General features: G+C 66.0%; 54 protein-coding genes (1 of these 54 cut by a window edge). 41 read left to right on the top strand and 13 right to left on the bottom strand.

Annotated features, from left to right (window positions below):
* Both VCS63_RS00270 and VCS63_RS00265 read right to left on the bottom strand, forming a co-directional pair.
* Positions 1-1,179, bottom strand: partial view of an amidase gene (locus VCS63_RS00270; RefSeq protein ID WP_323877973.1) — the 5' portion only. It extends 240 nt beyond the left edge of the window; only the first 1,179 of its 1,419 coding nucleotides appear in the window; its start codon is at positions 1,177-1,179; the stop codon falls past the left edge of the window.
* Positions 1,180-1,243: 64 nt separating this feature from the next.
* On the bottom strand, positions 1,244-2,476 hold the full coding sequence (locus VCS63_RS00265; RefSeq protein ID WP_063641320.1) for an amino acid ABC transporter substrate-binding protein: 1,233 nt from the start codon (positions 2,474-2,476) through the stop codon (positions 1,244-1,246).
* A gap of 161 nt (positions 2,477-2,637) precedes the next feature.
* Here VCS63_RS00265 and VCS63_RS00260 point away from each other — a divergent pair, with 161 nt between their 5' ends.
* The 5 genes from VCS63_RS00260 to VCS63_RS00240 all read left to right on the top strand — a co-directional run bounded on the left by VCS63_RS00260 (position 2,638) and on the right by VCS63_RS00240 (position 6,959).
* The gene (locus VCS63_RS00260; RefSeq protein ID WP_112967179.1) at positions 2,638-3,522 is read left to right on the top strand and encodes a LysR family transcriptional regulator; all 885 of its coding nucleotides are present in this window, start codon (positions 2,638-2,640) and stop codon (positions 3,520-3,522) included.
* Between the two features lie 89 nt (positions 3,523-3,611).
* Positions 3,612-4,604: a branched-chain amino acid ABC transporter permease gene (locus tag VCS63_RS00255; RefSeq protein WP_042796252.1), complete on the top strand. Its 993-nt coding sequence runs from the start codon at positions 3,612-3,614 to the stop codon at positions 4,602-4,604.
* 9 nt (positions 4,605-4,613) lie between these two features.
* Entirely contained in the window at positions 4,614-5,495 is an 882-nt protein-coding gene (locus VCS63_RS00250) for a branched-chain amino acid ABC transporter permease (RefSeq protein WP_042796253.1), read from the top strand.
* Positions 5,496-5,509: 14 nt separating this feature from the next.
* Positions 5,510-6,217: an ABC transporter ATP-binding protein gene (locus tag VCS63_RS00245; protein ID WP_042796254.1), complete on the top strand. Its 708-nt coding sequence runs from the start codon at positions 5,510-5,512 to the stop codon at positions 6,215-6,217.
* Position 6,218: 1 nt separating this feature from the next.
* Positions 6,219-6,959 (top strand): ABC transporter ATP-binding protein, encoded by a 741-nt coding sequence (locus tag VCS63_RS00240; RefSeq protein WP_042796255.1) that lies wholly within the window; start codon positions 6,219-6,221, stop codon positions 6,957-6,959.
* A gap of 127 nt (positions 6,960-7,086) precedes the next feature.
* Here VCS63_RS00240 and VCS63_RS00235 read toward each other — a convergent pair whose 3' ends face one another.
* From VCS63_RS00235 to VCS63_RS00215, 5 genes are all read right to left on the bottom strand, one after another.
* Complete coding sequence (locus VCS63_RS00235; RefSeq protein ID WP_323877970.1) at positions 7,087-8,049, bottom strand: Nudix family hydrolase; 963 nt, start codon at positions 8,047-8,049, stop codon at positions 7,087-7,089.
* Positions 8,042-8,908: an ATP-binding protein gene (locus VCS63_RS00230; RefSeq protein WP_323877968.1), complete on the bottom strand. Its 867-nt coding sequence runs from the start codon at positions 8,906-8,908 to the stop codon at positions 8,042-8,044. The genes VCS63_RS00235 and VCS63_RS00230 overlap by 8 nt, the downstream gene beginning before the upstream one ends.
* A gap of 24 nt (positions 8,909-8,932) precedes the next feature.
* Positions 8,933-10,159 carry a bifunctional glutamate N-acetyltransferase/amino-acid acetyltransferase ArgJ gene (gene argJ / locus VCS63_RS00225; RefSeq protein ID WP_063641317.1) on the bottom strand — a complete coding sequence of 409 codons (1,227 nt, stop codon included), beginning with the start codon at positions 10,157-10,159 and terminating at the stop codon, positions 8,933-8,935.
* 99 nt (positions 10,160-10,258) lie between these two features.
* The gene (locus VCS63_RS00220; RefSeq protein WP_042796260.1) at positions 10,259-11,278 is read right to left on the bottom strand and encodes a hypothetical protein; all 1,020 of its coding nucleotides are present in this window, start codon (positions 11,276-11,278) and stop codon (positions 10,259-10,261) included.
* Positions 11,279-11,328: 50 nt separating this feature from the next.
* Positions 11,329-11,823: a MarR family winged helix-turn-helix transcriptional regulator gene (locus VCS63_RS00215; RefSeq protein WP_042796261.1), complete on the bottom strand. Its 495-nt coding sequence runs from the start codon at positions 11,821-11,823 to the stop codon at positions 11,329-11,331.
* Between the two features lie 372 nt (positions 11,824-12,195).
* Here VCS63_RS00215 and VCS63_RS00210 point away from each other — a divergent pair, with 372 nt between their 5' ends.
* From VCS63_RS00210 to VCS63_RS00130, 17 genes are all read left to right on the top strand, one after another.
* Positions 12,196-13,359 (top strand): ABC transporter substrate-binding protein, encoded by a 1,164-nt coding sequence (locus tag VCS63_RS00210; protein ID WP_042796262.1) that lies wholly within the window; start codon positions 12,196-12,198, stop codon positions 13,357-13,359.
* 203 nt (positions 13,360-13,562) lie between these two features.
* The gene (locus VCS63_RS00205; protein WP_013391329.1) at positions 13,563-14,483 is read left to right on the top strand and encodes a branched-chain amino acid ABC transporter permease; all 921 of its coding nucleotides are present in this window, start codon (positions 13,563-13,565) and stop codon (positions 14,481-14,483) included.
* A gap of 2 nt (positions 14,484-14,485) precedes the next feature.
* Positions 14,486-15,451, top strand: a complete 966-nt coding sequence (locus VCS63_RS00200) for a branched-chain amino acid ABC transporter permease (RefSeq protein WP_042796263.1) — start codon at positions 14,486-14,488, stop codon at positions 15,449-15,451.
* On the top strand, positions 15,448-16,215 hold the full coding sequence (locus VCS63_RS00195; RefSeq protein WP_323877966.1) for an ABC transporter ATP-binding protein: 768 nt from the start codon (positions 15,448-15,450) through the stop codon (positions 16,213-16,215). The genes VCS63_RS00200 and VCS63_RS00195 overlap by 4 nt, the downstream gene beginning before the upstream one ends.
* Complete coding sequence (locus VCS63_RS00190) at positions 16,215-16,919, top strand: ABC transporter ATP-binding protein (protein ID WP_042796265.1); 705 nt, start codon at positions 16,215-16,217, stop codon at positions 16,917-16,919. Before VCS63_RS00195 ends, VCS63_RS00190 begins: the two co-directional genes overlap by 1 nt.
* Positions 16,920-17,227: 308 nt before the next feature.
* Positions 17,228-19,216, top strand: a complete 1,989-nt coding sequence (gene siaA / locus VCS63_RS00185; RefSeq protein ID WP_197723190.1) for a biofilm regulation protein phosphatase SiaA — start codon at positions 17,228-17,230, stop codon at positions 19,214-19,216.
* Between the two features lie 23 nt (positions 19,217-19,239).
* A complete protein-coding gene (gene siaB, locus VCS63_RS00180) occupies positions 19,240-19,779 on the top strand; it encodes a biofilm regulation protein kinase SiaB (RefSeq protein ID WP_042796266.1) in 540 nt (179 codons plus the stop codon).
* A gap of 36 nt (positions 19,780-19,815) precedes the next feature.
* Positions 19,816-20,193, top strand: coding sequence for a biofilm regulation phosphoprotein SiaC (gene siaC, locus VCS63_RS00175; RefSeq protein WP_042796267.1), 378 nt, complete (start codon positions 19,816-19,818; stop codon positions 20,191-20,193).
* Complete coding sequence (gene siaD / locus VCS63_RS00170; protein ID WP_042796268.1) at positions 20,190-20,987, top strand: biofilm regulation diguanylate cyclase SiaD; 798 nt, start codon at positions 20,190-20,192, stop codon at positions 20,985-20,987. Before siaC ends, siaD begins: the two co-directional genes overlap by 4 nt.
* Before the next feature lie 39 nt (positions 20,988-21,026).
* The gene (locus VCS63_RS00165) at positions 21,027-23,603 is read left to right on the top strand and encodes an EAL and GGDEF domain-containing protein (RefSeq protein ID WP_223306412.1); all 2,577 of its coding nucleotides are present in this window, start codon (positions 21,027-21,029) and stop codon (positions 23,601-23,603) included.
* A 1,109-nt stretch (positions 23,604-24,712) separates the two neighbouring features.
* A complete protein-coding gene (locus VCS63_RS00160) occupies positions 24,713-27,064 on the top strand; it encodes a bifunctional salicylyl-CoA 5-hydroxylase/oxidoreductase (RefSeq protein ID WP_323877961.1) in 2,352 nt (783 codons plus the stop codon).
* Positions 27,061-27,852 carry an SDR family NAD(P)-dependent oxidoreductase gene (locus tag VCS63_RS00155; protein ID WP_042796270.1) on the top strand — a complete coding sequence of 264 codons (792 nt, stop codon included), beginning with the start codon at positions 27,061-27,063 and terminating at the stop codon, positions 27,850-27,852. Before VCS63_RS00160 ends, VCS63_RS00155 begins: the two co-directional genes overlap by 4 nt.
* Positions 27,853-27,894: 42 nt before the next feature.
* Entirely contained in the window at positions 27,895-28,752 is an 858-nt protein-coding gene (locus VCS63_RS00150; RefSeq protein WP_042796271.1) for an enoyl-CoA hydratase family protein, read from the top strand.
* Positions 28,753-28,754: 2 nt separating this feature from the next.
* A complete protein-coding gene (locus VCS63_RS00145; protein ID WP_042796272.1) occupies positions 28,755-29,924 on the top strand; it encodes an acyl-CoA dehydrogenase family protein in 1,170 nt (389 codons plus the stop codon).
* Between the two features lie 62 nt (positions 29,925-29,986).
* Positions 29,987-31,627 carry an AMP-binding protein gene (locus tag VCS63_RS00140; protein ID WP_063961942.1) on the top strand — a complete coding sequence of 547 codons (1,641 nt, stop codon included), beginning with the start codon at positions 29,987-29,989 and terminating at the stop codon, positions 31,625-31,627.
* Positions 31,628-31,647: 20 nt separating this feature from the next.
* Complete coding sequence (locus VCS63_RS00135; protein WP_013391343.1) at positions 31,648-32,073, top strand: acyl-CoA thioesterase; 426 nt, start codon at positions 31,648-31,650, stop codon at positions 32,071-32,073.
* Between the two features lie 42 nt (positions 32,074-32,115).
* On the top strand, positions 32,116-32,523 hold the full coding sequence (locus tag VCS63_RS00130; RefSeq protein ID WP_042796274.1) for a RidA family protein: 408 nt from the start codon (positions 32,116-32,118) through the stop codon (positions 32,521-32,523).
* A 236-nt stretch (positions 32,524-32,759) separates the two neighbouring features.
* On the opposite strand, the gene VCS63_RS00125 is transcribed toward VCS63_RS00130, so the two are convergent.
* A complete protein-coding gene (locus tag VCS63_RS00125) occupies positions 32,760-33,746 on the bottom strand; it encodes an AraC family transcriptional regulator (RefSeq protein WP_042796275.1) in 987 nt (328 codons plus the stop codon).
* A 280-nt stretch (positions 33,747-34,026) separates the two neighbouring features.
* On the opposite strand from VCS63_RS00125, the gene VCS63_RS00120 reads away from it, so the two are divergent.
* From VCS63_RS00120 to VCS63_RS00095, 6 genes are read left to right on the top strand one after another with little or no spacing between them, the layout of a single operon-like run.
* Positions 34,027-35,205, top strand: coding sequence for an ABC transporter substrate-binding protein (locus VCS63_RS00120; RefSeq protein WP_042796276.1), 1,179 nt, complete (start codon positions 34,027-34,029; stop codon positions 35,203-35,205).
* A gap of 28 nt (positions 35,206-35,233) precedes the next feature.
* On the top strand, positions 35,234-36,478 hold the full coding sequence (locus VCS63_RS00115; protein WP_042796277.1) for a dienelactone hydrolase family protein: 1,245 nt from the start codon (positions 35,234-35,236) through the stop codon (positions 36,476-36,478).
* Positions 36,479-36,487: 9 nt separating this feature from the next.
* A complete protein-coding gene (locus VCS63_RS00110; protein ID WP_042796278.1) occupies positions 36,488-37,837 on the top strand; it encodes an aromatic ring-hydroxylating dioxygenase subunit alpha in 1,350 nt (449 codons plus the stop codon).
* Complete coding sequence (locus VCS63_RS00105; protein WP_323877958.1) at positions 37,828-38,361, top strand: aromatic-ring-hydroxylating dioxygenase subunit beta; 534 nt, start codon at positions 37,828-37,830, stop codon at positions 38,359-38,361. The genes VCS63_RS00110 and VCS63_RS00105 overlap by 10 nt, the downstream gene beginning before the upstream one ends.
* A complete protein-coding gene (locus VCS63_RS00100) occupies positions 38,358-38,969 on the top strand; it encodes a cysteine hydrolase family protein (protein WP_042796280.1) in 612 nt (203 codons plus the stop codon). Before VCS63_RS00105 ends, VCS63_RS00100 begins: the two co-directional genes overlap by 4 nt.
* A gap of 13 nt (positions 38,970-38,982) precedes the next feature.
* Positions 38,983-39,789 (top strand): SDR family oxidoreductase, encoded by an 807-nt coding sequence (locus VCS63_RS00095; RefSeq protein WP_063961946.1) that lies wholly within the window; start codon positions 38,983-38,985, stop codon positions 39,787-39,789.
* Positions 39,790-39,807: 18 nt separating this feature from the next.
* Here the strand turns inward: VCS63_RS00095 and VCS63_RS00090 are convergent, their stop codons facing one another.
* Complete coding sequence (locus VCS63_RS00090) at positions 39,808-41,565, bottom strand: FapA family protein (RefSeq protein ID WP_323877955.1); 1,758 nt, start codon at positions 41,563-41,565, stop codon at positions 39,808-39,810.
* 268 nt (positions 41,566-41,833) lie between these two features.
* On the opposite strand from VCS63_RS00090, the gene VCS63_RS00085 reads away from it, so the two are divergent.
* On the top strand, positions 41,834-42,586 hold the full coding sequence (locus tag VCS63_RS00085; RefSeq protein WP_175201927.1) for a lytic transglycosylase domain-containing protein: 753 nt from the start codon (positions 41,834-41,836) through the stop codon (positions 42,584-42,586).
* A 34-nt stretch (positions 42,587-42,620) separates the two neighbouring features.
* Here VCS63_RS00085 and hemL read toward each other — a convergent pair whose 3' ends face one another.
* The 3 genes from hemL to VCS63_RS00070 are packed head-to-tail and all read right to left on the bottom strand — an operon-like array spanning position 42,621 to position 45,375.
* Positions 42,621-43,898, bottom strand: coding sequence for a glutamate-1-semialdehyde 2,1-aminomutase (hemL, locus tag VCS63_RS00080; protein ID WP_042796282.1), 1,278 nt, complete (start codon positions 43,896-43,898; stop codon positions 42,621-42,623).
* Between the two features lie 5 nt (positions 43,899-43,903).
* The gene (thiE, locus tag VCS63_RS00075) at positions 43,904-44,569 is read right to left on the bottom strand and encodes a thiamine phosphate synthase (RefSeq protein WP_323877952.1); all 666 of its coding nucleotides are present in this window, start codon (positions 44,567-44,569) and stop codon (positions 43,904-43,906) included.
* Positions 44,566-45,375, bottom strand: coding sequence for a bifunctional hydroxymethylpyrimidine kinase/phosphomethylpyrimidine kinase (locus VCS63_RS00070; RefSeq protein ID WP_416379176.1), 810 nt, complete (start codon positions 45,373-45,375; stop codon positions 44,566-44,568). Before VCS63_RS00070 ends, thiE begins: the two co-directional genes overlap by 4 nt.
* Before the next feature lie 156 nt (positions 45,376-45,531).
* On the opposite strand from VCS63_RS00070, the gene VCS63_RS00065 reads away from it, so the two are divergent.
* The 6 genes from VCS63_RS00065 to VCS63_RS00040 all read left to right on the top strand — a co-directional run bounded on the left by VCS63_RS00065 (position 45,532) and on the right by VCS63_RS00040 (position 49,792).
* The gene (locus VCS63_RS00065; RefSeq protein WP_003814980.1) at positions 45,532-45,696 is read left to right on the top strand and encodes a rubredoxin; all 165 of its coding nucleotides are present in this window, start codon (positions 45,532-45,534) and stop codon (positions 45,694-45,696) included.
* A 152-nt stretch (positions 45,697-45,848) separates the two neighbouring features.
* Positions 45,849-46,436 carry a YqgE/AlgH family protein gene (locus VCS63_RS00060; RefSeq protein ID WP_063961949.1) on the top strand — a complete coding sequence of 196 codons (588 nt, stop codon included), beginning with the start codon at positions 45,849-45,851 and terminating at the stop codon, positions 46,434-46,436.
* A complete protein-coding gene (gene ruvX, locus VCS63_RS00055) occupies positions 46,429-46,830 on the top strand; it encodes a Holliday junction resolvase RuvX (protein ID WP_042797533.1) in 402 nt (133 codons plus the stop codon). The genes VCS63_RS00060 and ruvX overlap by 8 nt, the downstream gene beginning before the upstream one ends.
* 21 nt (positions 46,831-46,851) lie before the next feature.
* A complete protein-coding gene (locus VCS63_RS00050) occupies positions 46,852-47,769 on the top strand; it encodes an aspartate carbamoyltransferase (protein ID WP_323877849.1) in 918 nt (305 codons plus the stop codon).
* A complete protein-coding gene (locus VCS63_RS00045; RefSeq protein WP_323877847.1) occupies positions 47,766-49,055 on the top strand; it encodes a dihydroorotase in 1,290 nt (429 codons plus the stop codon). Before VCS63_RS00050 ends, VCS63_RS00045 begins: the two co-directional genes overlap by 4 nt.
* Positions 49,052-49,792, top strand: a complete 741-nt coding sequence (locus VCS63_RS00040) for a lysophospholipid acyltransferase family protein (RefSeq protein WP_042796288.1) — start codon at positions 49,052-49,054, stop codon at positions 49,790-49,792. The genes VCS63_RS00045 and VCS63_RS00040 overlap by 4 nt, the downstream gene beginning before the upstream one ends.
* A gap of 28 nt (positions 49,793-49,820) precedes the next feature.
* Here the strand turns inward: VCS63_RS00040 and VCS63_RS00035 are convergent, their stop codons facing one another.
* On the bottom strand, positions 49,821-50,714 hold the full coding sequence (locus VCS63_RS00035) for a LysR family transcriptional regulator (protein WP_042796289.1): 894 nt from the start codon (positions 50,712-50,714) through the stop codon (positions 49,821-49,823).
* Between the two features lie 169 nt (positions 50,715-50,883).
* Between VCS63_RS00035 and VCS63_RS00030 the strand changes: the two genes are divergently transcribed.
* The 6 genes from VCS63_RS00030 to VCS63_RS00005 all read left to right on the top strand — a co-directional run bounded on the left by VCS63_RS00030 (position 50,884) and on the right by VCS63_RS00005 (position 55,863).
* Complete coding sequence (locus tag VCS63_RS00030; protein ID WP_042796290.1) at positions 50,884-51,558, top strand: RraA family protein; 675 nt, start codon at positions 50,884-50,886, stop codon at positions 51,556-51,558.
* The gene (locus VCS63_RS00025; RefSeq protein WP_112966670.1) at positions 51,555-52,772 is read left to right on the top strand and encodes an aminotransferase class I/II-fold pyridoxal phosphate-dependent enzyme; all 1,218 of its coding nucleotides are present in this window, start codon (positions 51,555-51,557) and stop codon (positions 52,770-52,772) included. Before VCS63_RS00030 ends, VCS63_RS00025 begins: the two co-directional genes overlap by 4 nt.
* Positions 52,773-52,864: 92 nt before the next feature.
* Positions 52,865-53,692: an ABC transporter substrate-binding protein gene (locus VCS63_RS00020; protein WP_063961954.1), complete on the top strand. Its 828-nt coding sequence runs from the start codon at positions 52,865-52,867 to the stop codon at positions 53,690-53,692.
* 28 nt (positions 53,693-53,720) lie between these two features.
* Complete coding sequence (locus VCS63_RS00015; protein ID WP_063641302.1) at positions 53,721-54,422, top strand: amino acid ABC transporter permease; 702 nt, start codon at positions 53,721-53,723, stop codon at positions 54,420-54,422.
* 2 nt (positions 54,423-54,424) lie between these two features.
* A complete protein-coding gene (locus tag VCS63_RS00010) occupies positions 54,425-55,141 on the top strand; it encodes an amino acid ABC transporter permease (protein ID WP_042796294.1) in 717 nt (238 codons plus the stop codon).
* The gene (locus VCS63_RS00005) at positions 55,138-55,863 is read left to right on the top strand and encodes an amino acid ABC transporter ATP-binding protein (protein WP_042796295.1); all 726 of its coding nucleotides are present in this window, start codon (positions 55,138-55,140) and stop codon (positions 55,861-55,863) included. The genes VCS63_RS00010 and VCS63_RS00005 overlap by 4 nt, the downstream gene beginning before the upstream one ends.
* The last annotated feature ends 340 nt before the right edge of the window (positions 55,864-56,203 follow it).

The following is a 56,203-nucleotide window of genomic DNA, read 5'->3' as shown; positions in this document are numbered from 1 at the left end:
GCAGGCAGCAAAGGGCAGGCACGGCGCAAGGACGGCGTCATAGTCGCGCATCCAGTCGCGCCAGGCTTCGCAGGCGCGGGCATGGGCCTGCAGCGCCAGTACGTAGTCGGCGGCGCTGATCTGCTTGCCGCCCAGCACGCGGGCGCGCACATAGCGGCCCAGGGGCAGGCTGTCGTCTTCGATGTAGTCGCGATGTTGGGCGTAGGCTTCGGCTGCGATGATCAGGCCGTTGCGCAGCATCATGTCGTGGAAGTCGAAGGGGAAGGGCGCCTCGACAAACTCCGCGCCCAGGTCCGCCAGCGCGCGCCGCGTGTCGTCCAGGGCGCCCTGCACGGCCGCGTCGACGGCAATGGGGTACTGCGCTTGCGGCATGAGCGCGATGCGCACGCCCGCGAGCGGTTTCGCGCCCGCGCGCGGTTCGCGGTAGCGGTAAGCGGGGATGCCGCGCGTCACGGGGTCGCGCGGATCGGGGCCGGAGAGCGCTTCGGTCAGCAACAGGGAGTCGCGAGTGTCGCGCGTCAGCGGGCCGATGGAATCCAGGGTATGGGACAACGCCACCGATCCATACAGGCTGATGAGTCCACGGCTTGTCTTCAGACCCGTGATGCCGTTTAGCGCGGCGGGGATCCGCACCGAGCCGCCGGTGTCCGAACCCAGCGCGGCGGGCGCGAGGCCGGCGGCCACCGCCACGCCGGAGCCGCTGGAAGAGCCGCCGGGAATGCGGGCGCGCACCAGATCCCAGGGGTTGCGCGGGGTGCCCATGACGGGGTTGGTGCCCCAGCCGCCGAACGCGAACTCCACCATGTGGGTCTTGCCCAGCACCACCATGCCGGCGTCGAGCAGGCGGGTCACGGCGGTGGCGGTGACTTCGCTGCGGCGCTGGCGCCAGGCTTGCGATCCGGCCGTGGTGAGCTGGCCCTGGATATCGCACAGGTCCTTGACCGCCACGGGCAGGCCGTCCAGCGGGCCGAGCAGGCCGTAGCCCGCGCGGCGGCGCGCGTCGGCGGCTTCGGCCAGGCGCAACGCGCCCTCGCGGTCGACGCTGACGTAGGCGCCCAGCGCCGGGTTGGCACGGTCGATGCGTTCCAGGTAGTGCCGTGCCAGTTCCACCGAGCTGTAGCGGCCGTCGGCCAGGCCCTGCGCAAGTTCGCTGAGCGTGGCAAATGCAATGTCAGACATGTTTTCCTCGGGTGATGTCATGCGCGGCGCGCGGCTGCCGCGCGCCGTGTTCCTGCTTGCGCGATCAGCGCTTGTTCCAGTCGGGGGCGGGGTATACCGGCTTTTGCGTGGCCACGTCAGCGGGCCAGACCGGGACCATGCCCTTGCCCGGCAGCAGCTGCACCACGGGGAAGGGCATCAGCAGCTGCTTGCCCGTTTCGTCGATGGCATAGGGCCCTGCCATGACGGTGAGCTTGCCCGAGAGGTCCAGCGAGGCCTTCTTGAGCGCGGCTGCGTCGGTGCTGCCGGCCTGCTTGACGATTTCCTCGGTCAGCGCGCCCGCGCCGTAGGCCAGCGCGGTCTGGAAGTCAGGCGGGAACTCGGCCTTGGGGAAGCGCTGGTCGTAGGCGGTGGCGAACTGTTCGCGCGTCATGCCGGCGTTGACCTTCCAGTTGATCGCGGGGTGGTAGTTGGTGTGGCTGTAGATGTAGTTGGAGTCCGCGCCAATGGCCTGGAATTGCGGGGTCGACGCATAGACCATGAAGACGTAGGGGAAGTTGATGTCCAGCTGCTTCATCTGGCGCGTCATGCTGATCAGGTCGCCCTCATAGGAGGTCGGCACCAGCGCCTCGGCGCCCGCCGCGCGGGCCTTCTGCAGGATCGTGCTGAAGTCCTTCTGGCCCTTGGGGTACTTCTCGAACAGCACGACTTCCATGCCGTTCTTGACGGCCTGCTCCTTGCCGCCTTCGGCCAGGCCCGCCGGGAAGGGTTCATCCGAGTACAGCAGGGCGACCTTCTTCACGCCCTGCTTGGCGGCCAGTTCCATGTTGGCGCGCAGCATCGCCGACACCGGCATCTGCGTGCCCGACACCATGTTCTTGAAACCCTGCTTGTACAGATCGTCGCTGGCGGCGGACCAGACCATCATGTATTTGCCCAGGCGCTCGGTGACGGTGGCGGCCGCCGCGGTCAGCGTCGAGCCGAAGGGGGCGAACACCAGATCCACTTTTTCATCGACAATCAGGCGTTCGTAAACGCGGGTCACCATTTGCTTGTCGCTGCGGTCGTCCAGCTTGACCAGCTCGACGGGGTATTTCTTGCCTTTGACTTCGATGCCGCCGCGGCGGTTGACGTCGTCGACCCAGAGTTCGACGCCGCGCACGCCCGACTGCGAAGCGAGCGCGAAACTGCCGGTGGACGATACCGTCATGCCGACGCGGATCTTGTCCGAGGTCTGGGCGGCGCCCAGGGCAGGGGTGAGGGCGGCGATGGCCAGGGCCAGCGCCGGTATGCGGGACAGCCAGGGTTTAGCGTGCATGGGAGGTCTCCTATCGTTTTTGGTATGCGGCCCCGCGTTCCGTGGCGGACCATCGGACACAGGCCTGGTGCTGGGCAATGTTTGCTCAACACGCGAGATAGCGTATAACAAATAGGCATGGAGCGCACGCCTTGAATAAATTGAATTACCGACAGACCGAAATGTTGTGGGCCATCGTCATGGCGGGGTCCATCAGTGGGGCTGCGCGGCTGCTGAACATCTCGCAGCCGGCCGTCAGCCGGATGCTGGCGCATACCGAGAAAGCAATGGGCGTGACGCTCTTTGAGCGGGTCCGCGGCAAGCTCCGGCCGACCTCGCAAGTGCAGAGCCTGTTTGAGGAAATCGAGAAAACGCAACGCATGATGCAGCGCGTCAATGACTTGGCCGACGCCCTGGCGGAGCACGGCACCGGGGTGCTGCGCCTAGCGTCCATTCCCAGTCTGGCGCAGTTCCTGGTGCCGCGCGCCGTGGCGCGCTTTCAGCAACGCCATCCGGAGTTGCTGCTGCGGCTGAACACGACGGCGCTGCCCACCTTGATTACCGATGTGCTGCAGGGGGAGGCCGAGCTGGGGCTGGTGGTCATGCAGGCTGATCACCCATTCCTGACCTCCCAGCCGCTGCACGTCGGGCGCATGGTTGCCGCCATCCCCAAGGCGCATCCGCTGGCGGGTCGTGCTCACGTGAGCCTAGCGGACCTGTCGCCGCATCCGCACATCGTCGTGGGTACGCGCATGCCCTTCGGCATGCTGGTGCTGGGCGCTTTCGAGCAGGCGGGCCTGCCCTGCCGCATGTGCGCCGACGTGCCTTGGAGTCAATTGGCCTGCGCCCTGGTGAACGCCGGGGTGGGGATTGCGATCGTGGACGAATTTACCGTCATGCAGAACACCATGCCCGACGTCGTCATCGTGCCGTTGGTCGAGCGTATCCCGCTGAATATCTCGGCCGTCTATGCCAGCAATCGCGAGCCTTCATCCATCGCGCTGGCGTTCATCAAAGAGCTGCGCGGCGTGCTTGCCGAGGCCTTTCCGGCCGAAAATAAGGGTTAGTCCTTAACTTGCAGTTATGGTTTGAACTGGTCATAATCGCCTCCAAATAAAGCGGCCGTCCAACCCGGAAACGGCCCGGAGGAAGACATATGAGCAGCAGTCCCGTCCTGGCGGCGGGCGCCGCCTCGCATCGCGCGCAGGATCAGCGCGCATTGCGGTTGCGCACCCGCATCGCCGTAATCGTCTTTGCCGCCCTGGCCGCGGGCCTGGCGCTGATCCCCATGACGACGTCGAACATCTCGTTCGCGTTCTACCTGATGCTGTGGATCACCATGGCCAGCGCCATGAATATCTGCGTCGGCTTTACCGGCTACCTGCCGTTTGGCTACGTGGTGTTCTACGGCGTGGGTTCCTACGCGACGGGCATCTGCTACAAGATCCTGGGCTGGCCCATCCTGCCGTCGCTGCTGGCGGCGGGGGGCGTGGGCGTGGCGATTGCGCTGCTGCTGGCGCCCACGCTGCGCCTGCGCGGGGTGTACTTCGGGATCGTGAGCCTGGCGCTGGCCACCATCGTCAAGCTGATCATCTCCAACCTGCCGCAGTCCTTCACCGGCGGCAGCATGGGCATCATCCTGTCCAACGCCAACAATCCGACGCACAGCTACTACGCCATGCTGGCCGTGATGGGCGCGACGCTGGCCACCGTCACCTGGCTGTCGGTCTCGGGCCTGGGCCGCGCGCTCAAGGCCATCCGCGACGATGACGGCGCCGCCGCCTGCGTGGGTATCCACGTGCCCAACACCCGTCTCAAGGCCTGGCTGCTGGCCGCGCTGTTCCCGGCGCTGGCGGGCGGTATCGAGGCCTGGTACACGAACGTGGTGGATCCGGAATATGCCTTCCACGTGCTGATCACCGCCAAGAGCATCATCTACGCGATGGCAGGTGGCTTCGGCACCATCCTCGGACCGGTTGTCGGCACGCTGGCGCTGCTGGGCATCGACCACATGATCTGGCAGAAATTCCCGGTGGTGAACCTGCTGCTGTTAGGCCTGATCATTGTGCTGCTGATGCTGTTCCTGCCGCGCGGCATCGTGGGCAGCCTGATCAAACGCAAGCCGCAACTGCGCCGCTACATCGCCTGAGGAACCACCATGACCGGACTGATTATCCAAGGGCTGATCAACGGCCTGATCCTGGGCGCCATCTACGGGCTGATCGGCGTGGGGCTGAACGTGATCTTCGGCGTGCTGCGCGTGGTCAACTTTGCGCACGGCGAATTCCTGGTGCTGGGCGCCTACTTTGCCTTCTATCTGATGGAGTATGCAGGCATCAACCCCCTGGTGGCGCTGCCGCTGGCATTCGCTGCATTTTTCCTGGCGGGCTATCTGCTCTATTTCGTACTGATCCCGCGCCTGTCCAAGGCGGACGATCCCGAGATCAGTTCGCTGCTGCTGATGTTCGGCGTGTCCATCATGCTGGGCGCCATCATGCTGCTGGTGTTCGATGCCGACGCCCGTTCGCTGCCCTATGAAATCGAACCCGTCTTCCTGAAGTTCGGACCTGTGCTGATCCCCACCGTGCGCCTGCTGGCGCTGGTCATTGCGCTGGCCATCATCGGCGCGCTGACGGTATTCCTGTACCGCAGCCAGCTCGGCAAGGCGCTGCGCGCCATCATCATGAACCGCGACGCGGTGCGCATCGTGGGCATCAATGCCGAACGCCTGTCCGCCGTGGCCTTCGGGCTGGGCATAGGCCTGGCCGCCGCCAGCGGCGTGCTGGTGGCGATGGTGTTCCCCTCGTTCTCGCCATTCATGGGCAACGATTACACCCTGATCGGCTTTATCGTGATCGTGCTGGGCGGCCTCGGCCATCCGGTCGGGGCGCTGGTGGGAGCGCTGCTGTTCGGCGTCACGGAGCAAGTGTCGGTGGTGTTCTTCAACCCTTCCATTGCCACCATCTGCGGCTTCACGCTCATGGTCGCGACCATCTTCATCCGGCCCAGCGGACTCTTCGGCCGCCAGGCGTTGCGCTAAAAGGAGCCTGACACATGTTGAAAGTCAGCAATCTCAAGAAGCGCTTCGGCGGGTTGGTGGCCCTGCAAGGCGTTGACCTGGACGTGCCTCGCGGTTCCATCCTGGGTGTCATCGGCATGAACGGGTCGGGCAAGACCACCATGCTCAACTGCATTAACGGCATCTACACGCCGGACGAAGGCCGCATCGAGCTCGATGGCCGGAACATCGCCGGCAAGCAGATCCACGAGGTCGCCCGCCTGGGCGTGGGGCGCACCTTCCAGGTGCCGCGCATCTTCCGCCAGCTGACCTTGCTGGACAACCTGGAGGTGGCGCAGCAGCAGACTGGCCGCAGCGCGGATGAGCGCTATGCACAATCCGAGTACTGGTTGCACAAGGTGGAGCTGCACAGGCTGCGCCACAACTACGCCGAAGAGCTGTCTGGCGGGCAGCAGAAACTGGTGGAGCTGGCGCGCATCATGGTGGCGCGGCCCAAGGTGGTGCTGCTGGACGAACCCTTCGCGGGCGTGAATCCGGCGCTGGCGCAGTTGCTGATCTCGGTGATCCGGGAACTGCCGAGCGAGCACGATTGCTCGGTGGTGCTGGTTTCGCACGACCTGACCTCGATCTACCAGTTGTCCCATCACATCATCGTCATGAACGAAGGCGCCATCCTGAGCCAGGGTAACGCCGAGCAAGTGCGCGCCGACCCCCGCGTGGTCGAAGCCTATCTGGGAGCCTGAAATGAGCACGTCGATACTCGCGCTGGAAGACGTGACCGTGGCGTACCACGGCGACATCACCATTCTGAACCACGTCAATATCCAGGCGCGCGCGGGCAAGGTGACCGGGGTTATCGGACCCAACGGCGCTGGCAAGTCCACGGTGTTGAAGACGATGTTCGGTTTCCTGCCGCCGCGCACCGGCCGCATCACGCTTCGCGGCGCGGATATCAGCGCGCAGCCTTCGCATGAGCGCGCGAGCCACGGGGTGGCTTTCGTGCCGCAGCACCGCAGTCTGTTCGGCGAGCTGTCGGTGCACGACAACCTGTTGCTGGGCTGCTGGCCGTTCCGCGGCGACAAGACTCGCGTGCGTCAACGTATCGATTCGGTCTACGACCGCTTCCCCATCCTGGCGCAGAAGCGCGACGACCCCGTCTCTAGCATGAGCGGGGGGCAGCAACGTTTTGTGGAATTCGGGCGGGCCTTGCTGATCGAACCTTCCGTCATCCTGCTGGATGAGCCCACGGCCATGCTGGCGCCGAAAATTTCCAAGGAGATCTACGGCCTGATCCGCGGATTCGCGGACGAGGGCATGACGGTGGTGCTGGTGGACCAGAACGTGCGCCGGTGCGCCGAGGTTTCGGATTACATGTACATCCTGGAGCTGGGCCGCAACAAGGCCGAAGGTGGGCGCGAGGCCTTTGACGACGGCGGAGGCTTGCGCGAGATGGTTGCGTCCTGGATGGATTACAAGATCGATTGAGGCGTCGTTTCGGATTGAATGATCTTGCAGGGCCAGCCCCATGCCGGCCGCGCGGGCGGCCTCATGGGGCTTAGGCAGACTCTTGGGACGTCATGATCGGCGCAGCCGGTGTCTCAAGAACCCGTGCTCAGAGCACCCCGCGTATCCCGGCAATGCCATGCGCTCCATGGCGCAAGGCCTGTGACACGGTCTGGGTGGACTGCCCGCCCAGCGCGAACACGGGAATGCCGGCATCGTGGATGCCTTGCACGAAACCTTCCCAACCCAGCGTCGGAGCGCCAGGATGGCTGGGCGTGTCCAGCACCGGACCCAGCACCGCGAAATCGGCGTCCAGATCCCGTGCGTGGATGATTTGGGCGTTGTCGTGCGCGGACACGCCGACCAGCGCCCCTGCGGGGAGTTCGGGGCGGGCCGTGAGCTTGGCGGCATCGGCCGCGCGCAGATGCACGCCGTCGGCCTCGCGCCACCAGGCGGCGGGGTGGACGCTGTTGACCAGTACCCGGGCGCCCGCGGCGCGGCAGCGCTTGAGCACCTGCTGCAGCACTTCATGCAGCGAAGGAGAAGCGACCCCGTCCGGCCACTGCGGTTCGCGCAGCTGCACGAGTTTCACGCCGCGCGCCAAGGCGGCTTCCAGCCGGCCGAGGAAGGCGGTCACGCCCGCCCGCGAACCTACGGAACTGATGCCGTAGGTGGTGGGCAGTTGCAGCCAGCGCAACGGGGGCAGGGCGGCAGGCAGCAGGTCGCCGACGGAGGCCGCGTTGGCCGGGTCTACCCATTCCAGGCGCTGGTTTTCCAGGCTGCGCGGTTCGCCTTCCCAGCCGGTGACGTGGCAGAACGCCAGGCGCACCGTGGTGTGAGGATAGGCGTGCACATAAGTAACCCAGGGGCGGGATTGCGTGACGCGGATGCCGATTTCTTCCTGCAGTTCGCGCGCCAGCGCTTGCAGCACGGTTTCGCCGGGCTCCAGCTTGCCGCCGGGCAGCTCCCACCAGCCTGCCCAGGGCTTGCCTTCGGGGCGCTGGCCCAGCAGCAGCATGCCGTCGGGGCGCAGGATCAGGCCGGCGGCGACGTCGATGATTTTTTCAGACATGACGGGCCGCCCAGTCGCGCGCGAACTGATAGGCCACGCGGCCCGAACGCGAGCCGCGCTCGATGGTCCATTGCAACGCCTCGGTGCGCGAGGGTTCGATCTGCGATTCGGGGCAGCCCAGTTCGCGCAGCCAGTGGTAGACGATGTCCAGGTAGTCGTCCTGCTTGAAGGGGTAGAACGACAGCCACAAGCCGAAGCGCTCGGACAGCGAGATTTTTTCCTCGACCGTTTCGCCGGGATGGATTTCGCCGTCGGGCTGATGCTTGGCCGCCAGGTTCTCGCTCATGTATTCCGGCATCAGGTGGCGCCGGTTGGACGTGGCGTAGATCAGCACGTTGTCGCCGGCGGCCGATACCGAGCCGTCCAGCACGGACTTCAGCGCCTTGTAGCCGGCCTCGCCTTCCTCGAACGACAGGTCGTCGCAGAACACGATGTAGCGTTCCGGGCGGGCAGCCACCAGTTCGACGATGTCGGCCAGATCGCCGAGGTCCGACTTGTCCACTTCGATCAGGCGCAGCCCGCGGTCGCCATAGGCGGCCAGCATTGCCTTGACCAGCGAGCTCTTGCCGGTGCCGCGGGCGCCGGTCATGAGCACGTTGTTGGCCGGCTTCTTTTCAAGGAACTGCAGCGTATTGCGGTCGATGATGCCTTTCTGGCGCTCGATGTGCTGCAGGTCCGCCATGTCGATGCGCGCCACGTGGCGCACGGCGTCCAGCCAGCCGCGGGCGCCGCGCTTGCGCCAGCGGTAGGCGTGGGCGGTCCAGTCGATTTCGGGCGTTGCGGGCGGAAGCCAGGCTTCCAACTGCGCCAGCACGCGCTCGGCGCGCTGGATAAGGGTGGAGAACTCGGTTGCGGTCACGTCTGAAGTCCCGGAAGTTGCGGATCAGGAGCGGTAGTCGGCGTTGATCGACACGTATTCGTGCGAGAAGTCGCAGGTGTAGACCGTGTCGCTGACCTGGCCGCGGCCCAGGGCGATACGCACCTGGATCTCGGCCTGCTTCATCACGCGTTGGCCGTCGGCCTCCTGGTAGGCGGGGTTGCGGCCACCGTCCTTGGCCACCAGCACATCGTCCAGCCACAGGCGGATGTTGGAGACGTCCAGGTCTTCGATGCCGGCGTAGCCCACCGCGGCCAGGATCCGGCCCAGGTTGGGATCCGAGGCGAAGAACGCGGTCTTGACCAGCGGCGAATGGGCCACTGCGTAAGCCACCTTCAGCGCTTCTTCGGTGTTGCCGGCTTCTTCTACGCGGATGGTCATGAATTTGGTGGCGCCTTCGGCATCGCGGACGATCTTGGTGGCCAGGTCCAGCGCGGCGGCCGTCAGGGCTTCGCGCACGGCGGCGTAGGCGGGATCGGACTCGGCGTTCACTTCGACGCCCGACTTGCCGGTGGCGGCGATGATGAAGGAGTCGTTGGTGGAGGTGTCGCCATCGACCGTGATGCGATTGAACGAGGCGTCGGCGATTTCACCGGCCAGCCTGGACAGCAGGGGCTGGGCGATGCCGGCGTCGGTGGCCAGGAAGCTCAGCATGGTGGCCATATTGGGCCGGATCATGCCGGCGCCCTTGCTGATACCGGTGAACGTGACGGTCTTGCCGTCGATCTGGACTTTGCGCGAGTGGATCTTGGGCAGCGTGTCCGTGGTCATGATGCCGTGGGCGGCGCTGAACCAGTGGTCGGGACCCAGGTTGGCGATGGCGGCGGGCAGGCCGGCCACCAGGCGATCCAGCGGCAGCGGCTCCAGGATGACGCCGGTGGAAAACGGCAGGACCTCGGCGGCGGACACGCCCAGCAGCTTGCCCAGCGCGGCGCAGGTGTCCTTGGCCTTCTGCAGGCCTTCTTCGCCGGTGCCAGCGTTGGCGTTGCCGGTATTGATGACCAGGGCGCTGATCGGGCCGCCGGCGGCCAGATGGGCCTGGCAGACCTGCACGGGGGCGGCGCAGAAGCGGTTGCGCGTGAAGACGCCCGCCACGCTGGTGCCCGGCGCGAAGCGGAATACGGTCAGGTCGCGTCGGTTGGCTTTGCGGATGCCGGCCTCGGTAACGCCGATTTCAACGCCGGCAACAGGAAAAATTTCGGACTCGGAGGGGATCTGCAGATTAACGGCCATGACTTCGTCTCATGTATGAGCAGGACGGAATCGCCGCCAGGCGAGGCGGCGCGCGGGGGAAAGCTTCGTATTATCCCACCGGATTGGGACAGCGTCCGGTCAGGGACCGATCCGCATGGCGGCCACGTCCAGCACGCCGGCCTCGCGGTTTCCCAGCACGCTGCGCACGGCGCCGTCAGGGGCCTGCAGCACCGACTTGCCCGCGGGCACGTCCTCGCCACCCGCGCGGCGCGCCGAGCGTCCGCGCGATGGGGAAAACAGCAGATCGCCCGGTTGGGCGCCCGGCAGGCGGGAATTGGCGGCCATCACCCGGGTGCCGGGCTGGTAGGTCATGTCGCCCAGCACGGTTTCGCGTGCCAGCAGACCCTCGAAATCCAGCATGCGGCGTTGACTGTCCAGCTGCATGTCCACCTTCAGCAGCGGCATGCGGGCCACGTCCAGCGCCTCGCTGCCTTCCGTGCGCAGCAGCCAGCGCGGCGCATCGGGGGCACCTGCGGGAATGGCTTTCAGCCAGGCGCCGGGCGGCACGGCTTGCTGGTTCAGGGTATTGCCGATGGCCAGGTGGCAACTGGCGAAGCGGGGGTGCCCGTCGCGCAGGACGAACTCCAGGCGATGCCCGTGCGCGCACAGCCAGCCGTCCAGCGCCTGGTCGCGGGCGATCTCGACGGACAGGGTCTCGGCCTGTTTGGCGCTGGCGGGGTAGCGGAACACGCGCGTGGCGGCAATGCCCTGGATGGAGGCGAGGTGGCCGTCCGGGAACACGGCGAGGTCGAACGAGGCCAGCTCGCCCGGCGTGCCCAGGCTGAGGACGGTGCCGGCCGGCATCTCCACGCCTGCCAGCTGGGTGGCCTGGGGCAGCACGGTCTTGCGCTCGGCGTCGGCCTGGGCGCTTTGGCGGGCCGAGAACCACAGGCTGAACTGCTGATAAGGGAAGATGGCGCCCACGATGGCAAGGAAGGCCATCAGGATGGCGCCGCCGCGCCGGTGGCCGCCCAGCCATTCCCTGGCGCTGCGGGTAGTGGCCAGTACGGCCAGCCAGGTCAGCAATGTGGCAAGGCAGGCCAGCGACGCGGCCATCAGCACGTAGAAATTACCGCCAGGAAGAGAAACCGGAATCATGGCGGCAATTATGCGCCAATCCGCAAGCGGACATAGGCGCGGACGGGTGTTCAGTTCCGGGCGGATTCCGAGCGAGTGGCCACCACTTGCAGCTTCAGTTCGCCCAGGGCCTGGAACAGCGCATTGCGGGTGCTTTCCGGCAGGTCGCCAAACATGGATTTGACCCAGGATTCGTGGGCGCGGGCCATACGGGCGAAGCTCTTCTTGCCCAGGGGCGTGAGCTTGATGAGCGAGCTGCGGCGGTCGGATTCGACTTTGGTTCGCACCACCAGGCCTTCCTTTTCGAGCTGGTCGGTGATGCCGGTGATATTGCCGTTGGTGACCATCATGTGGCGCGACAGCTCGCCCATCTTCATGCCTTTGGGCGCGCGCTGCAATTGCGCCATCAGGTCAAAGCGCGGCAGCGTCGTGTCGAATTCATTGCGCAGGCGGCTGCGGATCTCGCTTTCGACGAGATTGGCGCAGGTCAGCATGCGCAGCCACAGGCGCAACGCATGGTGATCGTCGGGCGCGGCGCGGGATTCCAGGTCGGGAGTGTCGGTCATGGCTATGGAAATTACCGGGAATGAGGGGCGGGCGCCAGAGGCTTCCGAGCGAGGATCGCGGGGATCGCCGTCGGTCGCGTAGTGGCGGCGTGATCGGCGCGCTTCTTGAGTATCGGCGGGATGTCGGGTACTGTCGCGCGAACGTTGTGCCGGGCAACCGGCGTGGCGCGATCATAGGTGCGGCGGAGGGTAACCATGGCGGTAGCTTATTAGTAAAAACCCTTTGGTAAAAACCCTAGACTTGTTTTGCCGAATACTTTAAACCTAAACTATGAAGCACGCCAGCCTTCGCTGTGCTCTCACGAAGTTTTTCGAATCGCGATTTCAAAAAAGAACACCCTCTGCGCGGGCTCGCGCACGGAGCACACCACCATGCGTTTGATCACTTCCCTTCTGGCCGCCGCCGCCCTGGTGCCGGCACTGGCCGGCGCCGACACCATCAAGGTCGGCATCGCCAACGACATCTCCGGCCCCTTCTCCGCTCTGGGCGCTGAAGCCCGCGACGGCTTCAATCTCGCCATCAAGCAACTGGGCAGCAAGCTGGGCGGGCAGCCCGCCGAATTCGTGCAGACCGACATGGGCGGCAACCCCGACCAGGCCCGCCAACTGGTGACGCGCTACATCCAGCGCGACAAGGTTGATTTCTTCACCGGCCCCATCGGTTCGAACGTGGCGCTGGCCGTCGGCCCCGCGCTGTTCGCGGCCAAGGTGCCGTACCTGTCGAACAATCCCGGTCCCAGCCAGTTCGCGGGCGCGCAGTGCAATGCATACTGGTTCGGCACTTCCTACCAGAACGATGCCTTCCATGAAGCGGCCGGCAAGGTCGCGGCGGACCGCGGTTTCAAGAAAATGTTCATCATGGCCCCGGATTATCCGGCCGGCAAGGATGCATTGAACGGCTTCAAGCGCGGCTACAAGACCGCCCCGGGCGACGAGGTCTATACCAAGCTCGGCCAAATCGACTACGCGGCGGAACTCGCGCAGATCCGCGCAGCCAAGCCGGACGCCGTCTATATCTTCCTGCCGGGCGGCATGGGGATCAATTTCGTCAAGCAGTTCGTGTCGACCGGCCTGTCGCAAAGCGTCAAGCTGATCGGCCCGGGTTTCTCGGCCGACGAGGACGTGATCCAGGCGGTGGGCGAGCCCATGCTGGGCATGTACAACACGGCGCAATGGGCGCACGACCTGGATGTGCCGCAGAACAAGGCCTTTGTCGAAGCCTTCCGCAAGGAATACAACGGCCGCTATCCCTCGGTGTACGCCGCCCAGGCCTACGACGTGATCATGGCCATGGACGCCGCCGTCAAACAGGCGGGCGGCAAGGCTACGGACCGCGAAGCCATCGTGCGCGCGCTGGAAAAGGCCGACTACCCGTCGGTGCGCGGCAGCTTTACCTACGGCAAGAACCACTACCCCATCCAGTCCTATTACCTGCGCGTCGTCGACAAGGACGGCAGCGGCCGCATCACCAACAAGCTGGTGGGCAAGGTATTCGACAAATACCAGGACGTCTACGTCGGCGAGTGCAAGCTGTAGAGGGAAGCCCACCCCGAAGCGCTGCGCGCTTCCCCCTCAAGGGGGCATGCCTGCGGACCGGCGGAGCCGGATCCGCGGCATCCGGATCGGGTGCACCTCTGCACGCGCGGCGCTGGGTGCGCCAGCGTGATGGGCAATCAGATGGCTTTAATGATCAGGCCGCGAGCTAGGCCATCGGCAATTCGCGGCAGGGGGAAGTTTTCATGACGTTTACGCTGATCGTCGAGCAATTGCTGAACGGTCTGCAGTTTGGGTTGATGTTGTTTCTGATCGCGGCCGGGCTGACCCTGGTGTTCGGCATCATGGACATCATGAATCTGGCTCACGGCTCGCTCTACATGGCCGGCGCCTATGTCGCTGCCGAAACCATGCAGCGCACAGGTTCCTTCACCGCCGCCGTCCTGGTGGCGGCAGTCGCCACCGGCATCGTCGGCGTGGTGCTGGAACTCACGCTGATCCGCCGCCTCGCGCTGCGCGATCACCTGGCCCAGGTGCTGGGCACCTACGCGGTCATTCTGATCGCCAATGATTTGGTCAAGATGATCTGGGGGCCGGCCCCTGTCATGCTGAACATGCCGGCCGCGCTGTCCGGCCCGGTGCGGCTGCTGCCCGACCTGCTCTATCCCGCCTACCGGCTCATGATCATCGTCTTCGGCGTGGCCGCCGCGGCGGGCCTGTACTGGTTCGTGACGCGCACCCGGGCAGGCGTGCTGGTGCGGGCGGGCGCATCCAACCGCCAGATGGCCACGCTGATGGGCGTGCGCGTGCCGCTCCTGTTCCTGGGCGTGTTCGTGCTGGGCGCCATGCTGGCCGCGGTGGCGGGCGCCTTGCTCGGCCCGATCACCTCGGTGCAGGTGGGGATGGGCGAGGAAATCCTGATTCTCGTGCTGGTGTGCATCGTGATCGGCGGCATCGGGTCCATTCGCGGCGCTTTCGTCGGCGCGTTGCTGGTGGGCATGGTGGACACGGCGGGGCGGGCCTTCCTGCCCATGCTGTTGCGCCAGGTCTTTTCTCCGGCTGTAGCTTCCAGCGTCGGACCGACGCTGGCCGCCATTGCCATTTACGTATTGATGGCGGCAGTGCTGGTGTTCCGGCCCTCCGGCTTGTTTCCGGCGAGAGGGTAAGCATGAAATCCACGATCTGGACCGTGGTCCTGCTGCTTGCGCTGGCGGTCTTCCCCTTGGTGGCGCCGGCGCTGGGCCTGGACTTCTATATTTCCTTCGTGCGGCGCGTGCTGATCTACGCGTTGGCCGCGACCAGCCTGAACCTGATCCTGGGCTACGGCGGCATGGTGGCGCTGGGCCACGCGGCCTTCTTCGGCGCGGGCGCCTACGCGGTCGGCATCCTCGCCATGTCGGGCGTCACGTCGGCGCTGGTGTCGTGGCCCGTGGCCATGTTGCTGGCGGCGCTGCTGGCCTGCATCACGGGGGCGATTTCGCTGCGCACCCGGGGCGTGTACTTCATCATGATCACGTTGGCTTTTGCGCAGATGCTGTTCTACATCTTTATCTCGCTGCGCCAGTATGGCGGCGAGGACGGGTTGAACCTGCCGGGCTATTCCAGCCTGCCGGGCATCGACCTGGCCAATGACGTCAGCTTCTATTACCTGGTGCTGGTGCTGTTCGCGCTGATCATGTGGGTGTTCGGACGGGTAGTGGCCTCGCGCTTCGGCACCGCCCTGCAGGGCATACGCGAAAACGAGTCGCGCATGGAATCCATGGGCTATCCGGTCTATCGCATCAAGCTGATGGCCTTCACGCTGAGCGGCGCGGTGGCGGGGCTGGCTGGCGCTCTGCTGGCCAATCACAACCTCTTCATTTCCCCCAGCCTCATGCATTGGACCCAGTCGGCCAACCTGTTGATCATGGTGCTGGTCGGCGGCATCGGCCTGCGCTATGGCGGCGTGGCAGGCGCCGTGGTCATGCTGACCCTGGAGGAAGTGCTGCGCCTGTGGACGGAATATTGGCACCTGCCCTTGGGCGTGCTGCTGCTTTGCGTGGTGTTCGGCGCGCCGCGTGGCCTGGTGGGGCTGTTCGGCCCCCTGTTCAGCGGCCGCGCCGCTGCTCCCCAATCCGGCAAGGTGGGATCATGAACGCTACCGTAACGCCGGCCCTGCAGGCGTCGGGGCTGGTGCGCCGCTTCGGCGCGCTGGTCGCCACCGACAATGTGTCGCTATCCCTGAACCCGGGCGAGATCCACGCGCTCATCGGGCCCAACGGCGCGGGCAAGTCCACGCTGATCCATCTCTTGTCGGGGACGCTGGCGGCGGATTCGGGCACGTTGAAGATGGGCGGGCGCGACGTCACCGGCATGAACGCCCACCAGCGCGTCTCCGCTGGGCTTTCGCGCTCGTACCAGATCACCAATATTTTCAAACAGTCCACGGTGCTGGATAACCTGGTGCTTGCGGTGCAAGCGCATGCTGGCAGCAGCTTCCGCTTCTGGAAGCCGCGGGCCGCCGAATCCGCCCTGTACGAACAGGCTCGCGAACTGGCGCGCGAATGCGCCATCGACGCCAGCCTGCTGGAGCGCCCGGCCGGCACCTTGCCGCACGGTGAGCAGCGTAAGGTGGAGTTTGCGCTGGCCCTGGCCGCGCGCCCCGCCGTGCTGTTGCTGGACGAACCCATGGCGGGCATGGGGCCCGATGAAACCGTGCGCTTGACCGAATTGATTGAATCCATGCGGGGCCGCGCTGCCATGCTGCTGGTCGAGCACGACATGCAGGCAGTGTTCCGGCTGGCCGATCGCCTCTCGGTGCTGGTGTATGGGCGCGTCATTGCGACCGGCACCCCCGACGAGATCCGCGGCAACCCGGAAGTGCGGCAAGCCTATCTGGGCGACGAGGAGACCGCGTGATGCTGACCATCGAATCCGCCAAGAGCGGTTACGGCGCCAGTCAGGTGCTGTTCGGCGTGGACCTGCAGATCGGAGCGGGCCAGGTGGTAACCCTGTTGGGCCGCAATGGCATGGGCAAGACCACGCTGTTGCGCACATTGTTCGGCCAGTTGCCTTTGCGCGGCGGCAAGATCCAGTTCGCCGGGCAAGATATCAGCGGCTGGAGCCCGGACCGCATCGCCCGGGTGGGCATGGCCATCGTGCCGGAGGGGCGTCAGTGTTTTCCCAACCTGACGGTACGCGAGCACCTGACCGCCTTCGTCGCCGCCCGCAATCCGGACATCGGCGAACCTTGGACGCCCGAACGCGTATTCGAACTCTTTCCACGCTTGCACGAACGTGCCCGCAACATGGGCAACCAGCTCTCGGGCGGAGAACAGCAGATGCTGGCCATCGGCCGCGCCCTGGTCACCAATCCGCGGCTGCTGATCCTGGACGAAGCCACCGAAGGCCTGGCGCCCAAGATCCGCGAAGAGATCTGGAGTTGCCTGGCGCGTTTGCGCCAGGCCGGCCAGACTATTCTGGTGATCGACAAATATGTCGAGCGGCTGTTGAGCCTGGCGGACCGCCACGTCATCCTCGAGCGCGGCAAGGTCGTGTGGACGGGGGACTCCCAGGCCTTGGACGCGGACCGCAGCCTGTGGGAGCGCTACCTGGGCGTGTAGTAAGAAAGCTGCAATGGAACCGGGTAAAAGCCGGCTGTCGTGACATAAAAAGCAATAAACCGACATTTACATTGCAGCGCTGAAACTAAGAACGGGGGAACGCCTTACAGGCGTTTGCACCTGTTTCAATTGGAACCACTGTTCTCTAAACTTGTCGCGCCGGACGTGCCGCGTGGGTACGCCCGCATCAGGCTCATGGCCGAACAAGCGGGGCAATCGCGCGGCAAAGGCTGGTTCCCGGCCGAAGCCCATTCACGCGCCCCTTTTTACGCACGTTACGTCTTATCAGGCTGTCAGGAAGACTTTGCATGGCGAAATGGGGTTTGCGCAGAAAATCGTTGATGGCGCTGTTGCTGGCGTGCCTGGTGGCGTTGGCGCCAGCGGCCCTGATCGGCTGGCAGGTGCTGGACGGGGTCAGGGAGCACTTCGGGCGTGCTTTTTCCGACAACTTCACGCAATTGAACCGCCAGCGCATCCTGGCGCCGGTCTCTCGCGAACTGGCCCTGTCGCTGCGCCTGGCGGACAGCGAGGTCACCCGCCGCTGGTTGCGCCATGAGAGCGATCCGGCCGCCCGCGAGCTCTTCTTCCGCGAAGCCGATGGCTACCGCCGCGATCTGCTGGGCCGTGCCTATTTCATCGCCAGCGCGGCTTCTGGCAACTATTACTTCAACGACGACCAGCCCCTGTCGGAGACGCCGCGTTATACGCTGAGCAAAAGCGCGGCGGATGATGCCTGGTTCTACCTGACGTTGCGCTCGCCGGCAAAATACAACATCAACGTCAATCCGGACCTGAAGCTCAAGACGACCAAGGTGTGGATCAACGTCCAGGTGCGCGATGGAGACCGGGTCATCGGCCTGACCGGTTCCGGCCTGGACGTCGGCGGATTCCTGCACGAATTCGTCAATAGCGGCCAGCCGGGAGTCACCCCCATCATCGTCGACGAGGAAGGCGCGATCCAGGCGCACATGGATGCCTCGCTCATTGCCTACAACTCGGGTGCCGGGGGTGCGGGCGCCGGCCGCGGCATGGTGTTCGACCTGTTGGACGGCGGCGAGGGGCGCTCCGAGCTGGCCGCCGCCATGAAGGCGGCCCGGGCCGCGCCGCAATCGGTGCAATCCGCATGGGTCAAAATGGATGGCATCCGCCAGCTGGTTTCCGTGGCCTACATGCCGGAGCTGCATTGGCACGTGCTGACGGTGGTGGACCTGGGCGCCGCCCGGGTGCTGGATACGGATTGGCTTTGGCCCGCCGCCATCGGCCTGGTGGTGCTGTTTGCGGCCATGCTGCTGTGCTTCGGATACGCAATCGAACGGCTGATGTTGCGTCCCCTGCGCCGCCTGCAGCAGTCGGCTCGCGCGATAGCGGACGGCAGCTACGACGTGCGCCTGCCGCCGGGCGGCCAGGACGAGATCGGCGACCTCAGCCGCGCATTCGGCGTGATGGCGGACAAAGTGCGCCAGCACACGGCCGAACTCGAAACCAAGGTACGCGAGCGTACTTCCGAACTCGAGGACGCCAACCGCGCCATGGCCGCCGCCCATAAAAAGATCGACGATTCGATCGACTACGCCAGCCTGATCCAGCGCGCTATCCTGCCGGACCGCCAACTCACCCAATCCTTGGGCGCGCACCATTTCGTGTTGTGGAAGCCCCGCGACGTGGTGGGCGGCGACTTCTACGTGTTCCGTTCCGACGGCGCCAATTGCCTGCTGGGCATCATGGATTGCGCCGGCCACGGCGTGCCCGGCGCCCTGATGACCATGCTGGCCCGCGCGGCCATAGACCTGGCGATCACCGAGGTCGGGCCAGCAGATCCGGCCGCCATCCTGACGCGCACCGACAGCGCCATCCGCGCCATGCTTGCGGACGCGCAATTGCCGCGCGCGCTGGCCACCAATACCGATGCGGCCCTGGTTTATATTGACCGCCAAGCCGGCAGGCTGCTCTATGCCGGCGCCAAGATCAGCCTCTACGCGAGCAACGGTGAAGCGTTGCGCGAGGTGCCCGGCGGCAAGCGGGCGCTGGGGGACAAGCGTACCGAGATCTACGAAAACATCGAACTGAAGATGGAACCCGGCTGGACCTTTTACCTGGTTACGGACGGGTTCCTGGACCAGGCCGGGGGCGAGCACGGCTTTGGCTTTGGCAATACCCGGTTCGCGGAAATGCTCAAGACGCACGCGCGCCGGCCGTTAACCGAACAGGCGGCCGCTTTTACCCAGGCGCTGGCCGAGTACCAAGGCGGACGCCCGCAGCGTGATGACATCACCCTGCTGTCGTTCCGTTTCGAATAAACGTTATCAGGGCGGTGACCCCCATGAATGCCTCCGATCTATACGCATTGGGCGAACGGTTCAATCAGAATCGCACCCTGTTGTGCTTTAACGGACCGATTTCCCGCAGCCTGATCGAGGAAATCGGCAATGCGCTCAAGAACTACCTGAACGCGGAGCACGTGCGGCCGGCCGAGGCCATGGACGTTTTTTCGGTCTACATCGAAATGATCCAGAACATTCGCCAGTACGCCGCACTGCATGGCGACGGGGATGCCTCGGCAACCGTGGTGATAGGGCGGCGCGATGAAAGCCGCTACGTGGTGTCCGCGGGCAATCTCGTCAAGGCGGAGGACGGACGGTCGCTGGTCGCGCGCATCCAGGAACTGGCGGCGCTGGACAAGGCGGCGTTGAAAGCCGAATACAAGGCGCAGCTGCACAAGCCGCGCGCCCAGGGCGTCGCCTCGGGCGCGGGACTGGGCCTGATCGACATCGCCCGCCGGGCCGGCGCGCCGCTGGAAGCCAGCCTGACGCCTGCCGCGACGCCAGGGCAGGCCTTCTTCAGTCTGAGCGTCGTGATCTGAGCCGCGCCTGTCCAAGAAATATATTTGGAGCAATTGATGAAAGATTTGAATATTCCCGGGACCCAGTCCACGCCTGCCATTACGGCCGACACCGCGGCCGGCGTGTTGACGATGCGCGGCGACTCCTACCCCGAGAATTCCTTCGAACTGTTCGGTCCGGTCATTGAATGGGTCGAGGCCTACCTGCTTAGCAGCGCCGCACCCTTGAAGCTGGAATTGGAACTGCTGTACCTGAACACCAGCAGCATCAAGTCCGTCATGGACATTTTCGATCTGCTGGAAGCGGCTCATGGCAAAGGCCGTGAAGTCAGCGTTACCTGGTTCTACGACATGCGCAATGAGCGCGTGGGCGAATTGGCCGAGGAATTCAAGGAAGACTGCACCTTTCCATTTTCGGTCGTCGGCCGCCAATGAAATCCGACGCCGCCCAGCTGGACAAGCGCATCGCCGAATTGCTGGCGGACCCGGCCTATCAGGGCCATCCGTTGCATGAAGCGCTTGGCGCGCTTTGGCGGCATACGGCCGAGCAGATGGCGCGCATCGAGCGCGTGACCCAGCTGTCGGATGCCTACCAGAGCATGGCGCACGAGCGCGAGCTGGGCCTGTGCGACCGTTTTGACCGGCAGCTGCGTCGCCTGACCCGCATAGCGCGCATTTCGGACCACTATCAGAACATGATGCGGGACCTGAATTCGGCGTTGCTCGAAACCTCCAACCGCGATCCCCTTACCGGGCTGTTGAATCGGCGCGCCTTGATGGAAATGATCAAGCAGGAGGTTTTGCGCGTTTCCCGCGGCGGCCCCACTTTCGTCGTGGCGATGCTGGACGTGGACCACTTCAAGTCCGTCAACGACCGCTATGGCCATGAAACGGGCGACCGCGCGCTGGTCGAGCTGGCTGGCGCGCTGGGCAACAACCTGCGTGAATACGATCTGTGCGGCCGCTGGGGCGGCGAGGAATTCCTGGTGTTGCTGCCCAGCACCCAGCCCGAGGGCGCGCAGCGCGTCATGGACCGGCTGGTCGGCGCGGTGCGGGCCCTGGCGATTACGGTGGGGGATGGCGTATTGAGATTGACGGTCAGCATAGGCATGGCATATCACCAGTTGGGAGAAACCTTCTCTGAAACGCTCAGCCGCGCGGACCAGGCCTTGTATCTGGCCAAGCAGGACGGACGCGACCGCGTCGAACTCGGGTTTCCGAAACGCTGAATGAAACCGGATCAGCTGTTATCCGGCATGGAGCCCCATATGCTTGATTCCTATCCAGGGGTCACCGGCGAGCGCCCGCAAGGCGCCGCGTGGCACCCGGGCACATACCTGGCGTCCATGGATCGGGCGCTGTTGCTGTTCGATTTCAACCCGGCCGGCTCCTTGTTGAACGCCAATGCCAACTTTCTTGCCTTGACGGGCTACGCGCGCGAAGAGGCCCTGGCGCTGCGCCACGACATGCTTTGCGACAGCATGGACGGGGGCAAGGGCATCGTCGGCGGCGAACAGGTGTGGGCCAGGCTGCTGGGCGGCAAGCATTTCACCGGCACCTGCCGGTACCGCAAGAAGGACGGCGGTTTCGTCTGGATCGAAGCCACCTACATGCCTATCGCCGACGAAGCCGGCGAGATCGTCCGCATTTCCGTCATTTCCCGCAAGTCCATCGCAGACGCCGACCGCCAGGAAGAGATCCGACTCCTGCTGTTGGGTATCAATGAAACCGGCAACGCGGTCGCGGTGTCGGGCCGCGATGGCCGCATTGTCTACGTGAACGACGGCTTTCAACGCATGCTGGGCTTTGCGCGCGGCGACGCCGTGAACCAGGAGCTGGGAGAACTGCTGGCCGGCGGCAGGCAGGATGGCGGCACGCGCGAGGAGCTAGGCCGCCGCATCGCCTGCCGCGAGGGCTACCACAAGGACGTGCTGGTCTACGACCGCGCCGGCCGGCCGCTGTGGGTGTCGGTGATGGCGAACTCCGTATTCGATGAACGGGGCGCCCTGGTCAACATCGTCGACGTGCTGACGGACATCACGCCCACCAAAGTGCATGAAGTCCTGCAGCGCCGCGTGCTGCAGGCCATGGTCAACGAGGCCTCGGTGGTCGAGGTCATGAATATGGTGTGCCGCGAGGTCGAGCGCCTGGCGCCCGAGGTGGCCGCCAGCGTCCTGCGGGTGGACGACGCCGGCCTGTTGCGGCCGCTTGCCGCGCCCAGCCTGCCGCAGGCCTATGCCGACGCCCTGGACGGCGTGGCCATCGGCCCGCAGGCGGGCGCTTGCGGCACCTCCGCGTACCTGGGACGGCCCGTGATCGTGCCGGACATCTCCACCGATCCGCTGTGGGACGACTACCGCCATCTCCCGCTGCCCGAAGACATGAAGGCCTGCTGGTCGTCGCCCATCAAGTCCAGCGACGGCCGGGTGATAGGCACTTTCGGCTTTTATTTCCGCGAACGGCGCCTGCCCGACGATTTCCATCACCGGCTGGTGGACGTGTGCGTATACCTGTGCGCGCTGGCGCTGGAGCGCGAGGAGGCGCGGGCCCGCATCCGCCAACTGGCGTTCTATGACGAGCTGACCGGGCTGCCCAACCGCAACCTGCTGCTGGCCCAGGCCGAGCAGGCCATTGCGCGCGCGGAACCGGAGCGCAAGCGGGTCGCCGTGCTGTTCCTGGACCTGGACCGCTTCAAGCAGGTCAACGATACCCTGGGGCATCCCATTGGTGACGCGTTGCTGCGCGACGTGGCGCAGCGCTTGCGGCGCCTGGCGCGCGCGACGGATATCGTGGGCCGGCTGTCGGGCGACGAGTTCGTGATGCTGATGCCGGATTTCGAGCATGGCCGTCTGACCGCCGCGGCCGAGCATGTGCTGGTGACCCTGGCCCATCCTTTCTCGGTGGGCGGCATCACGCTGAATCCGTCGGTCAGCATCGGCATCAGCGTTTTCCCTGAAAACGGGCGCGACATGGATACGCTGCTGCGTCATGCCGACATGGCCATGTACCAGGCCAAGACGGCGGGACGCAACCGTATTTCCTTCTTCAGCGCCGAGATGAACCGCCAGGCGCAAGAACGCCTGGCGCTGGAGGCGGCCCTGCGAGACGCGCTGGAGGCCAAGGCGTTGCGGCTGCACTATCAGCCGCAGGTGGGCCTGAAGAACGGTCAGCTTTATGGGGTTGAGGCGCTGGCCCGCTGGCGCCATCCGACCCTGGGCGATATCTCTCCGGCGCGTTTCGTGCCGCTGGCCGAGGAATGCGGCCTGATCGGCGACCTGGGCGACTGGGCCGTGCGCGAGGCATGTTCGCAGTTGGCGGTATGGCGCGCCAAGGGCTTGCGCGTGCCGTCGGTGTCGGTGAACCTGTCCGCAACGAATTTCCACAACCTGAACCTGCCGCGGATGATCGAGGCGACGCTTGCCGAGTTCGGGCTGGCCGCGGCAGATTTGATGCTGGAGATCACGGAAGGCGTCGTGCTGGATGCGACGGCTGGCACGCTGCGGACCATCGCCGAGCTGCACCGCCTGGGCGTGCGCCTGTCCATGGACGATTTCGGCACGGGCTACTCCAGCCTGGGGCATTTGCGCCGCCTGATTGTGGACGAACTGAAGCTGGACCGCAGTTTCGTGCAGGGCCTGGAAAGCGACGACGCGGCACGGGCCTTGACCAGCGCGGTGATTCGCATCGGGGAAAGCCTGAGCCTGCCTGTGGTGGCAGAGGGCGTCGAGAACGAGGAACAGCGGCGGTTCCTGATCGAGCAGGGATGTGCGGCGGGGCAAGGCTTTCTGTTTTCTCCGCCGTTGCCGGCTGCTGATCTTGAGGAGTGGTTGAGAGGTAGACCGTAAGGGGGGCTGCTGGCGTTTCGTGGTTTTTAGGTGTTGGTTCTTAAGGCGCCTGTCGCGTCGGGGCCCTGCGATGCGCGGGGCAACGATTGCGGTCCGGAGCGTTCGCTCCGGACTACCCCATCCTCATCCTCGTCACCGCCTGCGGCGGTTCCTTCGGATTCCGTCGGGCTTATCGACGCCCCGCGCCCCGCAGGCCCCCGACGCGACAGGCTCCGATGTATGAATCTTCACGGGCGCTTGGGGCGGTGGTGTGCTTGGCGTTCTTGCCACGAACGAGTGGGGTTGGCGTGTCTTGCGGGGCCCGCCCCAGGCCGGCCGCGCGGGCGGCCTTTTGGGGCTTACGCGGTGTCTTGCGTCGCGCGTTGGCGCTGCCGCGCTGGTGGCGATGATTTCGTTCGGTCTTGGCACCTGAATGCGCAGGCTGGCCAATATTCGTCACTCAACGCGGATGCCGGATGGGTGGCGCGCGTCCGGGTCTGCATGCGCAAGCGGCTGTCCGTCGCGCGCCACCCATCACCGCCCATCCCCCAATAGCTGGGGACCAATAGCAAATCATTCGTCGCATTCGCGCAAGCGAACACAATTGAAATTCAGAAACCACATATGTCATTCTCGGCCGCCCGCGCGGCCGAGAATGGCGGGCAACGCAAGACTCGTCCCTGATCACGGCTCCAGCAGCGCATCAGTCCAATACGCATGTAGCCCGTCGGCGCGGGCGCCTGAGGGGTGGGCAACCTCGATGCGCCCGCGGGAATCTGAAGGGAAGGCCGAAGGCCTGGACGAAGATGACAAGGGGGAAGTCCGGAGCGAAGGCTCCGGACCGCAATCGTGGGCGCCCACCCCTCAGGCGCCCGCGCCGACGGGCGGCCTACTAGCGCCGACTGCCCACGCCCCGCAACGCCCAAGACGCATCCCCGGCCCCAACCCGCCCGCAACCCAACAAAAGACTGTCCCCAATTACCCGCCCCTAAGTATCTAGATACTTTCCCCATTTGCACCTCGCCACCTTCAGGTATATATTTCAAGCCTAAACTATCCAGGTTTAAATATCTGCGGCCCCAGCTCCAGGAATTCAGAGCGGATGTCGCTTACCACGGAGCGCTACGGCAATGAAAATAGTCTGCATCGGCGGAGGCCCCGCCGGCCTGTATTTCGGTCTGCTCATGAAGCTGCAGGACCCTGCCAATGACGTCACCGTGATCGAGCGCAACCGCCCGTACGACACCTTCGGCTGGGGCGTGGTGTTCTCCGACGCCACCATGCAGAACCTGCGTGACGCCGACCCCGTTTCCGCCCAGACCATCGGCGACGCCTTCAACCACTGGGACGACATCGACATCCATTTCAAGGGCCGCAGCATGCGCAGCGGCGGTCACGGCTTTATTGGCATCGGCCGCAAGAAGCTGCTGAACATCCTGCAGGCGCGCTGCGAGGAAGTGGGCGTGAAGCTGGTGTTCGAGCAGTTCATCCAGGACGACCAGGCCATCGCGCGCGAATACGACGCCGATCTGGTCATCGCCTCGGATGGCATCAACAGCCAGGTCCGCACCCGCTACGCAGACACCTTCCAGCCGGACATCGACCAGCGTCGCTGCCGTTTCGTGTGGCTGGGCACCAAGAAGGTCTTCGACGCGTTTACCTTCGCCTTCGTCCAGACCGAGCACGGCTGGTTCCAGGCGCACGCCTACCGCTACGAAGACGGCATGTCCACGTTCATCGTGGAAACGCCCGAGGAAACCTGGCAGGCTGCTGGCATCGAACAGATGAGCCAGGAAGAAGGCATTGCCTACTGCGAAAAGCTGTTCGCGCCCTGGCTCGACGGCAATGCGCTGATCAGCAACGCCTCGCACTTGCGCGGTTCGGCCATCTGGATCCGGTTCCCGCGTGTCATCTGCAACACCTGGGTGCACTGGAACACGCTGGACACCGCGCGCGGGGAGCGCCGCGTGCCCGTGGTGCTGATGGGCGATGCCGCCCACACCGCTCATTTCTCGATCGGCTCCGGCACCAAGCTGGCGCTGGAAGACGCCATCGAACTGGCGCGCTGCCTGAGCGGCGCCGAAGGCAGCGTCGAAGCGGGCCTGAAGCACTACGAGGAAGTCCGTAGCGTGGAAGTGCTGAAAATCCAGAATGCCGCCCGAAACTCCACGGAATGGTTCGAGAACGTCGAGCGCTACGCCGACCTGGAACCGGAACAGTTCGCCTATTCGCTGTTGACCCGCTCGCAGCGGATTTCGCACGAGAATCTGCGCTTGCGCGACCCCGCCTGGCTGGAAGGCTTCGAGCGCTGGATCGCGGAACGCGCCGGCGCCGCCACGGCCCCGGGCCAGCGCCCCGCGATTCCCATGCTGACGCCTTACCAGGCGCGCGGTGTGCGGCTGAAGAACCGCATCATGGTGTCGCCGATGGCCATGTACTCCTGCACCGATGGCGTGCCGGGCGACTTCCACCTGGTGCACCTGGGCGCCCGCGCGATGGGCGGCGCCGGGCTGGTCATGGTCGAGATGACCTGCGTTTCGCCGGACGGCCGCATCACCCCGGGCTGCCCCGGCCTCTGGAATGACGAACAGCGCGACGCGTTCGCCCGCATCGTCGGCTTCGTGCACGGCAACAGCGATGCCCGCATCGGCATGCAGTTGGGCCATGCCGGCCGCAAGGGTTCCACGCAACTGGGCTGGCAGAAGATCGACCATCCGCTGGCCGAGGGCAACTGGCCGCTGGTTTCGGCATCGGCGCTGCCGTACATCGAAGGCGTGTCGCAGACGCCGCGCGCCATGACGCGCGCCGACATGGACGAGGTGCGCGACAACTTCGTGGCCGCCGCGCGCCGCGCCGAGCAGGCTGGCTTTGACTGGCTGGAGTTGCACTGCGCCCACGGCTACCTACTGTCCAGCTTCATTTCCCCGCTGACCAATCACCGTAGCGACGAGTACGGCGGCAGCCTGGAAAACCGCCTGCGCTTCCCGCTGGAAGTGTTCCACGCCGTTCGCGCCGTCTGGCCCGAGAACAAGCCGATGTCGGTGCGGATTTCCGCCAGCGACTGGGTCGAGGGCGGCATCACCGCCGACGACGCGGTGGAGATCGCCCGCCACTTCAAGGCCGCCGGCGCCGACATGATCGACTGCTCGTCCGGCCAGGTCAGCAAGGAAGAAAAGCCGGTCTATGGCCGCATGTTCCAGACTCCGTTCGCCGACCGGGTGCGCAACGAGGCCGGCATCCCGACTATCGCGGTGGGAGCGATCTTCGAGGCCGACCACGCCAACGGGATCATCGCCTCGGGCCGCGCCGATCTCTGCGCCCTGGCACGTCCCCATTTGGCCGACGCCTCCTGGACGCTACGCGAAGCGGCGCGGGTGGGCTACCGTGATGTTTCGTGGCCTAGCCAGTACTTCGCCGGCAAGCGCCAGCTGGAAACCAACTTCGAACGCGCCGCCGCGATGGCGCAACTGGATATCAAATGAACGCCATTCCGCTCCCGCTGTCAGGACGCCACGCGCTGGTGACGGGCGGCGCCCGCGGCATCGGGCTGGCCTGCGCCCGGGCGCTCCTGCAGCGAGGCGCGCGCGTCACATTGCTGGGCCGCGATGGCGCGGCGCTGGACGCCGCGGTCGACAGTCTGGCCAGCCTGGGACAGGTGCAGGCCGTCAGCGCCGACATCGCCAACGAAGCCTCGGTGCGGGCGGCCTTTTCCCAGGCCGAAGTCGAATTCGGTCCGGTGCTTGTGCTGGTGAACAACGCCGGCCAGGCCGTCAGCCAACGCTTTGACCGCACGGACGCGGCGATGTGGCAGTCCATGCTGGATGTCAATCTGACGGGCACCTTCCACTGCATCCAGGCGGCCTTGCCCGGCATGTTGCAGGAAAAATGGGGCCGGGTGATCAACGTGGCCAGTACGGCCGGCCTGATCGGCTATGGCTACGTCAGCGCCTATTGCGCCGCCAAGCATGGCGTCATCGGCCTGACCCGCTCCCTGGCGCTGGAAACCGCGCAAAAGGGCGTGACGGTCAATGCCGTCTGCCCGGGCTACACCGAAACCGACATCGTGCGCGGCGCGGTGTCGAATATTGTCGAGAAGACCGGCATGACGCCGGACGCCGCCCGCGCCAAGCTGGCCGAACGCAATCCGCAGGGCCGCCTGGTGCAGCCCGAGGAAGTGGCCGAGACGGTCGCCTGGCTGGCCTTGCCGGCTTCGGCTTCGGTCAACGGCCAGGCCATTGCCGTAGACGGCGGCGAAGTGATGACCGGCTGAAGCCGGCGCCCCATCCACCCCCAATTCACGAACGGAGACACCATGAGCACCCAGCCCGAAGAGCACACCATGAAACACCATAAACGTCCGTTTGCCGGCTACCAGGCGAAGACGTTCCTGTGGCAGGTGTCGGCCGACGGCAAGATCGGCACGGTGACCCTGAACCGCCCCGAGCGCAAGAATCCGCTGACGTTCGACTCCTACGCCGAACTGCGCGATCTGTTCCGCGCGCTGGTGTACGCGACCGACATCAAGGTCGTGGTGGTGACGGGCGCGGGCGGCAATTTCTGCTCGGGTGGCGACGTGCACGAGATCATCGGGCCGTTGACCAAGATGAGCATGCCGGAACTCCTGGACTTCACCCGCATGACCGGCGACCTGGTCAAGGCCATGCGCGCCTGCCCGCAGCCCATCGTGGCGGCGGTCGACGGCATCTGCGCCGGCGCCGGCGCGATGGTGGCGCTGGCTTCGGACATGCGCCTGGGCACGCCTGCCGCGCGCACGGCTTTCCTGTTCACGCGCGTGGGCCTGGCGGGCGCGGACATGGGCGCCTGCACCTTGCTGCCGCGCATGATCGGCCAAGGTCGCGCGTCGGAGCTGCTCTACACGGGCCGCGCCATGACGGCGGAAGAGGGCGCGAGCTGGGGCTTTTTCAATGCTTTGCACGAACCCGGCGCGTTGGCGGACGCAGCACAGACGCTGGCCGCGCAACTGGCGGCAGGACCCACCTTCGCCCATGGCGTTACCAAGAAGCTGCTGCACCAGGAATGGAACATGGGCGTGGACGAGGCCATCGAGGCCGAAGCCGAGGCCCAGGCCATCTGCATGCAGACGCGCGATTTCCGTCGCGCCTACGAGGCTTTCGTGGCCAAGCAAAAACCGGTGTTCCAAGGGGACTGAGCATGCGCGATGCAAGCTGGCTGGATTGGCCGTTCTTTGACGATGCGCATCGCAAGCTGGCGCACGACGTCGACGCCTGGTGCGAGGCGTCCCTGGCAGACGTGGATCACCATGACGCCGATGGCGCCTGCAAGAAGCTGGTGCGCGCCATGGGCAAGGCCGGCTGGCTGCGCTATGCGGTCGCGGGCGGCCCTGGCGGTGCCTGGGGCGGCGCGTTGCCGGAAGTGGATTCCCGCGCCGTCTGCATCCTGCGTGAAACCCTGGCCCGGCACGAAGGCCTGGCGGACTTCGCCTTCGCCATGCAAGGCCTGGGCAGCGGCGCCATTTCCTTGATGGGCTCGGACGAGCTGCGCCAGCGCTATCTGCCGCGCGTGGCCCGGGGCGAGGCCATCGCCGCCTTCGCGCTGTCGGAGCCCGACGCCGGATCGGACGTGGCCGCGCTGGCTTGCGAGGCCACGCTGGACGGCGATCACTATGTGCTGAATGGCGCCAAGACCTGGATTTCCAACGGCGGCATCGCGGATTTCTATTGCGTGTTCGCGCGCACCGGCGAAGCCCCCGGCGCGCGCGGCATCAGCGCTTTTGTGGTGGACGCCGATACGCCCGGCTTCGAGGTCAGCGAGCGCATCGATCTGATCGCGCCGCACCCCCTGGCCACCATCACGTTCGACAACTGCCGCATTCCGGTTTCGCACCGGCTGGGCGAGGCAGGCCAGGGATTCAAGCTGGCCATGATGACGCTGGACATCTTCCGCGCGTCGGTGGCGGCGGCGGCATTGGGCTTTGCACGCCGGGCGCTGGACGAAGGCCTGGCGCGTTCCAAGTCCCGCCGCATGTTCGGCCAGACGCTGTCCGACCTGCAGCTGACGCAGGCCGCGTTGGGCGACATGGCGACCGCGATCGACGCCTCGGCGTTGCTGACGTACCGCGCCGCCTGGATGCGCGACGTGCTGAAGCAGCGCACCACGCGCGAAGCGGCGATGGCCAAGATGACCGCCACGGAATCGGCGCAGACCGTGATCGACCGCGCGCTGCAGATGTTCGGCGGCGCGGGCGTGGTGTCGGGGATGCCGGTGGAGAAGCTTTACAGGGAAATAAGAGCGCTGCGGATCTACGAAGGCGCGACAGAAGTGCAGAAGTTGATCATTGCCCGTGAACTGCTGAAGGCGTAAGGAAGCCACCGAGCTCCGTCGTCCCGGCACAGCAAAACCACCGCAATAGCAAGGGGAAATTCATGGAAGCATCCGCCCACATCGACACTTTCGCCCGGGACAATCTGCCCCCGGGCGACCAATGGCCAGAGTTCCTGCTCGACGGCCCCGACGTGGCCTATCCGAAGCGGTTCAATTGCGCGGTCGAACTGGTGGACGCCATGGTCGAACGCGGCCATGGCGAGCGCGTTGCGCTGCGCTGGAGCCAGGACGGCAAGCAGGCCACGATGACCTACCGCGAGCTGGCCAAGCTGACCAATCGCATCGCCCGCGTGCTGGCCGAGGACATGGGGCTGGTGCCGGGCAACCGCTTGCTGCTGCGCGGGCCGAACAATCCGATGATGGCCGCCTCGTGGCTGGCGGCCGTCAAGGCGGGGCTGGTGACGGTGCCAACGATGCCGCTGCTGCGTGCCAAGGAGCTCAAGCAGATCATCGACAAGGCGCAGATCCAGGCGGTGTTGTGCGATGTCCGGCTGAAGGACGAGGCCGAATTCTGCACGCAGCCCGCGCACGAGCATCACTGCCCCGGCCTGACGAAGGTCATGTATTTCAACGATAAGGCGCCCGATGCGCTGGACGCGCTGGCCGCGGCCAAGCCTGACAGCTTCACGGCTTGCGATACCGCCGCCGACGACGTCTGCCTGATCGCTTTCACCAGCGGCACCACGGGCGCGCCCAAGGGCTGCATGCATTTTCACCGCGACGTGCTGGCGATGTGCGATTTGTTCCCCAAGCACGTCATCAAGCCGGGCCCGGACGACATCTTCTGCGGCACGCCGCCGTTGGCCTTTACGTTCGGCCTGGGCGGACTGCTGTGCTTCCCGCTGCGTGTGGGCGCAAGCACGGTGCTGGCCGAGAAGCTATCTCCCGAAAGCCTGCTGCAGCTGATCCAGGATTTCCGCGCCACCATCGTGTTCACGGCGCCCACCTTCTACCGCCAGATGGCGGCGCTGGTGGATAAGTTCGACCTGTCTTCCTTGAAGAAGAGCGTGTCGGCGGGCGAAGCGCTGCCGGACGCGACGCGTCAGCTGTGGAAACAGGCCAGCGGCATCGAGATGATCGACGGCATCGGCGGCACGGAGATGATCCACGTGTTCGTGTCCAGTCCGCCCGAGTCGGTCAAGCCCGGGGCTATCGGCCGCGTGGTGCCGGGCTATGTGGCGCAGATCGTGGATGACGATATGAAGCCGGTGCCCAATGGCACGGTGGGCCGGTTGGCGATCAAGGGTCCGACGGGCTGCCGCTATCTGGCGGACGAGCGCCAGCGCCGCTTCGTGCAAAACGGCTGGAACCTGCCGGGCGATACCTTCCTGCGGGACGACGATGGCTATTTCTTCTACCAGGCGCGCAATGACGACATGATCGTCTCGGCCGGCTACAACATCGCCGGCCCTGAGGTCGAGGACGCGCTGTTGCGCCATGAAGCCGTAGCAGAGTGCGGCGTGGTGGGCGCGGCGGACGAAGAGCGCGGCCAGGTCGTCAAGGCATTCGTGGTGCTCAAGCCGGGCTATGCGGCCAGCAATGAGCTGGTGGCCGCCTTGCAGCAGTTCGTCAAGGCCAACATCGCACCCTACAAGTATCCCCGCGCCATCGAGTTTGTCGACGCGCTGCCGCGCACTGAAACCGGCAAGCTGCAGCGTTTTGCGCTGCGCAAGATGGCCTGAACAGGCAACAAGGAAATCCCATGGCAGCCCCTTTCATCAGCCAGGTCGAAGTCCGCTTCCGTCATTGCGATCCGGCGGGCATCGTTTTCTACCCTCGCTACTTCGAGATGATCAATGACTTTGTCGAAGAGTGGTTCGACAAGGGCATGGGCTTGCCGTTTCACGCGCTGCACGTGGAGCGTCACATCGGCACGCCGATGGCGTCGGTGCAATGCGATTTCAGTGCGCCCAGCCGCTGGCACGAACGTTTGCGCCAGGTGCTGGAGGTACAGCGCATCGGCGGCGCGTCGTTCAAGGCGCTGGTGCGTTTCGAGGGGCCGGATGGCCAGTTGCGTTTGTCGGCGACGCTGACGATCGTGACAGTGGATTTGCGGACGATGAAGTCCATGCCGCTGCCTGCGGATCTGCGGGAACGCATGCAGGCTTATCTGGTTCCCGCGGCGTAAGCGGCGGGGATCGTTTGCTTTTCTTAAATATAGGATGACGTTATGAAGATTCTGCAACCGCCGGATTGGATGGCGCCCCGTGGCTATTCGAATGGCGTGCTCACCGAGATGCAGGTGGGCAGCAAGCTCGTATTCGTGGGCGGGCAGGTGGGGTGGAATGGCCAGCAGCAGTTCGAGACTGACGATCTGGCGGAACAAGTTCGCCAGACGCTGGCGAACATCGTCGCGATCCTGGCCGAGGGTGGCGCGAAGCCCGAACATATTGTCCGGATGACGTGGTACGTGACGGACAAGAATGAGTACGTGGCGGCGTATCCGGCCATCGGCAAGCATTACCGGGAGTACATCGGCCGGCATTTTCCGGCGATGACGGCGGTGGAAGTGGCGGATCTGGTCGAGGATCGGGCCAAGGTGGAGATTGAGGTTACTGCTGTGGTGCCGGCGCAGTAATTGCCGGTTGCTCCTGGGCGCCGAGGGCCTTTTGTTTGCGGGTCTTCGGTGCTTTTTTTGTGAGCGTTTGAGTTCATGAGACATCTGCCGTTGCGATGATCCGGCGTGCGGACTCGCACGTTGCCGCCGCGCCGGGCTCTGTCAATTGCTGTTGACGTCAGCATGCGCGGGGGCGCGTTCCATGGTTTCGTTACTGTTGATGCGCCGTCGTCTTTGCGTGCGCGCGCATTTCTACGTCACTCCATCATCCGCCGCGTCTCGCGCGGCAATTCCCCGAAGCGTTCACGGTAGTACTCCGAGAACCGTCCCAAATGCCCGAACCCCACGCCCAGCGCCACTTCCGTGACGCTGGCGCCTGCCTGCGTCCGTAACCGGCTCCTGGCCTCGTCCAGCCGCAGCGCCCGCAACGCGTTCATGGGCGTGGTGTTGCGGTGTTCCTGGAACAAACGCGTGAGCGCGCTGGCGCTGGCGCCGGCGTGCCGGGCGATGTCGGCCAGGGTCAGGGGGGCGGCGAGGTGATCGCGCATATAGCCTTCCGCGGCGCTCAGCCGGCGCGGGACGGCGGGGGCCATGCCGGCGTGCGCTTGCCAGCTGTTGGGCTGGTTGTAGAGCAGGTGCAGCACCAGCGTGTCTTCCAGGTGTTCCAGCCAGGCCGCTGGCGGGCGGGGCGCGCCGTCGTCCAGGGTGGGAAGCAGGTGGATCAGGCTTTCGACCATGCTGCGCCAGACGGCGCCGACCGGGTTGTCCAGGCGCAGGGCCGGGCTGAAGTCGAGCGGCCGGGTCGCGGCTTCGCCGAAGGCGCGCTGGCCGATGGCTTCGAGCTTGCCGCGGGGGATCTTGAGCAGCAGCTGTTCGCAACCGGCTTCCCAGTGCAGTTTCAGAGGGCGATTGGGAGCAATGACAGCGGCGCAGTCGGGGTCGGCGTCCACGCGGTCATTGCCGCATTCGATACAGGCGCGCCCGCTCAAGGGGACCTGGACCAGCATGAAGTCCTGCAGGCGATCGGGCTCGATGTGGACTTCGGCGCCGTAGCGCAACGTACAGACTGTCAGCGACCCGAAGCGGCCTCGGTTCAGTTCGGCATCGACGCGGCCTCCTTTCCAGGTCAGACGGTGTTCTTTCAGGGCTTCGGACACGAGGGTGCGCGTCTCGTCCTGCTGGGTGGAACTGAAGACGCGCCGCTTGAACAGGGGCGCAAGCGTGAGTCGGGACCAGCCGTGCATGGATGCCTCCGGGACGGGAACGCTCCCGTGTTACTGCCGAGGGTAATTTAAACGTCAAGGACTTGGAATTAAGTGAATCCCGGATAAGGCTGACGGAATCCGGATAGAGCGGTGCCCGGGCGCGGCCTAATCTAGCCGGCAGGCCCTTCGCGTGTTGGTTGGAGGGCGGCGCCGCGGCGCGTAAGCTGGCGGCGTTGTTCGGCAGCATGCGTTTACCGACGGCAGACGGGTTCTGTCAGCTTTCCGCCGGCAAGGCCGGGCGGGGAAAACGGGGTGGCTCATGAATCGAAATCTATGGAGCCGGCGCGCGCTGGCTGCGCTGGTGTGCATGACGGCGGCGGCGGGCGCCACGGCGGCGGACAAGGTCAAGGTCGGCTTGCTGACCACGCTGTCGGGACCGGGGGCGGCGCTGGGCAACGAGATCCGCGACGGCTTCAATCTGGCGCTGCAGCATACGGGCGGCAAGCTCGGCGGATTGCCGGCGGAAGTGGTTGTGGCCGACGATCAGCAGAAGGCGGACACTGGGCGGCAGGCGGTGGAGCGGCTGTTGAAGCGCGACCGCGTGAACATCATGACGGGCATCGTGTTTTCGAACGTGCTGTTGCCGGTAATGCCGGCCATCCTGCAGTCGGGAACCATCTACCTCAGCACCAATACCGGGCCGGAGAACTACGCGGGCGCGGGCTGTAATCCGAATTTCTTCGCGGTCGCCTGGCAGAACGAAGACATTCCGGCCGCGATGGGCAAGTACGCCACCGACCAGGGCTACAAGAGCGTGGCGCTGATCGCGCCGGACTATCCGGGCGGACGGGAGTCGCTCAATGGCTTCAAGCGTCTTTACAAGGGGGGATTGTCCGAAGAGATCTACACCCAACTCGGACAGCTGGACTACGGCGTCGAGATTACCCGCCTGCGGGCCAGCAAGCCCGATGCGGTGTTCTTCTTTCTGCCGGGCGGCATGGGCGTGAACTTCATCAAGCAGTTCAACGGCGCCGGCCTCTCCAAGGAGATTGCGCTGCTGGCCCCCGGATTCTCGGGCGACGAGGACACGATCGCGGCGGTGGGCGCGCCCATCGAGGGCATGCGCAATACGTCGCAATGGGCACAGGACCTGGACAACCCGGCCAACCGCAAGTTTGTCGAAGACTTCCGAAAGACCTACAACCGCAGTCCCACGCTGTACGCCTCGCAGGGCTACGACGCGGCCATGTTGCTGGACAGCGCGGTGCGCCAGACCGGCGGCAAGCTGGACGCGGACGCGTTGCGCCCGGCGTTGCGGCGCGCGGACTTCAAGTCGGTGCGCGGCGATTTCAAGTTCAACCGCAACCAGTATCCGGTGCAGAACTATTACCTGCGCATCGTCGAGGCCGGAGCGGGGGGCAAGTTGTCCAATAAGCTGTCGGGCACGGTGCTGACCCAGTACCAGGACCCTTTTGCCGCTGCCTGCCAGATGAAGTAGAGCGGATATCTGCATCGAGGAGATACGTATGACCCAGAACATTACGACGCGCGAAGTGACGGTGGCCTCGCATGATGGCAAGTCCTTCGGCGCCTATCTGGCCGTGCCGGCGTCCGGCCATGGCCCGGGCCTGGTGCTGTGCCAGGAAATCTTCGGCGTGAACGACTTCATGCGCCGCGCGGCGCAGTTGCTGGCCGAGGAGGGATATGTGGTGCTGGTGCCGGACCTGTTCTGGCGCCAGCAGCCGGGCATTCAGCTGACCGACGGTCCGGCCGACATGCCCCGCGCCTTCGAGCTCTACCAGGGTTTCGACGTTGAGCTGGGCCTGAAGGACATCGCCGCTACCATCGACGCCTTGCGCGCGCTGCCCGAGCAGCAGGGCGGGGTGGGCGTGCTGGGCTATTGCCTGGGCGGCAAGCTGGCCTACCTGGCCGCCTGCCGCACCGACGTGGACGTGGCCATCGGCTATTACGGCGTGGGTATCGAGAACAGCCTCGAAGAAGCTTCAGGCCTGCGTGGCCGCCTGGTGCTGCACATCGCCGAGCAGGACGGCTTCTGTCCGCCCGAGGCGCGCCAGCGCATCCTGGAGGCGCTGGGCAACAAGCCTGGGGTGCAGATCTACGTCTACCCGGGCATGGACCACGCGTTTGCGCGTACCGGCGGCGATCACTACGACAAGCCGTCGGCCTTGATGGCGCACCAGCGCAGCATGGCAGCCTTGCAACGCGCCATCGGGCCTGAGTTCGATTACTCGTACCTCTGGGACAAGCACTGCGAATACGAATTCGGCACGCGCGATGTGGCCGCCACCATGGCCACGATGGTGGCCGAACCCTATGTGAATCACATCCCCACCATGACCGGGGGCGTGGGCTACAAGGAACTCAGCCGCTTCTACCAGCACCACTTCGTCAACAGCAATCCGCCGGACACTCGCCTGGTGCCGTTGTCGCGCACGGTGGGCGCCACGCAGATCGTGGATGAGTTGCTGTTCTGCTTCACGCACACCACCGAGATCGATTGGCTGTTGCCCGGCGTGAAGCCCACCGGAAAATATGTGGAGATCCCGCTGATCGCCATCGTCAAGTTCCGCGGCGATAAGCTCTACCACGAGCACATCTACTGGGATCAGGCCAGCGTGCTGGTGCAGGTGGGGTTGCTGGACCCGAAGGGCCTGCCCGTGGCGGGCCGCGAGACCGCCGCCAAGTTGCTGGACGAGACCCTGCCGTCGAACACGCTGATGGCGCGCTGGAAAGAAAGCGAGCACAAGTAGGAGCCGGACATGTCATATACCGAAGAGCAATTGGCCGCGATGGTGCGCGGCGACAGCGTGCACCGTGGCGTCTATACCGATCCCGCGATCTTCGATCTGGAGATGCAGCGGATCTACGGGCGTGCCTGGATCTACGTGGGACATGAGAGCCAGGTGCCCAGGACGGGCGACTATCACACCACGCGCCTGGGCGACCAGGATGTGCTGATGGTGCGCGCGACGGACGGGCGCGTGCACGTGCTGTATAACCGTTGCCCGCACAAGGGCGCCAAGGTGGTAGCCGACGGCGAGGGCTGTGTCGGCAAGTTCTTCCGTTGCCCGTACCATGCCTGGACCTTCAAGCTGGACGGCAGCCATCTGGGCGTGCCGTTGAAGCAGGGCCTGGAAGGCACGTCCTACGACCCCACGGATCCGACGTTCTCGATGCGCCGGGTGGCCCGGGTGGAAAGCTACCGGGGCTTTGTGTTCGCCAGCCAGGCCAAGGACGGCCCGGCGCTGGAGGATTTCCTAGGCGGGGTGCGTTCGTCCATCGACAATCTCTGCGACCGTTCGCCGGTGGGCGAGGTCGAAGTCGCGGGCGGCATCTTCCGCGTCATGCAGCGTTCGAACTGGAAGGTGTTCTACGAGAACCTGCACGACACCATGCATGCCCGCGTTACGCACGAATCGTCCTACGCGGCGGCGCGCGACGAGGCCAAGGAAATCGGCGAGATGCCGCTGGAACTGCACATCATGGACGGCAACGGCGAACCCTACGAATTCTGGGAAAAGCTGGAGCTGCGCGCCTACCCCAACGGCCATGGCTACATGGAAGGCATCTTCAACCCAGGCGCGGCCGAGCGCGACCCGGTGTCGCGCGCCCACTTCGAAACGCTGACCGCCGCCTATGGCGAGACCCGCGCCCGCGAAATCCTGGGCATGAACCGGCACAACACCGTTATCTACGGCAGCGGTTCGCCCCACACCGTGTTCCAGCAGTTCCGCGTGATCCGCCCCATTGCCGTGGACCGCACCATGATCGAGATCCAGACTTTCCGCTGCAAGGGCGCGCCGGAAGGCGTGTTCAAGCGCGCCATGCTGTACGCCAACGTCATCAATTCGCCCTCGTCCAACGTCATGCCGGACGACATCGAACTCTACAACCGCTGCCAGGAAGGCAATGCCACCCGCGGCGGCGACTGGGTCAGCATGCACCGCTACCACGGCAGCGACCGCAGCGATGAGCAAGGCCTGGTGTCGGTCAACGGCACCAGCGAACTGCCCATGCGCAACCAGTTCAACGCCTGGAAGACCTATATGGAAGCAGGCCCCGCCGCCACGGCTGCGGCCGCCACCTCCGGAGACCGCTCATGCTGCTAGATCTTGATTTCGACGTGAGCACCGCGGACCTGTCGCCGGCCGAGGTGCCGGCGGACGCCTACCATCGCATCTCGCAGTTCCTGTACCGCGAGGCGCGCCTGCTCGACGAGCGCCGCTATGCGGATTGGCAGGCGCTGTGGACGGTTGACGGCATGTATTGGATGCCACGGGTGCAGGGCCAGGAAAGCCCCTACGACCACATCTCGCTGTTCTGGGAGGACCGCATGCTGCGCGACGTGCGTATCCGCCGTCTGGAACATCCGCGCAACTGGTCGCAGCAACCGCCCACGCGCAGCGCGCGGCTGGTGGGTGCCGTGGAAATCGAGGGCGTGGATGCCGCCGGCAACCTGGTGGTGCACTCCACGTTCCAGATGACGGAATGGCGTAAGCGCCAGCCGCGACAGCTGGCCGGCCGCTATACCCACAAGCTCGCCGCCGACGGCGATAGCTGGCGCATCCGCATGAAGCGCGTGGACCTGGTCAATTGCGACGACGTGCACGACGTGTTCGAGGTGTTCGTGTGACCGCTACCGACGCCGCGGTGCTGGCGCTGCACTTCCAGAACGACGTACTGCATCCCGAGGGCAAGATCCGGGTCGGCCTGGACGGGGACAGTGGCGCGCGCCAGCGCCTCCTGGACAACGCGGCGGCTTTGTTGGCGGGCGCGCGGGCCCATGGCTTGCCCATCGTGCACGTGCGCATCGCGTTCCGGCCGGATTATGCCGACCTCATGGCTAACTGTCCCATCTTCCGCAACGTGGCCGCGATAGGCGCGGTGGCGGAAGGGCAGTGGGGCAGCGCTTTCTACGAAGGGCTGCAGCCTTTGGCGGGTAGCGCGCGCGAATTCGTGGTGAAGCACACCCGCATCAGCGCGTTCTACGGCACGCCGCTGGAAGAAACGTTGCGGCTCCTGGGCGCGCGCCGGCTGGTGGTGGCGGGAGTGGCGACCCATTCTGTAGTGGAAGGCACGGTGCGCCACGCCGCCGACATCGGCTTCGAGGTCATGGTGGCGCAGGACGCCTGCGCCTCCGCCGATCCCGCGGTGCATGACGCGTCGCTGGCCAGCATGCGTCTGATTGCGCAAACCGGGCCGGTGGAGGAAGCTGTGCGCTGGGCCGCCGCGCCGCATTGATCAAGGACCAAACATGGATTTCACAGGCTTTCCCGGGTTGAGCGGCAAGACCGCCATCGTCACCGGCAGCACCCAGGGGCTGGGCGCGGACATCGCGCGCGGACTGGCCGCGGCCGGCGCCAACGTGGTGCTGGTCGGACGCAACGCCGAGGCCGGTCGCGCGCTGGAACGGGAGCTGGACGGCCGGGCGCTGTACTGCGAAACCGATATCGGGCAGGACAGCCAGATACAGCGGTGCATCGATGCCGCCGTGGCGCGCTTCGGGCGGCTGGACATTCTGGTCAATAACGCGTGCCAGTATGCGGACCGGGGGCTCGCTTCCTCGCGCGAGGAGTGGCACAGCACGCTGGACACCAACCTGGTGTCGGCCGCGATCTTCACGCAGTTGGCCGCGCCGCTCCTGCCGCGCGGCGGCGTGGTGGTGAACATGGGCAGCACGGGCGGCAAGTTCGGCGCTGCGGGACGGGCGCTGTATCCGGCGTCCAAGGCGGCGCTGTTGCAGATCACCAAGAATTTCGCGGTGGAACTGGCGCCCGCCGGTGTGCGCGTGCTGGCGGTGTCGCCGGCCTGGACCTGGTCGCCGTCGGTGGAGCAGTTGTCGGGCGGTTCGCGTCCGGCGGCGGATGCGGTGGGCGCGCATTTCCATCCGCTGGGGCGGGTCGGCTCGGGCGAAGAGATCGCCGCGGCGGTGTGCTTTGCCTGTTCCGACGCGGCGTCGTGGATGACGGGCGTGGACATCCCCGTGGACGGCGGCTTTTCCATCCTCGGGCCGGACCGCGGCATCTCGCCGCGCGCCTGGTTCAAAGAGCTGGCGCCTTGAAGGCGCCAGCACGCGGCCTTAGCGTATGACGATCTGGCCGTCTTCCACGGCGGCCTTGCCACCGATCTGGTCTTCCAGGAATTCCTGCACCTTGTTGCCCACTTGAATGGTCACGCCGCTGCAGAAGCGGCGCGTGGCCTGGATGGTGGCGCTGGCCAGGGGCTGCAGGTCGTGCACCAGCTGGGCTTCCTCGGCGTCCAGCTGCAGCAGATCGTGGCTGAGCTTGACGTGGGTGTTGCGGGCGCGCTCGGCGACGTCGCCGGGGGCGCGTTGCGGATTGGCCCGCAGGAACATCAGCAGCTGTTCCAGCTTCGCCTTTTCTTCGTTCATTTTCTGGCGCTTGCGTGCCAGCGCCGAACGCTTGATGTCGGCATGCGGATCCAGGCCGGCCTGGACCAGTGTCGGGATGCCCGCGGGCGAGCCGATGGTGCCGGCGCGCACTGCCTGCATGGCGCGGATCTGGCCGCCGGTGATGGCGCTTTGCTGCGTGTTGGGAGGGCCGACGTTGACGCTGCCGCCCGCCGCGATGTTGCTCTGGCGGACCTCGCGTTCCACGTCCACGTCGCGGCCGGCGCTGATGACGGCGTTTTCAATGAACTTGGCGCGCAGCGCGCCGCCACAGACGATGCGGGCGGTGCGTGCCGCCGCCGCGGCGTCCTGCAGGGCTTCGGCCAGGCCGATGATGCCGCCCTTGACGGTCACATTGCCGCCGGCCTCGACCAGCGCGGCCTCGACGGTGCCGTTGACGACCACATCGCCCGTTACGTGGACTTCCATGGTGGCGGCGACGTCGCCGCGCACCAGCAGCGAACCCTCGAAATGAATATTGCCGGTGGTCAGGTTGACTGCGTCGACCTCCACCATGGGATTCACCTGGACGCCGTGGCTGACCAGCGTAGGCGTGCCGGCGATGGTGGCGCGCAGCAGCAGCGGGTCTTCCGGGTCCACCTCGGCGCCGGACAGATCGTTGGCGAACGGAGTGTTGGGCAGTTCCTCGGGCAGGACCGGTTCGCCCAGCACGTTGGTGCCATCTACACCGGGCAGGGGCGGAGTGCGCCGCATCAGCGGCGTGCCGGGCGATACCAGCAGCAGGCTGCCCAGGTCGCGGTAGTCCACCTGGGCCAGTTCGTCGATTTCTTCGCCGCGCGGCTTAAGGCGGTCGAGCAGGCTTTCGAAGCGCGTGGGCGTGCCTCGGGTGGGGGGCGTGCCGCGGGCGATCTGCACGGTGTCGCGGCGGCCCTGCTCGACGGCGTCGGTCAGTTCCTGTTCCAGGATGCCGTGGACGATGCCGCGTTCGGCCAGCGCCGCGCGCACGGCCTCCAGGGCCACGGGCTGGCCACCCTTGGGCGCGTGGAGGGTCAGCAGGGCGGACATGCGCTCGGCGTCCAGTTCCAGCTCGAACGAACCGTCGATGACCTGGCCGACCGGGGCTTGCACGGTCTCGGTGGCACTGCGGCACAAGTCGATGAAACCCAGGACGGCCTGGCTGTCGAGCGCTTCGGCGTTCCAGCCCTGGGCGGCGGCGGCCGCGGCCAGCATGTCCCAGGTAGGCAGGTCGATATTGACGCGGGGGCGCGGTTCGGCCTCTTCATCGGCGATAGCGACACTGGCGTCGGCATCGAGGGCGGCATCGTCGTCCGCCGCGGCCAGCGGGGACGGCGCGGCGGTCCCGATGGCGCCATCCGCCGGATCGGGATGCGCCGGTGGCGTGTAGACCGCCGTCAGGACGTTGGTCGAGGCATCCAGCATCAGCCGGAGCGTGTTTTCTGCGTCCATCTCACCGTCTCCAGCCTGGCGTCAGCCGCCAGGTTCAATCATTTCGTAATTATAGGAAATATTAAGTCATATTCTAGCCCAGCCATCGCAGGCTACTGGAAAGTAGGTGCACAGATTCCGCCGATTGCCCTAGTTCCTGCCCCGTTTTTCCCTGGGATGGCGACCGGCCGGCCAGAACTAGGACGTCGGTACTAGCGACAAAACGGCAGCGTGGCAGCAGCATAGGAACTCGACCACGCGTCCACGGACGCCGCCGGAGCCCTGTCCCATGCACTGCCATCCCCGTTCCGTCCTGCCGGCCTTGCGCGCCCTCCTGGCGCGCGCCGGGGGCATGGCGGCCTTGGCAGCCATCGTGACGGGTGTGCTGGCGCTGGCACCCGCCAGTCCCGCCCAGGCGGCCGACATCTATCGCTACAAGGATCCGTTCGGCGTCTGGCGATCCATGAAGGTGCCTACGGGCTACGCCAAGTATTACAAGCGGGCGCAAGCCCGGACGGCCTGGCGAGGCAGCGGCATGAAGGTCTGCCTGGAGTGCGAGCCCAAGTCGGGCGACGGGGCGCGCCTGGTGTCGCTGGCGCCCGCCTCGCGCGCCCAGCGTTGGGGTGAACTCAAGGTACCCGCCGCACATGACGGACTGATTGCGCGGGCGGCGCGCGAGTCGGGCGTGGACCAGGCGTTGCTGACCGCGGTGATCGCGATTGAATCGGGGTTCCGCAGCGATGCGCGCTCGCCCAAGGGGGCGTTGGGACTGATGCAGCTGATGCCGGCGACGGCAGCGCCGTTGTTGTCAGTGGCGGACGTGGAGACCGCGCTGGTGGATCCGGCGACCAATGTGAACGCGGGGTCGCGCCATTTGCGCCGGCTGATAGACCAGTATCCGGGCAGGCTGGATCTGGCGCTGGCGGCGTACAACGCCGGCGAGGGAGCGGTGCGCAAGTACGACGCCGTGCCGCCCTATGCGGAAACCCAGGCGTACGTCCGGGACGTGACCGCCTTGTACGAGCACTACAAGGCGCCCTGAGGGGGAGCGGCCGCGGGCCGGCCCCCCAATGCCGTTACATCGACGCGAAGACCTTTTCGGCGATGTCCAGCGTGGACTTGATCACCGCGTCGTCATGCGTGGCCGAGACGAAACCGGCTTCGAAGGCGGACGGCGCAAAGTGCACGCCGTGGTCCAGCATGGCGTGGAAAAAGCGGTTGAACGCCGCAGTGTCGCAGGCCGAGACCTCGGCGAAAGAGGTCGGGACCTGATTGCTGAAGTAGATGCCGAACATGCCGCCGATCGAATCCGCCGAGAAGGCCAGCCCGGCCGCGCGGGCGCGTTCCTGCAAGCCCTGGGCCAGCTTGGCGGTCTGGGCCGCGAGCTTGTCGTAGAAGCCCGGCGCGGCGATCAGGCGCATCGTGGCCAGGCCCGCGGCCACGGCCACCGGGTTGCCCGACAGCGTGCCGGCCTGGTAGACGCCGCCCAGCGGGGCGATGTGCTTCATGATTTCGGCGCTGCCGCCAAAGGCGCCCACCGGCATGCCGCCGCCGATCACCTTGGCCAGCGTCGTGATGTCCGGCTTGACGCCGGTCAGTCCCTGCACGCCTTGCGGGCCCACGCGGAAACCGGTCATCACTTCGTCGAAGATCAGCAGCGCGCCGTGCTGCGTGCAGACTTCGCGCAGGCCTTCCAGGAAGCCCGCGGCCGGCTTGATCAGGTTCATGTTGCCGGCGACGGGCTCGACGATGATGCAGGCGATGTCGGCGCCATGCTGGGCGAAGGCCTGGCGCACGGCATCCAGGTTGTTGTATTCCAGGGTCAGCGTGTGGGAGACGAACTCCGGTGGCACGCCTGCCGAGCTGGGGTTGCCGAAGGTGAGCAGGCCCGAGCCGGCCTTGACCAGCAGGCTGTCCGAATGGCCGTGGTAGCAGCCTTCGAACTTCACGATCTTAGCGCGGCCCGTCGCGCCACGGGCCAGGCGGATGGCCGTCATGGTGGCTTCCGTGCCGGAACTGACCAGGCGCACCTGTTCCAGCGACGGCAGGCGCGAGATCAGCACTTCGGCCAGTTCGATTTCCGCTTCGGTGGGGGCGCCGAATGACAGGCCGTTGACGGCGGCTTCCTGCACGGCGCGCACCACTTCGGGATGCGAGTGGCCGAGGATGGCAGGGCCCCAGGAGCCGACGTAATCGATGTACTGCTTGTCTTCCGCGTCCCACACGTAGGGGCCCTGCGCGCGCTTGATGAAGCGCGGCGTGCCGCCCACGGAGCGGAAGGCGCGCACGGGCGAATTGACGCCGCCGGGGATGCTGCGGCAGGCGCGTTCGAAAAGCTGAGCGTTACTGGACATGGCGTTCAAGGCTTGCGGTTGGGGTTGACGGAGTAGGGCGCGGAGCAGGCGGCCGCGGCGGCCCGGATGCTGGGCGCCTCGAAAAGCCCGGTGATGACGGCAATGGCGTCGGCGCCGGCCGCCGCCACCAGCGGCGCGTTGTCGGGCGTGATGCCGCCGATGGCGACGACTGCGGGCCGCGGCGCGTCGCAGTTGTCGGTCAGGCGGCGGGCTTCAGTCAGCACCGACAGCGGCGCGCGCACGGTGTCGGGTTTGACGGTGGAGGCGAACATGGCGCCAAAGGCGATGTAGTCGGCGCCCGCAGCCAGCAGATCCTGCGCGCGACCCAGGTCGTCGTAGCTGGAGCCGCCAAGGATCAGGTCGGGACCGGCCTCGGCGCGGATGCGCGCCAGGCTTTCGTCTTCGCGGCCCACATGAGCGCCGTCGGCGCCCACGTCCAGCGCCAGGGGCCAGTCGTCATTGATCAGAAAGACCACGCCCAGCTCGCGACACAGCGGCGCAAGCGCGCGCGCCTGCGCGGCGCGCACGGCGTCGGGCACGTTCTTGCGGCGCAGCTGCAGCGAGCGCATGCCGCCCTCGGCGGCCTGGCGGACCGCCAGCAGCAGGCGGTCGGTATCGTCCCATTCGGGAGTGACGCCATAAAGGCCAGTGGGGAAGCGCAGCGCTTTCATTGGGGAGAAATCCGGTTGGGAATGCGCCGGCCCATGCCGGGCAGGAAGCTGGCGGCGACAGCGGAGTCGGCGTGGGCCAGCCCCTGGCGCACGGCTTCGGGCATCTCCAGCCCACGGGCCAGCATGGCCGCGATGGCGGTCGCTGCCACCCCGCCGGCGTCGCCGTTGCGGTCCGGAGGCGCCTGCCAGGGCAACGTAGCGGTCTGGCCGTTGGGGCCCAGGAGCATGTTCGCGTAGTGGCCGGGCCGCTGCGGGCTGCCCAGGACCAACACCCATTCCGCGCCTGCAGCCAGCAGGGCATGCATGGGCGTTGGTGCGTCCCCGATATCGATGTCACCATCGGCATGCCACTGGGCCAGGCGCAGGTGTTCGATAACCAGCAGGTCCGTCTGCGGCAGCACCAATTCCAGGGTGGCGGCCAGCAGGTCGTCGGCCTCGTCCTCGTCCGCGGCGTCGGCCGGCGGCTGGGCGCGTTGGCCCAGATGCAGCACCAGCGGCACCTGGCTGTAGTCGGCCGCGACCTGCGCCGCGACGCTGGCGGTTTCCGCGGTGTATAGTCCGCCCACCTTGATGGCCTGCACGGACATGTCTTCGAGCAGGCAACGCGCCTGGTCGTCCAGCAGGTCGGGTGTAACGGGATGGATTTCTTCGATGCCGGCGGTATCCCGCACGGTCAGCGCGGTCACGGCCGCCAGGCCATGGCAGCCCAGGCTGGCACAGGTGACGGCATCTGCCGGCAGGCCGTCGGAGCCCGAAGGGTCGAGCGGACCGAAGACCAAAACGAGAGGGGGAGTAACGGGGGCCACTTGGACAGCGCTAGAGTAGGGGGCGCCCGGATTCATTTGCGGTGAATCAGGGGAACCCCTATTGGGTTTCGGTAAGATTGTCCCCATTCTAATGGAAGCCCCCCGCCTTTGCCCTGACGCCGGGTCAAGGGCCTGGAATTGATGTAAGAGAGAACTATGCGTACTTGGATGTGTTTGATTTGCGGCTGGGTCTACGACGAAGAGGCCGGCCTGCCCGATGAAGGCATTGCCCCCGGCACCCGCTGGGAAGACGTGCCGCCGAACTGGGTCTGTCCTGAATGCGGCGCCCGCAAAGAGGACTTTGAACTGATGGAAATCTGAGGCGCTAGCGCCGACATAATCCGCCAAGGCTCGTAAGATGGGACTACGCCCCATCCTTCGCAACCGTGGGACGGACTGGCGCCAGGCATGATGCTTGCTGTGTACGCGCGGCCTCCCCACGGTTCTTTCAGATTACCCATGTAGGGGTTGCCATGACGGAAAAACACCACGAAGACGCCACGACGCAGGCAGCCAACTTTGCCAACCAGTTCCTGATCGCCATGCCGGGCATGGTGGAAGGCAGCCTGGCGGGCTCGGTCATTTATGTCTGCGAGCACACCGAACGCGGCGCGCTGGGCCTGGTCATCAACCGGCCCACCGACCTGACGCTGGGCACGCTGTTCGAGCGTATCGATCTGACGCTCGAGATCGGCCCGGTGAAGGACACCCTGGTTTTCTTTGGCGGTCCGGTGCAGACCGACCGCGGTTTCGTGCTGCACGCGCCCGCCGGCGACTATAGCTCCAGCATCAAGCTGGGCGACATGGCGCTGACCACCTCGCGCGACGTGCTGCAAGCCGTGGCCGATGGCAAGGGTCCAGCCCGCATGCTCGTTACGCTGGGCTACGCCGGCTGGGGCGCGGGTCAGCTCGAAAGCGAGATGGCCCAGAATGCCTGGCTCAGCGTGGGCGCGGACGACAGCATCATTTTCGATGTGCCGCCCGAAGATCGCTATCCGGCCGCGCTGAAGCTGCTGGGCATCGATCCGGTGATGTTGGCAGGCGATGCCGGCCATGCCTGAAGAAACCCTGCTCGCCTTCGATTTTGGCGAGAAGAAGATCGGCATCGCCATCGGCAATACGCTGACGCGCCAGGCGCGTCCGCTGGAAATCATCTTCAGTGAAATCCGCGAGGCGCGCTTCGGCCGCATTGCGGCGCTTTTGCAGGAGTGGCAGCCCCACCGCGTCGTGGTGGGGCTGGCGCTGGACGCCGACGGCGGAGAACAGCCGGCCACCGCGCGTTGCCGGCGCTTCGCCAATCAATTGCATGGCCGCTTCGGCCTGACCGTCGAACTGGTCGACGAACGCGGCTCCAGCATGGAAGCGCAGCGCCTGCTGGGCACGCATGCCGCGGACGACGCGATGGCGGCGGCTGTTATCCTGCAACGATACCTGGACACCCTGCCTGCGTCCTGACGCGCGCGGTCCGGACTGCCTATGCTCAATCCGCAACTCGATCACCGCGGCGAACTGATACACCTGCTGACTACGGAAGGCCTGCCTCGCCGGCATGTCGAACGGCTGCTGGACGCTGCGCGCGCTCATGCGACGGGCGCGGCGCCCGCCGCCTCGCCGTCCGCCGCACCCTTGTTCCTGTGCCTGCCCGATGATTCGGCGCAGGACCGTGACGCCTTTGCCGCCGCTGCCGGACGGCTGTCCCTGTCGCCGGTGGCGCTGGACTTGCAGGCCGGCGCGGCGCTGGCCGAAACCGTGGCCCGGCTGGCGCCAGGCCTGCTGGTGCTGCGGCATGGCGCCAGCGGCGCGGCGCATTGCGCGGCCGCGCATGCCGCCCCGGGCCTGCGCGTCCTTAACGCCGGCGACGGCAGCCATGCCGATCCTTTGCCGGCGTTGGCGCTGGTGCAGGCCATGATCGATGCGCGGCAGGATCTGACCAACCTGGCCGTGACGCTGGTGGGCGACATCCGCCACTCGCGCATGGCGCGTTCCGTCATCCATGCCATGACGACATTGGGCGTGCCCGAAGTCCGGGCCGCCGCGCCGCGCACGCTCTTGCCTGATGGCCTGCCGCAACTGGGCGTGCGCGCCTGCGCTTCGCTGCGGGAAGGTCTGCAGGATGCCGACGTCGTCGTCGTGCTGCCCTTGAAGGTGGAAGGGATCAGCGGCGCGTGGTTGCCCTCCGCCCGAGAGTACGCGCAGGCCTACGGCCTGACGCCGGCCGCGCTGGCGGCCGCCCGGTCCGATGCCTTGCTATTGCCCGCGGGCGTGCTGACGCCCGGCATCGAGACCGATGGCGACGTGTCGGCCAGCCTGACACCCATCGAGGCGCAACTGGCGGACCTTGAACAATATTTGCGTCTGGCCGCCCTGGAACTGCTGACCGGAGATGCGCCATGAGGTTGCACGTCGCCAACGGGCGGCTGATCGATCCGGCCAATGCACGGGATGGGCAGCACGATCTCTACATCGCGGACGGCCATGTGGTTGCGGTGGGGCGCGAGCCCGACGGCTTTCACGCGGACAGCCGGCTGGACGCCGCCGGATTGGCCGTGTTGCCTGGCCTGATCGACCTGTCGGCGCGGGTAACGCAGTCCGGCGCGGCATCATTCGCGCCATCCGAGCTGCGCGCGGCCCTGGCCGGCGGCGTGACCAGGCTGGTGTTGCCGCCGGACTCCGCTGCGCCGCTGGACGAGCCAGGCAAGGTCGAGGCGCTGATGCGCCAGGCCGAAGCGGGGCAATGCCGAATCCATCCGCTGGGCGCGATGACCGTGGCGCTGGCCGGAGAAACGCTGGCGGAAATGGGTTTGCTGGCCCAGGCTGGCTGCCTGGCATATGCGCAAGGCGAGCAAGGCATCGTCGATACGCGCGTGCTCTGGGGGGGCATGCGCTACGCCAGCGGCATGGGCCATGCGCTGTGGCTGCGGCCGCAAGATCCGTGGCTGGCGCGCGGCGCGGTCGCCGCCAGCGGCGCCTATGCCGAGCGCCTCGGCCTCGAAGGGCTGCCTGCGCAGGCGGAAACCGTGGCCCTGCACACCATTCTTGAACTGCAGCGCGCCACGGGCGCGCGCGTGCACCTGACTCGGCTGTCCACGGCCGCCGGACTGGAACTATTGCGCGCTGCCAAGCGCGAAGGCCTGCCTGTGAGCGCCGATGTCTCTGTCCACAATCTGCATCTGACGGACGTGGACATCGGCTTTTTCAACACGGACTTCCGCCTGAACCCGCCCTTGCGCGGCCAGCGCGACCGCGACGCGATCCTTGCGGCGCTCGCGGACGGCACGGTCGACGCGCTGTGTTCCGATCACACCCTGGTCGACGATGCGGGCAAAGCCGTGCCGTTTCCTATGGCCGCGCCCGGCGCGACGGGTCTGGAGCTGCTGCTGTCCCTGGCCCTGAAGTGGGCGCGCGACCATCGCAGGCCATTGGCCGAAGCGCTGGCGCGGGTCACCTGTGGTCCTGCCGCGGTATTGGACAAGATCGCGCCCCAAGCGGGCGCGGCCGGCCATCTGGGCCCGGGAGCGCCGGCCGACCTGTGCCTGGTCGACCTGGATGCCGAATGGCTGGTGGAGCCTGGCGCGCTGCAAAGCCGCAGCGGCCATACCCCGTTCGCGGGTATGATGCTGCCCGGCCGTGTACGCGCCACCGTGGTGGGTGGCAGCCTGGCCTGGGAGACTCCGGTTTGAAGCTGCTGCGCTTTGTCCTTAGGCTGTTCCTCGTGGTGCCCTGGATTCTCTTCGGCCTCGTGTGCGTGGGCCTGGTATATCCGCTGATCGGGCACAAGTCGCGAGCCTGGCTGAACCGCCGCTGGTCGCGTTGCCTGATGGCATTCTGTGGCCTGCGGGTCGTCCTCAAGGGCGAGCCGCGCCTGACCGGTCCGGTGCTGATGGTGGCCAATCATGTGTCCTGGATCGACATCTTCGTGCTGAATTCGGCGCGCGCCACTTCCTTCGTCGCCAAGAGCGAGATCCGCAGCTGGCCGATCATCGGCTGGCTGGTGGCTGGCGCCGGCACGCTCTTCATCGAACGCGGCCAACGCCACGCGGTGCACGCGATGGGCGAGTCCATGCAAGCCCGCTTCAAGCAAGGCGATGCGGTCGGGCTGTTCCCTGAAGGCACCACGAGTGAAGGCTTCGAGCTGCTGCCTTTTCATGCGAGCCTGTTCGAACCCGCGCGCGCCGCCGCCGTGGAGATCCAGCCGGTGGCATTGCGATTCCTGCAGCATGGCAAACGCAGCGGCTACGCGGCCTTTGTCGGAGAGGAGTCCTTGGTGGCAAATCTCTGGCGCGTGCTGGGAGTGACGGGGCTTGCCGTCGAAGTGGTGTTCCTGCCGCCGTTGCCGGCGCGGCATCCGGACGGAAGCTTGCCGACGCGACTGGAGCTTTCCCACCAGGCCCGAGACGCCATCCTGAGCGCGCTGTAGCGGCCCTGGGGGCGCGGCAGGCCCCCCTCTACTGCCATCCCCCCGAAAACTCACAACAACTCTCCGCCAGTTCCGCCACGCTCTGGCAAAACGCCACATCGGCATCCCGCCGGAACATCGCGCAATACACCGATTGCGGCGATGCCGTGGTGGTGCGGGCGATGACCAGCCGTTTCGCGCTGACCATGTCCGCGAAATAGTCCCGTGGCAGGCAACTGACTCCGAAGCCCGCCGCCGTCAGCCCCGCCATTGCGATCAGGCTGTTGATGGTGAAGATGTTGCTGGCCGGCGTATGGGGGCGCAGCCAGCCGTCGTAGATCATGTTGAGCCCCGACTCCCGGCTTTGCCGCAGCAGGGGCAGGGCGGCGATGTCTGCGGGTGTGTAGACGCGACTGGAATCGATCATGTCGGGGCTGCCCATCCATGCGAATTCCAGCCGCTGCAGGGGGACCGCCTGCAGGTTGGGTTCGGCGAATTCACCGTGCAGGAACGCCATGTCCAGCTGCCCCGCCTGCAGGCGTTTGAGCAGGTCCGCGCCCAGGTCGATATGCGGCTCCAACGTGATGCGAGGGTAGTGCGCGCGCAGCAGCCGGATCAGGGCGGGCAGCCAGGTCATGGCGGTGATCTCGGTAATCCCAAAGCGGAAGGTGCCGGTCAGCGTGTGCTGGCCTTTCAGCCGGACCAGCAGGCGGTCGCGATGGCCCAGCATTTCCTCGGCCAGCGCGTACACCTCATGTCCGCGAGCGGTCAGCTCGGCGCGGTGGCCGGAGCGGTCGAACAGCGCGATGTCGAAGTCCGCCTCCAGTTCCTGGATGCGCTTGGTGATCGCCGATTGGGTGGTGTGCAGCTTCTGGGCCGAGGCCGAAAACGTGCCCAGCCTGACCGTCCAATACAGGGCTTCGATCTGCTTGAAGGTCAGCACGCGGGATCGTCCTTGCCGGGGGTTTTCATTCCGAAATTTCCATTAAGGGCTAACCCTTATATTCCATAAAGAGATCAAGTTCGTGGAAATTTAATCCCTTTTTCGGAATCGGAAAAGCTCGCACCATGGCACCTGCCTCTACTACCGACTCAGGACTTTGCAGATCGTCATGGCCTCTATTCACACTGGCGCCCGGGTATTGCCGGCCTCTCCCGTCGCTTCCACGGCTGTCCTCCAGGCGCTGGCCGGCATCGTCACGCCGCATCTCAGCGACAATCTCGCGCGCCGCGAAGGCATATCGGGCCTGCGCCGCTACAACGGCGGCGGCAAGCTGGTTGGCACCGCACTGACCGTCAAGACGCGCCCGGGCGACAACCTGCTCATCTACAAAGCCATGATGCAGGTGCAGCCGGGCCACGTGCTGGTGGTGGATGCCGGGGGAGACCTGTCCAATGCCGTGCTGGGCGAAATCATGAAGCGCTATCTCCAGGTCCATGGCTGCGCGGGCGTGGTGGTGGATGGCGCCATCCGCGACGTGGCCGCCTTCGAGGCGGACAACTTCCCCTGCTATGCGCGTGGCCACATCCACCGCGGCCCCTACAAAGATGGCCCGGGCGAGGTCAACGTGCCGGTGTCCATTGGCGGGCAGGTCATCAATCCCGGCGACATCGTGGTGGGCGACGAGGACGGCCTGGTCAGCTTCCCGCCCGCCGAGGCCGAGGCGTTGATCGCGGCTGCACAGGCCCACGCGGCCAAGGAAGAACGCATCATGGCCGAAATCGCGGCCGGCGACAAAACGCAGAGCTGGATGCAGGCCGCCTTTGCCGCCAAGGGGTTGGCATGAGCCTGGCCGCAACCGAATTCCTGGCCGACCGCGCGCGCGCCATCAAGCCTTCGCCCAGCATGGCGGCGAAGAGCCGGGTCGACCAGTTGCGCGCCGAGGGTCGCGATATCGTCGACTTCACCGTGGGTGAACCGGACCTGCCCACGCCCGCCCATATTGTGCAGGCCGGCATCGACGCGCTCCATAGCGGTGACATCCGCTATACCGCTTCCACCGGCGCCAAGCCGCTGCTGGAGGCCGTGCGCGCCAAGTTCCAACGCGAAAACGGCCTGGACTACGCGCTGGACGAACTGATCGTGGGCGTGGGCGCCAAGCAGCTCATCTTCACTGCGTTGGCCGCCACCGTGCAGGCGGGCGACGAGGTCATCATCCCGGCGCCGTATTGGGTGTCGTACCCGGACATGGTGCTGGTCAATGACGGCACGCCCGTGGTGGTGGCGTGCCCCGAGTCCGACGGTTTCAAGCTCACGCCGCAGGCGCTGGAGCGGGCGATCACGCCGCGCACGAAATGGCTGCTGCTGAATACGCCCAGCAACCCCACCGGCGCCATGTACGACGCTGCTGAACTGCGGGCTCTGGGCGAGGTGCTGGAGCGCCATCCGCGGGTGTGGCTGATGACCGACGAAATCTATGAACACCTGGCCTATGGCGAGGCGCGGCACCAGTCGCCGGCGGCGGCCGTGCCTGCGCTGGCTGGCCGCACGCTCACCATCAACGGCGTGTCCAAGGCCTATGCCATGACCGGCTGGCGCCTGGGCTACGCGGGCGGACCCAAGGGCCTGATCAAGGCCATGGCGACGCTCATCTCGCAAAGCACCAGCTGTGTCAGTGCCATCAGCCAGTCGGCCGCGCGCATTGCGTTGACCGCCGACCAGGACTGCGTGCGCCAGGCTGCGGACGTATTCCATGCGCGCCGCGACCGCATCGTTGCGCTGCTGAACGATGTGGCCGGCGTGCGCTGCCCGCAACCGCAGGGAGCGTTCTACGTGTACCCGTCGGTGGCGGGCCTGCTGGGCAAACGCACCCCAACCGGGCGCGTGCTCGAGACCGACCTGGACGTGGTGATGTTCCTGCTGGATACGGCAGGCGTTGCGGTGCTGGACGGCTCGGCCTATGGTTTGTCGCCTTATCTGCGTTTGAGTTTCGCCACGTCGATGGAGAACATCGAGGAAGGCTGCCGGCGCATCCGCGAGGCTTGCGCCAGCCTGGTTTGATTCCACGGGCGGCTCCAGGGCCGCCCCGAGGCCCGCTGCGGCGTCGCAGCGTTCTTAGGCAGTACCCATACCTATATTCCAGGGGAAATACCATGAAGACATTGATCGCTTCCGTCGTCGCCGCGGCCGGCCTGGTCGCCACGCTGGCGCCTGCCGCCCATGCCGATACGCTCGCCGATATCAAGGCGCGCGGCAAATTCATCTGCGGCACCATGGGCACGGCCGAGCCCTTCAGTTTCCAGGATCCGAAGACCCGCGGCATCGTGGGCTACGAAGTCGATATGTGCCAGGCCATCGCCGACAGCCTCGGCGTGCCGCTGGAACTCAAGCTGATTGCCGTCGAGGCGCGCATTCCCGAGCTGATTGCCGGGCGCGTGGACGTGGTGGCGGCCAACCTGGGCTGGAGCCCCGAACGCGCGCAGCAGATCGATTACTCGCACCAGCATTTCGTGAGCCTGCAGAAAGTGCTGGCGCGCGAGTCCGACAAGGACCTGAAGGCGCCGGCCGACCTGGCGGGCAAGCGCGTCAGCGCCGTGCGCGGGTCGTCGTCGGAGCAGGGCGCGCGCAAGAACATCCCCAATGTCGAGCCTGTGACCTTCAAGGACCCCAGCGGCGCCTTCCTGGCGTTGCAGCAAGGCAAGGTCGGCGGCTTCGTGGCGTCCGAGCTGATGCTGGTCAAGCTGAAGCAGCAGGCCGCGGGCAGCGCGGTGCCGGTCAAGATCCTGGAGCCGGCGCTGTTTGTCGAACCCTGGGGCATGGGCGTGCGCAAGGGCGATACCGCCATGCTGGATCAGGTGAACAAGGTGATCGACGGAATGGAAGCTTCGGGCCAGGCCGCCAAGACGTTCGATAAGTGGTTCGGCGCGGGCACCCAGTTCAACATGAAGCGCGACTTCCGCATCGAAGCCATCAAGGGTTGATGCGCGGACCGCGCTGGAGCCTGCTTCGATGCATTACGTTTTCGACTTCAGCGCCATTTTCCAGGGCGAGTATCCGGCTTGGCTGCTCAGGGGGTTGATTACCACCCTGGCGCTGGCCGGGCTGGCCTGGATCCTGGCGTTCCTGGTGGGCAGCCTGCTGGCGGTGATCCGCCTGACAGGCTCGCCCGTGGCCAACGCGGTGATCGCGGTGTATGTCGCGTTCCATCGCAACGTGCCCATGCTGGTGCACATCCTGTTCTGGTACTTCGGCGTGCCGGCGTTGCTGCCGCAAGGCGTGGCGGATTGGCTCAACAGTCACGGCAGCGAGTTCATCCTGTCCTGCATCGCCATCGCGCTGGTGATGTCGGCCTACGTCTGCGAAGACCTGCGCAGCGCGGTGCGTGGCATCCCGCCGGGGCAGGTGGAGGCATCGCGCGCGCTGGGGCTGGGCTTCCTGCCCACCATGCGCAAGGTCGTGCTGCCGCAAGCCTTCCGCATCGCGATTCCGCCTTTGCTCAACCAGACCCTGCTGCTGCTGAAGAACACCAGCCTGGCCATGGCCATCGGCGTGACCGAGCTGACGGCAGCGGGCCGCGAAATCGAGAACTACACGTTCAAGACCTTCGAGGCCTATGCCGTGGTGACAGTCATCTATCTGCTGCTGTCGTTTCTGATCATGGGCGGGGGAGCGCTGTTGCAACGACGTTACCGTCCGCTGGGAGCGCGCTAATCATGTGGGACATACTCAAGGACAATTGGCTGCTGCTGCTCATCGGGCAGTATCCCCAAGGCCCCATCGGCGGCCTGGTGGCGACGCTGGGACTGGCCGCGGTCAGCCTGGCGCTGGCGCTTCCCTGCGGCGTGTTGCTGGCGCTGGGCCGGATCAGCCCCTATCGGGTGTTCTACTGGCCGGCCTCGGCAGTGGTCTACCTGGTGCGGGGTTTGCCGCTGCTGATGTTCATTTTCTGGGCGTACTTCTTCGTGCCGCTCATCATCGGCCGTCCGGTGGCGGGCACCACCACGATGATCGTCGCGCTGGTCTGCTACGAAAGCGCCTACCTGGCCGAGATCATTCGCGCGGGCATCCAGGCGCTTCCGCCGGGGCAGCAGGAAGCCAGCCGGGCGCTCGGCCTGTCATACCTGCAAACCATGCGGCGCGTGATCCTGCCGCAGGCGCTCTACAACATGCTGCCCAGCATGCTGAGCCAATTCGTCTCCACGGTGAAGGAAACCTCGTTGGCCTACGTCATCAGCGTGCAGGAACTGACCTATGCCGCCAACCAGATCAACAGCGTGCTGCTGACCAAGCCTTTCGAGGTCTTCGGGTTGCTGGCGCTGACCTATTTCATCCTGAATTTTGGCCTGAGCTCTCTCGTGCACCTGACCGAACGCCGCATCGGCAGGCGGCGCGCCGGGCTCATGCCTGCTCCCAAGGCGGTGCCGACATGATCCGATTTTCCGCAGTACAGAAGTGGTATGGCCAATACCAGGCGCTGGCCGACGTGACGGCGCAGGTCAAGCGTGGCGAGGTGGTGGTGGTTTGCGGGCCGTCGGGTTCGGGAAAGTCCACGCTGATCCGCACCGTGAACCGGCTGGAGCCGATCCAGAAGGGCGTGATCGAGGTGGATGGCCAGGATATCTACGGCCCCAAGGTGCATCTGGATTCCTTGCGCAGCCATATCGGTTTCGTGTTCCAGCAGTTCAACCTGTTCCCGCATCTGTCGGTGCTGGAAAACCTGATGCTGGCGCCGCTGCAGCTCAAGCGCGCCCGCCGTCCCGAAGCCCGCGAGCGGTCGCTGCAGCTGCTGGAGCGCGTCGGGCTGGCGCACAAGGCCGACGCCTATCCGGCGCAGCTGTCGGGCGGGCAGCAACAACGCGTGGCCATCGCGCGAGCGCTGGCAATGAATCCGCCCGTGATGCTGTTCGACGAGCCGACCAGCGCGCTGGACCCGGAGATGGTGGGCGAGGTGCTGCAGGTGATGAAGGGCCTGGCCAGGGACGGCATGACCATGGTGTGCGTGACGCACGAAATGGGGTTTGCCCGCGAGGTCGCCGATAGCGTGTGGTTCATGGACGCGGGGCGGATTGTGGAGACGGGGACGCCGGAGGAGTTCTTTACTCGGCCGGGGACGGAGCGGGCGAGGAAGTTCCTGGCTGAGATTCGACATTAAGGGGGATTGTGTTCGGGGCGGCTTTGAGTTCTTAAGGCGCCTGTCGCGTCGGGGCCCTGCGATGCGCGGGGCAACGATTGCGGTCCGGAGCCTTCGCTCCGGACTGCCCCGTCGTCATCCTCGTTGCCGCCTGCGGCGGCTGCCTACGGATTCCCTCGGGCTTATCGACGCCCCGCGCATCGCGAGTCCCCGACACGACAGGCTCGGCTGGTTGAAACTTCACGGGCGCTGGGGCGGGTGGTGTGCTTGGCGTTCTGGCCACCCGGATAGTGGGTGGGGCGTGTCTTGCGGGGCCCGCCCCAGGCCGGCCGCGCGGGCGGCCTTTTGGGGCTTACGCGGT

The organism is Achromobacter sp. D10 (genome assembly GCF_035282245.1).
Lineage (GTDB): Bacteria > Pseudomonadota > Gammaproteobacteria > Burkholderiales > Burkholderiaceae_B > Achromobacter > Achromobacter insolitus.
Note: the sequence above shows the minus strand (reverse complement) of the source record. Positions and strands in the feature narration are given on the sequence as shown.

Coding starts and splice junctions, on each gene's coding strand:
- VCS63_RS00265 (WP_063641320.1), bottom strand. CDS start 2,476: ATGCACGCTAAACCCTGGCTGTCCCGCATACCGGCGCTGGCCCTGGCC.
- VCS63_RS00260 (WP_112967179.1), top strand. CDS start 2,638: ATGTTGTGGGCCATCGTCATGGCGGGGTCCATCAGTGGGGCTGCGCGG.
- VCS63_RS00255 (WP_042796252.1), top strand. CDS start 3,612: ATGAGCAGCAGTCCCGTCCTGGCGGCGGGCGCCGCCTCGCATCGCGCG.
- VCS63_RS00250 (WP_042796253.1), top strand. CDS start 4,614: ATGACCGGACTGATTATCCAAGGGCTGATCAACGGCCTGATCCTGGGC.
- VCS63_RS00245 (WP_042796254.1), top strand. CDS start 5,510: ATGTTGAAAGTCAGCAATCTCAAGAAGCGCTTCGGCGGGTTGGTGGCC.
- VCS63_RS00240 (WP_042796255.1), top strand. CDS start 6,219: ATGAGCACGTCGATACTCGCGCTGGAAGACGTGACCGTGGCGTACCAC.
- VCS63_RS00235 (WP_323877970.1), bottom strand. CDS start 8,049: ATGTCTGAAAAAATCATCGACGTCGCCGCCGGCCTGATCCTGCGCCCC.
- argJ (WP_063641317.1), bottom strand. CDS start 10,159: ATGGCCGTTAATCTGCAGATCCCCTCCGAGTCCGAAATTTTTCCTGTT.
- VCS63_RS00220 (WP_042796260.1), bottom strand. CDS start 11,278: ATGATTCCGGTTTCTCTTCCTGGCGGTAATTTCTACGTGCTGATGGCC.
- VCS63_RS00215 (WP_042796261.1), bottom strand. CDS start 11,823: ATGACCGACACTCCCGACCTGGAATCCCGCGCCGCGCCCGACGATCAC.
- VCS63_RS00210 (WP_042796262.1), top strand. CDS start 12,196: ATGCGTTTGATCACTTCCCTTCTGGCCGCCGCCGCCCTGGTGCCGGCA.
- VCS63_RS00205 (WP_013391329.1), top strand. CDS start 13,563: ATGACGTTTACGCTGATCGTCGAGCAATTGCTGAACGGTCTGCAGTTT.
- VCS63_RS00200 (WP_042796263.1), top strand. CDS start 14,486: ATGAAATCCACGATCTGGACCGTGGTCCTGCTGCTTGCGCTGGCGGTC.
- VCS63_RS00195 (WP_323877966.1), top strand. CDS start 15,448: ATGAACGCTACCGTAACGCCGGCCCTGCAGGCGTCGGGGCTGGTGCGC.
- VCS63_RS00190 (WP_042796265.1), top strand. CDS start 16,215: ATGCTGACCATCGAATCCGCCAAGAGCGGTTACGGCGCCAGTCAGGTG.
- siaA (WP_197723190.1), top strand. CDS start 17,228: ATGGCGAAATGGGGTTTGCGCAGAAAATCGTTGATGGCGCTGTTGCTG.
- siaB (WP_042796266.1), top strand. CDS start 19,240: ATGAATGCCTCCGATCTATACGCATTGGGCGAACGGTTCAATCAGAAT.
- siaC (WP_042796267.1), top strand. CDS start 19,816: ATGAAAGATTTGAATATTCCCGGGACCCAGTCCACGCCTGCCATTACG.
- siaD (WP_042796268.1), top strand. CDS start 20,190: ATGAAATCCGACGCCGCCCAGCTGGACAAGCGCATCGCCGAATTGCTG.
- VCS63_RS00165 (WP_223306412.1), top strand. CDS start 21,027: ATGCTTGATTCCTATCCAGGGGTCACCGGCGAGCGCCCGCAAGGCGCC.
- VCS63_RS00160 (WP_323877961.1), top strand. CDS start 24,713: ATGAAAATAGTCTGCATCGGCGGAGGCCCCGCCGGCCTGTATTTCGGT.
- VCS63_RS00155 (WP_042796270.1), top strand. CDS start 27,061: ATGAACGCCATTCCGCTCCCGCTGTCAGGACGCCACGCGCTGGTGACG.
- VCS63_RS00150 (WP_042796271.1), top strand. CDS start 27,895: ATGAGCACCCAGCCCGAAGAGCACACCATGAAACACCATAAACGTCCG.
- VCS63_RS00145 (WP_042796272.1), top strand. CDS start 28,755: ATGCGCGATGCAAGCTGGCTGGATTGGCCGTTCTTTGACGATGCGCAT.
- VCS63_RS00140 (WP_063961942.1), top strand. CDS start 29,987: ATGGAAGCATCCGCCCACATCGACACTTTCGCCCGGGACAATCTGCCC.
- VCS63_RS00135 (WP_013391343.1), top strand. CDS start 31,648: ATGGCAGCCCCTTTCATCAGCCAGGTCGAAGTCCGCTTCCGTCATTGC.
- VCS63_RS00130 (WP_042796274.1), top strand. CDS start 32,116: ATGAAGATTCTGCAACCGCCGGATTGGATGGCGCCCCGTGGCTATTCG.
- VCS63_RS00125 (WP_042796275.1), bottom strand. CDS start 33,746: ATGCACGGCTGGTCCCGACTCACGCTTGCGCCCCTGTTCAAGCGGCGC.
- VCS63_RS00120 (WP_042796276.1), top strand. CDS start 34,027: ATGAATCGAAATCTATGGAGCCGGCGCGCGCTGGCTGCGCTGGTGTGC.
- VCS63_RS00115 (WP_042796277.1), top strand. CDS start 35,234: ATGACCCAGAACATTACGACGCGCGAAGTGACGGTGGCCTCGCATGAT.
- VCS63_RS00110 (WP_042796278.1), top strand. CDS start 36,488: ATGTCATATACCGAAGAGCAATTGGCCGCGATGGTGCGCGGCGACAGC.
- VCS63_RS00105 (WP_323877958.1), top strand. CDS start 37,828: ATGCTGCTAGATCTTGATTTCGACGTGAGCACCGCGGACCTGTCGCCG.
- VCS63_RS00095 (WP_063961946.1), top strand. CDS start 38,983: ATGGATTTCACAGGCTTTCCCGGGTTGAGCGGCAAGACCGCCATCGTC.
- VCS63_RS00090 (WP_323877955.1), bottom strand. CDS start 41,565: ATGGACGCAGAAAACACGCTCCGGCTGATGCTGGATGCCTCGACCAAC.
- VCS63_RS00085 (WP_175201927.1), top strand. CDS start 41,834: ATGCACTGCCATCCCCGTTCCGTCCTGCCGGCCTTGCGCGCCCTCCTG.
- hemL (WP_042796282.1), bottom strand. CDS start 43,898: ATGTCCAGTAACGCTCAGCTTTTCGAACGCGCCTGCCGCAGCATCCCC.
- thiE (WP_323877952.1), bottom strand. CDS start 44,569: ATGAAAGCGCTGCGCTTCCCCACTGGCCTTTATGGCGTCACTCCCGAA.
- VCS63_RS00065 (WP_003814980.1), top strand. CDS start 45,532: ATGCGTACTTGGATGTGTTTGATTTGCGGCTGGGTCTACGACGAAGAG.
- VCS63_RS00060 (WP_063961949.1), top strand. CDS start 45,849: ATGACGGAAAAACACCACGAAGACGCCACGACGCAGGCAGCCAACTTT.
- ruvX (WP_042797533.1), top strand. CDS start 46,429: ATGCCTGAAGAAACCCTGCTCGCCTTCGATTTTGGCGAGAAGAAGATC.
- VCS63_RS00050 (WP_323877849.1), top strand. CDS start 46,852: ATGCTCAATCCGCAACTCGATCACCGCGGCGAACTGATACACCTGCTG.
- VCS63_RS00045 (WP_323877847.1), top strand. CDS start 47,766: ATGAGGTTGCACGTCGCCAACGGGCGGCTGATCGATCCGGCCAATGCA.
- VCS63_RS00030 (WP_042796290.1), top strand. CDS start 50,884: ATGGCCTCTATTCACACTGGCGCCCGGGTATTGCCGGCCTCTCCCGTC.
- VCS63_RS00025 (WP_112966670.1), top strand. CDS start 51,555: ATGAGCCTGGCCGCAACCGAATTCCTGGCCGACCGCGCGCGCGCCATC.
- VCS63_RS00020 (WP_063961954.1), top strand. CDS start 52,865: ATGAAGACATTGATCGCTTCCGTCGTCGCCGCGGCCGGCCTGGTCGCC.
- VCS63_RS00015 (WP_063641302.1), top strand. CDS start 53,721: ATGCATTACGTTTTCGACTTCAGCGCCATTTTCCAGGGCGAGTATCCG.
- VCS63_RS00010 (WP_042796294.1), top strand. CDS start 54,425: ATGTGGGACATACTCAAGGACAATTGGCTGCTGCTGCTCATCGGGCAG.
- VCS63_RS00005 (WP_042796295.1), top strand. CDS start 55,138: ATGATCCGATTTTCCGCAGTACAGAAGTGGTATGGCCAATACCAGGCG.